At 59.2% G+C, this 56825-nt stretch carries 53 protein-coding genes (1 of these 53 only partly in view); 22 read left to right on the forward strand and 31 right to left on the reverse strand.

Annotated features, from left to right (window positions below; all coding sequences use genetic code 11):
* Window positions 1–128: 128 nt before the first annotated feature.
* The 3 genes from AC07OG_RS05730 to AC07OG_RS05740 all read left to right on the forward strand — a co-directional run bounded on the left by AC07OG_RS05730 (window position 129) and on the right by AC07OG_RS05740 (window position 3795).
* Window positions 129–671: a YaeQ family protein gene (locus tag AC07OG_RS05730; protein ID WP_007971297.1), complete on the forward strand. Its 543-nt coding sequence runs from the start codon at window positions 129–131 to the stop codon at window positions 669–671.
* Between the two features lie 66 nt (window positions 672–737).
* Window positions 738–2447 carry a single-stranded-DNA-specific exonuclease RecJ gene (gene recJ, locus AC07OG_RS05735; protein WP_495066436.1) on the forward strand — a complete coding sequence of 570 codons (1710 nt, stop codon included), beginning with the start codon at window positions 738–740 and terminating at the stop codon, window positions 2445–2447.
* A 241-nt stretch (window positions 2448–2688) separates the two neighbouring features.
* The gene (locus AC07OG_RS05740; RefSeq protein WP_495066437.1) at window positions 2689–3795 is read left to right on the forward strand and encodes an NADH:flavin oxidoreductase/NADH oxidase; all 1107 of its coding nucleotides are present in this window, start codon (window positions 2689–2691) and stop codon (window positions 3793–3795) included.
* Window positions 3796–3861: 66 nt separating this feature from the next.
* Here AC07OG_RS05740 and glpD read toward each other — a convergent pair whose 3' ends face one another.
* The 4 genes from glpD to AC07OG_RS05760 form a co-directional block, all read right to left on the reverse strand.
* Window positions 3862–5400 carry a glycerol-3-phosphate dehydrogenase gene (gene glpD / locus AC07OG_RS05745; protein WP_495066438.1) on the reverse strand — a complete coding sequence of 513 codons (1539 nt, stop codon included), beginning with the start codon at window positions 5398–5400 and terminating at the stop codon, window positions 3862–3864.
* 326 nt (window positions 5401–5726) lie between these two features.
* Window positions 5727–6482, reverse strand: coding sequence for a DeoR/GlpR family transcriptional regulator (locus AC07OG_RS05750; protein WP_060539548.1), 756 nt, complete (start codon window positions 6480–6482; stop codon window positions 5727–5729).
* 95 nt (window positions 6483–6577) lie between these two features.
* Complete coding sequence (gene glpK, locus AC07OG_RS05755; protein WP_495066439.1) at window positions 6578–8083, reverse strand: glycerol kinase GlpK; 1506 nt, start codon at window positions 8081–8083, stop codon at window positions 6578–6580.
* A gap of 74 nt (window positions 8084–8157) precedes the next feature.
* Window positions 8158–9009 carry an MIP/aquaporin family protein gene (locus AC07OG_RS05760; RefSeq protein ID WP_060539550.1) on the reverse strand — a complete coding sequence of 284 codons (852 nt, stop codon included), beginning with the start codon at window positions 9007–9009 and terminating at the stop codon, window positions 8158–8160.
* Window positions 9010–9382: 373 nt separating this feature from the next.
* On the opposite strand from AC07OG_RS05760, the gene ybaK reads away from it, so the two are divergent.
* Both ybaK and AC07OG_RS05770 read left to right on the forward strand, forming a co-directional pair.
* Window positions 9383–9853: a Cys-tRNA(Pro) deacylase gene (gene ybaK, locus AC07OG_RS05765; RefSeq protein ID WP_060539551.1), complete on the forward strand. Its 471-nt coding sequence runs from the start codon at window positions 9383–9385 to the stop codon at window positions 9851–9853.
* A 92-nt stretch (window positions 9854–9945) separates the two neighbouring features.
* The gene (locus tag AC07OG_RS05770) at window positions 9946–10728 is read left to right on the forward strand and encodes a PhzF family phenazine biosynthesis protein (RefSeq protein WP_495066440.1); all 783 of its coding nucleotides are present in this window, start codon (window positions 9946–9948) and stop codon (window positions 10726–10728) included.
* 115 nt (window positions 10729–10843) lie between these two features.
* On the opposite strand, the gene AC07OG_RS05775 is transcribed toward AC07OG_RS05770, so the two are convergent.
* Window positions 10844–11953: an ABC transporter ATP-binding protein gene (locus AC07OG_RS05775; protein ID WP_495066441.1), complete on the reverse strand. Its 1110-nt coding sequence runs from the start codon at window positions 11951–11953 to the stop codon at window positions 10844–10846.
* Entirely contained in the window at window positions 11950–12870 is a 921-nt protein-coding gene (gene argF / locus AC07OG_RS05780; RefSeq protein ID WP_060539554.1) for an ornithine carbamoyltransferase, read from the reverse strand. Before argF ends, AC07OG_RS05775 begins: the two co-directional genes overlap by 4 nt.
* 405 nt (window positions 12871–13275) lie before the next feature.
* Here argF and plzR point away from each other — a divergent pair, with 405 nt between their 5' ends.
* The 3 genes from plzR to grxD all read left to right on the forward strand — a co-directional run bounded on the left by plzR (window position 13276) and on the right by grxD (window position 16248).
* The gene (plzR, locus tag AC07OG_RS05785; protein ID WP_060539555.1) at window positions 13276–13566 is read left to right on the forward strand and encodes a PlzR type 4 pili assembly inhibitor; all 291 of its coding nucleotides are present in this window, start codon (window positions 13276–13278) and stop codon (window positions 13564–13566) included.
* Between the two features lie 134 nt (window positions 13567–13700).
* Window positions 13701–15809 carry a molybdopterin oxidoreductase family protein gene (locus AC07OG_RS05790; protein ID WP_495066442.1) on the forward strand — a complete coding sequence of 703 codons (2109 nt, stop codon included), beginning with the start codon at window positions 13701–13703 and terminating at the stop codon, window positions 15807–15809.
* 97 nt (window positions 15810–15906) lie between these two features.
* Window positions 15907–16248 (forward strand): Grx4 family monothiol glutaredoxin, encoded by a 342-nt coding sequence (gene grxD, locus AC07OG_RS05795; protein ID WP_034149018.1) that lies wholly within the window; start codon window positions 15907–15909, stop codon window positions 16246–16248.
* 179 nt (window positions 16249–16427) lie between these two features.
* On the opposite strand, the gene bfr is transcribed toward grxD, so the two are convergent.
* Both bfr and AC07OG_RS05805 read right to left on the reverse strand, forming a co-directional pair.
* Entirely contained in the window at window positions 16428–16904 is a 477-nt protein-coding gene (gene bfr / locus AC07OG_RS05800; protein ID WP_060539557.1) for a bacterioferritin, read from the reverse strand.
* Window positions 16905–17102: 198 nt separating this feature from the next.
* Window positions 17103–17321 (reverse strand): bacterioferritin-associated ferredoxin, encoded by a 219-nt coding sequence (locus tag AC07OG_RS05805; RefSeq protein ID WP_060539558.1) that lies wholly within the window; start codon window positions 17319–17321, stop codon window positions 17103–17105.
* Between the two features lie 307 nt (window positions 17322–17628).
* Here AC07OG_RS05805 and AC07OG_RS05810 point away from each other — a divergent pair, with 307 nt between their 5' ends.
* On the forward strand, window positions 17629–18231 hold the full coding sequence (locus AC07OG_RS05810; protein ID WP_008057532.1) for a peroxiredoxin: 603 nt from the start codon (window positions 17629–17631) through the stop codon (window positions 18229–18231).
* Window positions 18232–18329: 98 nt separating this feature from the next.
* On the opposite strand, the gene rnt is transcribed toward AC07OG_RS05810, so the two are convergent.
* Both rnt and pyrC read right to left on the reverse strand, forming a co-directional pair.
* Window positions 18330–19007, reverse strand: a complete 678-nt coding sequence (rnt, locus tag AC07OG_RS05815) for a ribonuclease T (RefSeq protein WP_053155142.1) — start codon at window positions 19005–19007, stop codon at window positions 18330–18332.
* On the reverse strand, window positions 19004–20050 hold the full coding sequence (gene pyrC / locus AC07OG_RS05820; RefSeq protein ID WP_020799892.1) for a dihydroorotase: 1047 nt from the start codon (window positions 20048–20050) through the stop codon (window positions 19004–19006). Before pyrC ends, rnt begins: the two co-directional genes overlap by 4 nt.
* Before the next feature lie 150 nt (window positions 20051–20200).
* Between pyrC and AC07OG_RS05825 the strand changes: the two genes are divergently transcribed.
* Window positions 20201–21109 carry a flagellar protein MotY gene (locus AC07OG_RS05825; RefSeq protein WP_495066443.1) on the forward strand — a complete coding sequence of 303 codons (909 nt, stop codon included), beginning with the start codon at window positions 20201–20203 and terminating at the stop codon, window positions 21107–21109.
* Between the two features lie 128 nt (window positions 21110–21237).
* Window positions 21238–22455 carry an argininosuccinate synthase gene (locus AC07OG_RS05830; RefSeq protein WP_007938916.1) on the forward strand — a complete coding sequence of 406 codons (1218 nt, stop codon included), beginning with the start codon at window positions 21238–21240 and terminating at the stop codon, window positions 22453–22455.
* Window positions 22456–22618: 163 nt separating this feature from the next.
* On the opposite strand, the gene AC07OG_RS05835 is transcribed toward AC07OG_RS05830, so the two are convergent.
* Window positions 22619–23299: a hypothetical protein gene (locus tag AC07OG_RS05835; protein WP_495066444.1), complete on the reverse strand. Its 681-nt coding sequence runs from the start codon at window positions 23297–23299 to the stop codon at window positions 22619–22621.
* Window positions 23300–23848: 549 nt separating this feature from the next.
* Between AC07OG_RS05835 and AC07OG_RS05840 the strand changes: the two genes are divergently transcribed.
* Entirely contained in the window at window positions 23849–24475 is a 627-nt protein-coding gene (locus AC07OG_RS05840; protein WP_060539563.1) for a response regulator transcription factor, read from the forward strand.
* A 93-nt stretch (window positions 24476–24568) separates the two neighbouring features.
* On the opposite strand, the gene AC07OG_RS05845 is transcribed toward AC07OG_RS05840, so the two are convergent.
* The 8 genes from AC07OG_RS05845 to metG all read right to left on the reverse strand — a co-directional run bounded on the left by AC07OG_RS05845 (window position 24569) and on the right by metG (window position 31448).
* On the reverse strand, window positions 24569–24748 hold the full coding sequence (locus tag AC07OG_RS05845) for a PA3496 family putative envelope integrity protein (protein ID WP_495066445.1): 180 nt from the start codon (window positions 24746–24748) through the stop codon (window positions 24569–24571).
* Window positions 24749–24853: 105 nt separating this feature from the next.
* The gene (gene nth / locus AC07OG_RS05850) at window positions 24854–25492 is read right to left on the reverse strand and encodes an endonuclease III (RefSeq protein ID WP_060539565.1); all 639 of its coding nucleotides are present in this window, start codon (window positions 25490–25492) and stop codon (window positions 24854–24856) included.
* 25 nt (window positions 25493–25517) lie between these two features.
* Window positions 25518–26099 (reverse strand): Rnf-Nqr domain containing protein, encoded by a 582-nt coding sequence (locus AC07OG_RS05855; RefSeq protein WP_495066446.1) that lies wholly within the window; start codon window positions 26097–26099, stop codon window positions 25518–25520.
* Entirely contained in the window at window positions 26092–26703 is a 612-nt protein-coding gene (locus AC07OG_RS05860) for an RnfABCDGE type electron transport complex subunit G (RefSeq protein WP_218424652.1), read from the reverse strand. Before AC07OG_RS05860 ends, AC07OG_RS05855 begins: the two co-directional genes overlap by 8 nt.
* Window positions 26700–27686 (reverse strand): RnfABCDGE type electron transport complex subunit D, encoded by a 987-nt coding sequence (locus AC07OG_RS05865; protein ID WP_495066447.1) that lies wholly within the window; start codon window positions 27684–27686, stop codon window positions 26700–26702. Before AC07OG_RS05865 ends, AC07OG_RS05860 begins: the two co-directional genes overlap by 4 nt.
* Complete coding sequence (gene rsxB / locus AC07OG_RS05870) at window positions 27673–28689, reverse strand: electron transport complex subunit RsxB (RefSeq protein ID WP_495066448.1); 1017 nt, start codon at window positions 28687–28689, stop codon at window positions 27673–27675. Before rsxB ends, AC07OG_RS05865 begins: the two co-directional genes overlap by 14 nt.
* A complete protein-coding gene (locus tag AC07OG_RS05875; protein ID WP_495066449.1) occupies window positions 28686–29255 on the reverse strand; it encodes an electron transport complex protein RnfA in 570 nt (189 codons plus the stop codon). Before AC07OG_RS05875 ends, rsxB begins: the two co-directional genes overlap by 4 nt.
* A gap of 141 nt (window positions 29256–29396) precedes the next feature.
* Entirely contained in the window at window positions 29397–31448 is a 2052-nt protein-coding gene (gene metG / locus AC07OG_RS05880) for a methionine--tRNA ligase (RefSeq protein WP_495066450.1), read from the reverse strand.
* Window positions 31449–31844: 396 nt separating this feature from the next.
* On the opposite strand from metG, the gene apbC reads away from it, so the two are divergent.
* A complete protein-coding gene (apbC, locus tag AC07OG_RS05885) occupies window positions 31845–32939 on the forward strand; it encodes an iron-sulfur cluster carrier protein ApbC (RefSeq protein WP_060539572.1) in 1095 nt (364 codons plus the stop codon).
* A gap of 134 nt (window positions 32940–33073) precedes the next feature.
* Here apbC and AC07OG_RS05890 read toward each other — a convergent pair whose 3' ends face one another.
* Complete coding sequence (locus AC07OG_RS05890; RefSeq protein WP_060539573.1) at window positions 33074–33832, reverse strand: SDR family oxidoreductase; 759 nt, start codon at window positions 33830–33832, stop codon at window positions 33074–33076.
* A gap of 152 nt (window positions 33833–33984) precedes the next feature.
* On the opposite strand from AC07OG_RS05890, the gene AC07OG_RS05895 reads away from it, so the two are divergent.
* From AC07OG_RS05895 to groL, 4 genes are all read left to right on the forward strand, one after another.
* Window positions 33985–34716, forward strand: coding sequence for a HugZ family pyridoxamine 5'-phosphate oxidase (locus tag AC07OG_RS05895; protein ID WP_218424648.1), 732 nt, complete (start codon window positions 33985–33987; stop codon window positions 34714–34716).
* A gap of 66 nt (window positions 34717–34782) precedes the next feature.
* Window positions 34783–35259: an FxsA family protein gene (locus AC07OG_RS05900; RefSeq protein WP_060539575.1), complete on the forward strand. Its 477-nt coding sequence runs from the start codon at window positions 34783–34785 to the stop codon at window positions 35257–35259.
* A gap of 248 nt (window positions 35260–35507) precedes the next feature.
* Window positions 35508–35801, forward strand: coding sequence for a co-chaperone GroES (locus tag AC07OG_RS05905; protein ID WP_034149036.1), 294 nt, complete (start codon window positions 35508–35510; stop codon window positions 35799–35801).
* 49 nt (window positions 35802–35850) lie between these two features.
* The gene (groL, locus tag AC07OG_RS05910) at window positions 35851–37497 is read left to right on the forward strand and encodes a chaperonin GroEL (RefSeq protein WP_060539576.1); all 1647 of its coding nucleotides are present in this window, start codon (window positions 35851–35853) and stop codon (window positions 37495–37497) included.
* A gap of 168 nt (window positions 37498–37665) precedes the next feature.
* Here groL and AC07OG_RS05915 read toward each other — a convergent pair whose 3' ends face one another.
* Window positions 37666–38409, reverse strand: a complete 744-nt coding sequence (locus AC07OG_RS05915; protein WP_495066451.1) for a phosphatase PAP2 family protein — start codon at window positions 38407–38409, stop codon at window positions 37666–37668.
* Window positions 38410–38640: 231 nt separating this feature from the next.
* Between AC07OG_RS05915 and colR the strand changes: the two genes are divergently transcribed.
* The 5 genes from colR (at window position 38641) to AC07OG_RS05940 (ending at window position 42352) form a co-directional block, all read left to right on the forward strand.
* A complete protein-coding gene (colR, locus tag AC07OG_RS05920; RefSeq protein ID WP_495066452.1) occupies window positions 38641–39324 on the forward strand; it encodes a two-component system response regulator ColR in 684 nt (227 codons plus the stop codon).
* Window positions 39314–40591, forward strand: coding sequence for a sensor histidine kinase (locus tag AC07OG_RS05925; RefSeq protein WP_495066453.1), 1278 nt, complete (start codon window positions 39314–39316; stop codon window positions 40589–40591). Before colR ends, AC07OG_RS05925 begins: the two co-directional genes overlap by 11 nt.
* A gap of 141 nt (window positions 40592–40732) precedes the next feature.
* The gene (locus AC07OG_RS05930; protein ID WP_060539580.1) at window positions 40733–41404 is read left to right on the forward strand and encodes a class I SAM-dependent methyltransferase; all 672 of its coding nucleotides are present in this window, start codon (window positions 40733–40735) and stop codon (window positions 41402–41404) included.
* A 4-nt stretch (window positions 41405–41408) separates the two neighbouring features.
* Entirely contained in the window at window positions 41409–42122 is a 714-nt protein-coding gene (locus AC07OG_RS05935; RefSeq protein WP_060539581.1) for a lipopolysaccharide kinase InaA family protein, read from the forward strand.
* Between the two features lie 2 nt (window positions 42123–42124).
* Window positions 42125–42352: a hypothetical protein gene (locus tag AC07OG_RS05940; protein WP_060539582.1), complete on the forward strand. Its 228-nt coding sequence runs from the start codon at window positions 42125–42127 to the stop codon at window positions 42350–42352.
* Between the two features lie 62 nt (window positions 42353–42414).
* Here AC07OG_RS05940 and AC07OG_RS05945 read toward each other — a convergent pair whose 3' ends face one another.
* The 10 genes from AC07OG_RS05945 to AC07OG_RS05990 all read right to left on the reverse strand — a co-directional run.
* Window positions 42415–45441, reverse strand: coding sequence for a multidrug efflux RND transporter permease subunit (locus AC07OG_RS05945; protein WP_218424642.1), 3027 nt, complete (start codon window positions 45439–45441; stop codon window positions 42415–42417).
* Window positions 45442–45454: 13 nt separating this feature from the next.
* Window positions 45455–46603: an efflux RND transporter periplasmic adaptor subunit gene (locus AC07OG_RS05950; RefSeq protein ID WP_218424641.1), complete on the reverse strand. Its 1149-nt coding sequence runs from the start codon at window positions 46601–46603 to the stop codon at window positions 45455–45457.
* A gap of 595 nt (window positions 46604–47198) precedes the next feature.
* Entirely contained in the window at window positions 47199–48296 is a 1098-nt protein-coding gene (locus AC07OG_RS05955) for a DUF1513 domain-containing protein (RefSeq protein ID WP_495066454.1), read from the reverse strand.
* Between the two features lie 14 nt (window positions 48297–48310).
* Window positions 48311–49375 carry an imelysin family protein gene (locus AC07OG_RS05960; RefSeq protein WP_495066455.1) on the reverse strand — a complete coding sequence of 355 codons (1065 nt, stop codon included), beginning with the start codon at window positions 49373–49375 and terminating at the stop codon, window positions 48311–48313.
* 27 nt (window positions 49376–49402) lie between these two features.
* The gene (locus AC07OG_RS05965; RefSeq protein ID WP_495066456.1) at window positions 49403–50830 is read right to left on the reverse strand and encodes a di-heme oxidoreductase family protein; all 1428 of its coding nucleotides are present in this window, start codon (window positions 50828–50830) and stop codon (window positions 49403–49405) included.
* 278 nt (window positions 50831–51108) lie between these two features.
* Window positions 51109–52464 (reverse strand): imelysin family protein, encoded by a 1356-nt coding sequence (locus AC07OG_RS05970; protein ID WP_060539588.1) that lies wholly within the window; start codon window positions 52462–52464, stop codon window positions 51109–51111.
* 166 nt (window positions 52465–52630) lie between these two features.
* A complete protein-coding gene (locus AC07OG_RS05975) occupies window positions 52631–54682 on the reverse strand; it encodes a putative bifunctional diguanylate cyclase/phosphodiesterase (protein WP_495066457.1) in 2052 nt (683 codons plus the stop codon).
* A 540-nt stretch (window positions 54683–55222) separates the two neighbouring features.
* Complete coding sequence (locus AC07OG_RS05980) at window positions 55223–55819, reverse strand: superoxide dismutase (protein ID WP_060539590.1); 597 nt, start codon at window positions 55817–55819, stop codon at window positions 55223–55225.
* 177 nt (window positions 55820–55996) lie between these two features.
* Window positions 55997–56599, reverse strand: a complete 603-nt coding sequence (locus tag AC07OG_RS05985) for a LysE/ArgO family amino acid transporter (protein ID WP_060539591.1) — start codon at window positions 56597–56599, stop codon at window positions 55997–55999.
* A gap of 5 nt (window positions 56600–56604) precedes the next feature.
* On the reverse strand, window positions 56605–56825 hold the 3' portion of the coding sequence (locus tag AC07OG_RS05990) for an ACT domain-containing protein (RefSeq protein WP_495066458.1). It continues 181 nt past the right edge of the window; only the last 221 of its 402 coding nucleotides appear in the window; the start codon falls outside the window, past its right edge; its stop codon occupies window positions 56605–56607.

The raw sequence follows: 56825 nt of genomic DNA on the forward strand, positions 1-56825 counted from the left end.
AGGCTTAGCGAATACTGCGTTTTAACATAGCCGACTGTCAGACGCTCCCGCTTGATCGCCTTCGATTCGTGGAATGCCCGTCGCATCGGTTAGACTTGCCGCCTTTCCTCGTATCAAGAAGCCCGTTCATGGCCCAGCCGTCCACGACCTACAAGTTTGAACTGAACCTCACCGACCTTGACCGCAGCGTCTATGAGAGCGTCAAACAGACCATCGCCCGCCACCCTTCGGAAACCGAAGAGCGCATGACCGTGCGCCTGCTGGCCTACGCCCTCTGGTACAACGAGCAGTTGTCGTTCGGCCGCGGTCTGTCAGAAGTGGACGAGCCGGCCCTGTGGGAAAAAAGCCTGGATGACCGCGTGCTGCACTGGATCGAAGTAGGCCAGCCTGACGCCGAGCGCCTGACCTGGTGTTCGCGTCGCACTGAACGCACCAGCCTGCTGGCCTATGGCAGCCTGCGCGTCTGGGAAGGCAAAGTAGTTCCGGCAGTAAAGAATCTGAAAAACGTCAACATTGCCGCTGTGCCTCAGGAAGTCCTGGAGACCCTGGCCAAAGACATGCCGCGCGTGATCAAGTGGGATGTGATGATCAGCGAAGGGACGATTTTCGTCACCGACGACCGTGGTCAGCACGAAGTCCAGTTGCAGTGGCTGGCCGGTGAGCGCGGCTGATTTTTCGCCGTTGCACAGCGTCATCCGGTTTTATCCTACGTATTGAAGAGAAGCACCTGTCACCCCATGCGCATTGAACCTCGCCAGCTGCCCGACACCCTGCCATTTCTCGGTGATATTCCGCCGCTGTTGACCCGCCTGTACGCAGCGCGGGGCGTGCAATCGGAGGCTGAGCTGGACAAGAGCCTGGCGCGGCTGATTCCGTTCCAGCAGCTCAAGGGCATCGATGCCGCCGTGGACTTGTTGGTGACGGCACTCGAGCAGCGCCAACGGATTCTGATTGTCGGCGACTTTGACGCCGATGGCGCAACGGCCAGTACCGTGGGTACGTTGGGCCTGCGTCTGCTGGGTGCGGCGCATGTCGATTACCTGGTGCCCAATCGCTTCGATTACGGCTATGGCCTGACCCCGGAAATCGTCGAGGTTGCGCTGACCCGCGATCCGCAATTGCTGATCACCGTGGACAACGGCATCTCCAGCGTCGAAGGCGTGGCGGCGGCGAAAAAAGCCGGGCTCAAGGTGCTCGTCACCGATCACCACTTGCCCGGTGATGAACTGCCGCTGGCCGATGCCATCGTCAACCCGAACCAGCCCGGTTGCGCTTTCCCGAGCAAGGCTCTGGCCGGCGTCGGGGTGATTTTCTATGTACTGATGGCCCTGCGTGCGCGGTTGCGCGAGTTGGGTTGGTACGTGAGCAAACCACAGCCGAATATCGGTGAACTGCTGGATCTGGTGGCGCTGGGCAGCGTCGCCGACGTGGTGCCGCTGGATGCCAACAACCGGATCCTGGTGCATCAGGGCCTGGAGCGGATTCGCGCCGGGCGCGCCCGGCCGGGTATCAAGGCGATTCTTGAAGTGGCCAAGCGTGATCACGCGCGAATCACCTCCACCGACCTGGGTTTCATTGTCGGCCCGCGCCTGAACGCGGCGGGGCGTCTGGATGACATGAGCCTAGGCATCGAGTGTCTGCTGACCGACGATGCGGCGACCGCCGGTGAAATGGCGGCACAGCTGGACGGCATGAACCAGGACCGCAAATCCATCGAGCAGGGCATGCAGCGTGAAGCGCTGGCGCAGCTCAAGGATTTGCCGGTGGAATCGATGCCGTTCGGTTTGTGCCTGTTCGATCCCGAGTGGCACCAGGGTGTCATCGGCATCCTCGCCTCGCGTATGAAAGAACGGTATTTCCGTCCGACCATCGCCTTTGCCGATGCTGGTGATGGCCTGCTCAAGGGGTCGGGGCGCTCGGTCCAGGGGTTTCATATTCGCGACGCCCTGAGCGTGGTTGCGGCACAACATCCAGATCTGATCACCAAGTACGGTGGCCATGCGATGGCCGCCGGGCTGACGCTGCGGCAAGAGAATTTTCCGTTGTTCGCCGAGGCCTTTGACGCCGAGGTGCGCCGGCAACTGCGCGAAGAAGACCTGACCGGGCGCCTGCTGTCTGACGGCACCCTGGCGGTGGAGGAGTTTCACCTGGAGCTGGCCCGCGCCCTGCGCCACGCCGGCCCGTGGGGGCAGCACTTCCCCGAGCCGCTGTTTCACGGGGTGTTTCAGTTGGTCGAGCAGCGTGTCGTCGGCGAGCGCCATCTCAAAGTCGTGCTGCGCAGCGAATGCGGTTCGGTGAAGCTCGATGGCATCGCTTTCGGTATCGACCGCGATATCTGGCCGAATCCGACGATCAAGTGGGTGGAACTGGCCTACAAGCTCGACCTGAATGAGTTTCGTGGCAATGAGACGGTGCAGTTGATGATTGCCCACATCGAACCTCGATAGGCCGCTGCACACCTTTTGTGGCGAGGGGGCTTGCCACAAGATCTGAGCTTGAAGAGTTGTTTCAATTCTTGAACCCTCCCACAACCCCGGTTGTCGACTAGGCTCTAATCACTGCTTGATTGGCCTTGTGACGTCTTGTCGAATTTTTTGCCCGCGGGGGCGGGTGTTGTACCTCTTTCCTGTCACTCGTCGACTATTCAAACAGAACCTGGAGCCTGCCCACTGATACGAGAGGTGCCCCATGAGTCTGCTGCTTGAACCCTATACCCTTCGCCAATTGACCCTGCTTAACCGCATCGCGGTATCACCGATGTGCCAGTATTCCAGTGTCGACGGCCTGGCCAATGACTGGCACCTGGTCCATCTCGGCAGCCGTGCGGTCGGCGGGGCCGGGCTGGTATTTACCGAAGCCACGGCGGTCACCGCCGACGGGCGCATTACCGCCCAGGACCTCGGCCTGTGGAATGATGAACAGATCGAACCCTTGCAGCGCATCACCCGCTTCATCGCCGCTCAGGGCGCTGTAGCCGGCATTCAACTGGCGCATGCCGGGCGCAAGGCCAGCACCTATCGGCCGTGGCTGGGCAAGCATGGCAGTGTGAAGCCGGATGAGGGCGGCTGGACTCCAGTCGGTCCGTCCCCGATAGCGTTCGACCCGCAGCACACCCAACCGCGCAAACTGGATGAAGGCGAGATCGCCGAGGTGGTTCAAGCCTTTGTCGATTCCGCCAGGCGCGCCCTGACCGCAGGTTTCAAAGTGGTCGAAGTCCACGCTGCCCATGGGTACCTGCTGCATCAGTTTCTTTCACCGTTGAGTAATCAGCGGCGTGACCAATACGGTGGCTCGTTCGAAAATCGCATTCGGCTGGTGCTGGAGGTGACCGCAGCGGTGCGTGCGGTGTGGCCTGAGGAGTTGCCGGTGTTCGTTCGTGTCTCGGCCACCGACTGGGTAGAGGATGGCTGGAACCCGGATGAAACCGTGGAACTGGCCCGTCGTCTGAAAGATCTCGGCGTGGACCTGATCGACGTCTCGTCGGGCGGGACGGCGGCAAATGCCGAAATCCCCATAGGGCCCGGTTACCAGACCCGCTTCGCCGAGCGTGTGCGCAAGGAGTCAGGCATCGCCACCGGCACGGTCGGCATGATCACCGAGCCGGCCCAGGCCGAGCATATTTTGCGCACCTGCCAGGCGGATATCATCTTCCTGGCTCGAGAGTTGTTACGCGATCCATATTGGGCATTGCACGCGGACGATGATCTGGGTGGGCGCAAGGCCGTCTGGCCGGCGCAATATCAGCGGGCGACCCATCGTGAGCAGCCTATTCACGAGTCAGACCTGCGCGACTGAAGTTGGTAAATCGAAAAAGCCCCTGAATCGTGAGGTTCAGGGGCTTTCGTTTATTCCAATGATCAATCAGGCCGCTTCGATCTTGCTGCGGTTCTGTTCGACCTTGTTCAGGTAGTCCTTGAGCTTGTCCTGCTCCGCTGCCGTGGTGAATAACCCGAGCTTGCTACGGCGCCACAGGATGTCGTGGGCGCTGCTTGCCCACTCTTCACTGCACAGGTAATCGATTTCGCGGGTGTAGAGACCGCCGCCGATGTGCTCGCCCAGGTCGCCGAGGTCTTGTACGCCTTCGAGCATGCGCCAGGTGCGGCTGCCGTAGGTGGTGGCCCAGCGGCGGGCGATTTCCGTCGGGACCCAGTCGAACCGGTCACGGATGCGCGAGCTCAAGGCCTGCGGGGTGGTCATGTCTTCACCGCCCGGCAGTGTGGCAGTAGCGGTCCAGCTAGGCTGCATGTGCTTGAAGTACGGAGCCAGTTGCGCCAGCGCCGACTCGGCCAGCTTGCGGTAGGTGGTCAGCTTGCCACCGAATACCGACAGCAACGGCGCTTCTTCGTCAGAACCCGACAGCGCCAGGGTGTAATCGCGGGTGACCGCTGACGGGTTGTCGGACTCGTCATTGCACAGCGGCCGCACGCCGGAATAGCTGTGCAGGATGTCTTCGCGACCGATCTGTTTTTTGAAGTGGGCATTGACCACATTCAACAGGTATTCGGTTTCGCCGTCCGTGATGGCCACCTTCGCCGGATCGCCGGTGTACTCGCGGTCGGTGGTACCGATCAGGGTGAAATGATTCAGGTACGGAATGGTGAACACAATGCGCTGATCTTCGTTTTGCAGGATGTGTGCGTGTTCGCCTTCATAGAGTTTCGGCACGATCAGATGGCTGCCCTGGATCAGGCGGATGCCGTATGGCGACTCCATTTTCAGGTCGTCGCGGATGAATTTTGCGACCCAGGGGCCGGCGGCGTTGACCAGCGCCTTGGCGCGGATGGAAAACAGGCTGCCGTCGGCGCGCTCCAGGTGCAGGTGCCACAGGCCCTTGGCGCGCCGAGCGCTGACGCAGCGGGTCTGGGTGTGAACGTGGGCGCCTTTTTCCCGGGCCGCCATGGCGTTCAGGACCACCAGGCGCGCGTCGTCCACCCAGCAATCGGAGTATTCGAAACCTTTGGTGATTTCGCTTTTCAACGCGCTGTCCGGGCCGAACTTCAGGCTTTTCGAGCCTTCCAGTTGTTCCCGTTTGCCCAGGTTGTCGTAAAGGAACAGGCCGGCGCGGATCATCCAGGCCGGACGCAGGTGTGGCCGGTGGGGCAGCACGAAGCGCATCTGCTTGACGATGTGCGGCGCCTTGGTCAGCAGCACTTCACGTTCGGCCAGGGCTTCGCGTACCAGGCGGAATTCGTAATGTTCCAGGTAGCGCAGGCCGCCGTGGATCAGTTTGCTGCTGGCCGACGAAGTGTGACTGGCCAGATCATCCTTTTCGCAAAGGAACACCGAAAGCCCGCGGCCCGCGGCATCCGCTGCGATGCCCACGCCATTGATCCCGCCACCGATCACGGCAATATCGTAGACCTCGGCGAGTGGGGGCGTAGGCAGGGTAGAAGTGGGCATCGGCAAGGCCTCGGGCTTTTTGATTTTCTGTATTTGAATTCGAACATGGATGTTCATATTCGAAAATATTAGCCGATAAAGACGCGCGCAACCAGTCCGTTTCGATTGAGAATACTCATCGAAGGAGGCTTAAAGGAAAATTTACGAACATTTTGATGCGCGTTAAGGTGCAAGAGTGATTCTGTATGCACGATCGCCTTCGCAAGCAAGCTCGCTCCCACAGTGTTCAATTGTGTTCACAGGTTTTGTGATCGACACAACACCTAAGGTGGGAGCGGGCTTGCCCGCGAAGGCGGCGCAACAGGCGCCGAAGATCTGGGGGGGGCTTAAACGACTTCCAGGCGAATCTTGTGTTGCGTCAACAACTGCGCCAATGCCGGCGAAGGCTGCTGATCGGTGACCAGGCAATCAACCAGGCTGATCGGGCCCAGGCGAATCATGGCGTTGCGCCCGAACTTGCTGGAATCCGCCGCCAGGATCACCTGTCGGGCGTTGGCAATGATCGCCTGGGACACCCGCACTTCCTGATAGTCGAAGTCCAGCAGGCTGCCGTCTTCGTCGATGCCGCTGATACCGACCAGGGCGAAGTCGACCTTGAACTGGTTGATGAAATCGACACTGGCCTGGCCGACCACGCCACCATCGCGGCGCACGTTGCCCCCGGTCAGCAGCACATCGAAGTCGTCCTTGGCGCTGAGCATCGAGGCCACGTGCAGGTTGTTGGTGATGATCTTCAGGTGGCTGTGGTTGAGCAGGGCCCGGGCAATCGACTCGGTCGTGGTGCCGATGTTGATGAACAGCGAGGCATGGTCGGGAATCTGCGCGGCAATGGCTTCGCCAATACGCTGCTTTTCATCGCGCATCTGATCGGCGCGCATGGCGTAGGCGGTGTTCTCGACACTGGAGTCGTAGGCGGCGCCGCCGTGGTAGCGACGCAACAAATTGGCTTCCGCGAGCTGATTGATATCGCGGCGGATGGTCTGCGGTGTAACAACGAACAGCGTGGCCATTTCCTCGATGCTGACATAGCCGCGCTCGCGGACCAGTTCGAGGATTTGCTGCTGACGGGGAGGCAGATTCATGGGGCTTCCTTTGGGCTGCCGAGCAAAATTTGCCCATGATGCCGCAGGAATCCGCTCCCTACCAGTTACAAGCCTTTACAAGTTCTCAGGCGGACTTATTCAGCACTTTCGTGGGGCTCCCAGTCGCGGGTCCGGCTGACCGCTTTTTTCCAGCCTGCGTAGAGTTTTTCCTTCGCGGCTTCCTCAAGGGTCGGCTCGAACTGGCGCTCGATGACTGCCTTGCCACGCAGTTCTTCCAGGCTGCCCCAGAAGCCACAGGCCAAGCCTGCCAGGTAGGCGGCGCCGAGTGCCGTGGTTTCACGCATTTGCGGACGCTCGACCTGGGTGCCGAGAATGTCGGCCTGGAACTGCATGAGGAAATTGTTCGCTACCGCGCCGCCGTCCACGCGCAGGGCCTTGAGGCGTTCGCCGGAGTCTTGCTGCATGGCGTCAAGCACGTCGCGGGTCTGGTAGGCAATCGACTCCAGCGCGGCACGAATGATGTGGTCCACGCGTACGCCACGGGTCAGGCCGAACAATGCGCCACGGGCATACGGATCCCAGTACGGCGCGCCCAGCCCGGTAAACGCCGGCACCAGGTACACGCCGTTGCTGTCCTTGACCTTGTTGGCAAAGTATTCGGTGTCGTGGGCGTCGTTGATGATTTTCAGTTCATCGCGCAGCCACTGCACCGTGGAGCCGCCATTGAATACGGCGCCTTCCAGGGCATAAGCCACCTCGCCACGCGGGCCGCAAGCGATGGTGGTGAGCATGCCGTGACTGGACTTCACGGCTTTGTCGCCGGTATTCATCAGCAGGAAGCAGCCGGTGCCGTAGGTGTTTTTCGCCTGGCCAGGCTCAACGCACATCTGGCCGAACAGGGCGGCTTGCTGGTCACCGGCGATACCGCCGATGGCGATGCCGCTTTTGGTGTGGCCATAGATTTGCGACGAGGGCTTCACCTGCGGCAGCATCTCCCGCGGTATATCCAGTAGCTCCAGCATCTTCGCGTCCCACTCCAGGGTGTGGATGTTGAAGAGCATGGTGCGCGAGGCGTTGGTGTAATCGGTGACATGCACCTTGCCGCCGCTGAATTTCCAGATCAGCCAGCTGTCGACGGTGCCGAACAGCAGTTCACCGTTGCGCGCGCGTTCGCGGCTGCCTTCGACATTGTCTAGGATCCACTTGAGCTTGGTGCCGGAGAAGTACGGGTCGGTGACAAGGCCCGTGGTATCGCTGATGTACTGCTCATGGCCGTCGCGCTTGAGCTGTTGGCAGATTTCCGTGCTGCGCCGGCATTGCCAGACGATCGCATTGTAGATCGGGCGACCGGTGTTCTTGTCCCAGACCACGGTGGTTTCGCGCTGGTTGGTGATGCCGATTGCAGCCACCTGGTCATGATGCAGGCCGGCTTGTGCCAGGGCTTCGACCATGACGGCACTCTGGGTGGCGAAGATTTCCATCGGGTCGTGTTCGACCCAGCCGGCTTGCGGGTAATGCTGTGCGAATTCCCGTTGGGCGGTGCTGACCACGTTCGCATCGCGGTCGAAAATGATCGCGCGGGAGCTGGTCGTACCCTGATCGAGGGCAATGATGTAGTTCTTATTCTGGGTGTCGGTCATGTCGATTGCCTTGGACGAATAAGGGAGTGAAGTCTGGCGCGTGCTCGAATGGGCAGGATCATGCGCCAACGGTATCAAGAAGTTCGTGGTTTGCCGTCAATGGCCGTAGATGCATCCTTTGTAGCAGGTATGGCGCTGGGCAGATGACGGGCAATCAGCCCGCGATAGGCGGCAGCGCCGAGGCAGGCACCGACAATCGGTGCAAAAACCGGAATCAGGAAATACGGAATGTCGCGTCCGCCAGTGAAGGAAATTTCACCCCAGCCGGCAAGGAAAGTCATCAGCTTGGGGCCGAAGTCGCGCGCGGGGTTCATCGCGAAACCGGTCAGTGGCCCCATCGAACTGCCGATCACCGCAATCAGCAGGCCGATCAACAGGGGTGCCAATGGGCCTTTGGGCAAGCCGTTGTTATCGTCGGTCAGGGACATGATCACGCCCATCAGGATGGCGGTAATGATCACCTCGACCAGGAAAGCCTGGGCGGTGGACAGCGCAGGGTTGGGAAAAGTGGAGAACACCGAGGCCAATTCGAGGCTGGCCTGCGTGCCACGAACCATATGGTGGGTTTGTTCGAAATCGAAGAATAGATTGCTGTAGAGCGTGTAAACCAACATTGCGCCGCAGAAGGCACCGGCCACTTGGGCAATGATGTAGAAAGGCAGTTTGCGCTTTTCGAAGTCAGCGAAAATGCTCAGGGCAATACTCACGGCAGGGTTCAGATGAGCCCCGGAAACTCCGGCGGTCAAGTAGATCGCCATGCTCACACCGATGCCCCAGATAATACTGATTTCCCACAAGCCGAAACTGGCACCCGCGACCTTGAGCGCGGCAACGCAGCCTGTACCGAAAAATATCAGCAGCGCAGTACCCAGGAACTCGGCCATGCATTGGCTCGAGAGTGACGGTTGTTGTAAAGCCGTTGTCATTGAAACCTCAATTCTTTTTGTTGTCTGGCGCTGCTTTCCATCATGGTCAAAGCGCGTTTTTTACCGGGGCAGGATCCCCATCCTGGTCCCGGATTGATGCTGGGTGCTGCAATGCGTAATTTGTATGGTTTTCAGAAACGAAAAAATATAGACAAGAAACACTGCTGTCAAAGGTCGAAAGTGAACTATTGGGCATGAAGAAACTATTCGTCGCATGGATGAACGAATCTCCGGGGTCCACGTTTTTCTCGAGTGTTGAGGATTGAAGCCCTTGGCAGGCTGCGGATTCAGGGGCGCTATAGAGCCTTTTACTGATCAATGTCCTAGAATCCGGCACAGGATTTTTCTTCTGCTGCCCCAGTCTGGAGCTGTCATGACCCCCGCATTGGATTTGTTGAAAAAGGTTCGGGCCGAACACCGCGTGCACAGTTACGAACATGACCCCAAGGCCGCCTCCTATGGGCTGGAGGCCGCGGAAAAACTCGGCCTCGCCCCGGCGCAGGTGTTCAAGACGCTACTGGCGGCCAGCGAGAAAGGCGAGCTGTTGGTGGCGGTCGTGCCGGTGGCTGGAACCCTGGATTTGAAAGGGCTGGCCCATGCAGCCGGGGTGAAAAAAGCCGAAATGGCCGACCCGGCCGCTGCCCAGCGGTCCACGGGTTATCTGTTGGGGGGGATCAGTCCGTTGGGCCAGAAGAAACGCCTGCGCACCTTCATCGACAATTCGGCTCAGCCTTTTGCCAGCATTTTTGTCAGTGCAGGTCGGCGCGGGCTGGAAGTTGAGTTGGCACCGGCCGTGCTGGCCGAACATACCCAGGCGAAATTTGCCGATATCGGCCGCGCTTAAGGCGTGCTGTAAGGTGAAAATCAGGCTGCTCTGTCACTGGTGCCGGTTTGCCGGGCATAGCATGCTGGGTGATCAGACAAGGGGAGAAGGTTATGCAGCTTGAATTTCATCAGGTCGATGCATTCAGTGATCGGCCGTTCAGTGGCAACCCGGCCATGGTGTATCGGCTCAATGCCTGGCTCGCCGATGAACTGATGCAGAAAATTGCCGGTGAACACAATCTCGCTGAAACCGCCTTCGTGGTACGCGAAGGGCAGGGCTGGCACATCCGCTGGTTTACCCCGACGACTGAAGTGCCGTTGTGCGGGCATGCGACGCTGGCCAGCGCGTATGTGCTGTTTGAAGTCTATAAAGAGCCGGTCGAGCGCCTGGACTTCACCAGCAAGTCCGGCCCCCTGAGCGTGACCCGCGAGGGCGGGCGGTTATGGTTGGACTTCCCGGCCATCTTGCAGACGGAATTAGCCGAGACCCTGGACGTCGAGCGTGCGCTCGGGGTGAAAGCCGTTGAAGTGCTCAATTCCAATGAGTTGTTTGTAGTGCTGGAGTCCGAGCAGGCCGTGCTCGATTGCCAGCCAGACATGGCTGCCCTGGCGAAACTGCCGTGGCTGGGCGCGATTGTCACAGCCCGGGGCAAGCAGCACGATTTCGTTTCTCGCTACTTCGCTCCGGCGATTGGTATCAATGAAGACCCCGTGACGGGGTCGACCCATTGCCTGCTGATTCCGTACTGGGCGAACCGGCTGGGCAAGTCGCAGCTGACGGCTTATCAGCGTTCTGCGCGCGGTGGCGAGCTGTTCTGCAGGCTGGAAGGGGAACGGGTGAAGATTGGCGGGAACGCGACGTTGGTGGCGCGTGGAACGCTGATGTTGGGCTGACGCAAAACGACTGTAGGAGCGAGCCTGCTCGCGATGACGGTATCAGATGCAACTGAGATGTTGGCTGATCTACGCTATCGCGAACAGGCGTACTCCTGCAGGGATTGGCATTGTTTCAGTTGGCTGCGCTGTAACGGCGTACACCTGATTCAACCGCGGGAATCTGCGCAGCGGTACTGCCGGACGCCTGGAACAGCACCAGATGTTCGGCTGCAACACGAATGCCGACATCCACCCCGACCCGATGATCGACATGGCTGGGGAAAATCGACTCTAGTTGCGCGCCGGTAGGCAGTTGCAATCGATACAGGGTCGATGCCCCCTGGAATGTCTTGCCGGCAATTCGCGCCTTCAGGCCGCTGTCCGGCGCATAGACGATGTCGTCCGGGCGCAGCAACACGTCCACGGCACCGCCCACCGGCCAGGTATAGGCACGATTGCCGCGCAACTCACCCAGTTCAGTCTGCACCGACTCCGGGCTGCTCAACTGGCCGCGAATGAAGTAGCCCTGGCCAATGAAACTGGCCACGTACGGCGTCAGCGGTTCGTGATAGAGGTTGTAGGGCGTATCCCACTGCTCCAGGCGGCCTTCCTTGAACACGCCAACGTGATCGCTGACAGCGAAGGCTTCTTCCTGGTCGTGGGTTACCAGAATGGCGCTGGTGCCACGGGCCTTGAGAATGTCGCGTACCTCATGGCTGAGCTTGCGTCGCAGTTCGCCGTCGAGGTTGGAGAAGGGCTCATCAAGCAGCAGCAATTGCGGCTCCGGTGCCAGCGCCCGAGCCAGTGCAACACGTTGCTGCTGGCCGCCCGAAAGCTCATGGGCAAAGCGTTTGCCCAAGCCTTTCAGGTTGACCAGTTCCAGTAACTCTTCGGTGATGCGCTCTTTTTGCGGGTGCTTGCGAATACCGAAGGCGATGTTCTCGGCCACGCTCAAGTGCGGAAACAGAGCGTAGTCCTGAAACACCATGCCGATGCGACGTTTTTCCGGGGCCAGGGTGAAGCCGGCGCGGGAGATGGTCTCGCCCGCCAGCTGGATTTCACCTTCGTGCACGGGCTCGAAACCGGCAATCGCCCGCAGGGTGGTGGTCTTGCCACACCCCGAGGACCCCAGCAGGCAACCGATGTCGCCTGCGTTCAAGTGCAGATTGAGGTTCTGTACGACGCGCAGGTCCTGGTAGCCGCACGCGAGATTGCGCAGGTTGAGCAGTAAAGTCTGGCTCATGCGTGGTGATACGCAGGCTCGACGAGAAATTCGAGCAGGGCCTTTTGTGCATGCAGGCGGTTTTCGGCTTGATCCCAGGCCACCGAGCGCTTGTCGTCGAGCAGGTCGACGCTGATCTCTTCGCCACGGTGCGCAGGCAGGCAATGCATGAACAGGACATCTTCTGCGGCCAGATCGAGCAGGGCTCGGTTGACCTGGTACGGTGCGAACAACTTGAGACGCTTGGCGGTTTCCTCTTCCTGGCCCATGGAGGTCCAGACGTCGGTGCTCACCAGATGGGCGCCACGTACGGCATCCTTTGGATCGCGCACGACAGTGACACGGTCGCCCGCCTTGGCCAGGAACAGCGGATTGGGTTCGTAGCCTTCCGGGCAGGCCACGCGCAACTGGAAGTCGAACTGGATCGCCGCTTCTATATAGCTGTTGCACATGTTGTTGCCGTCGCCGATCCAGGCCACGGTCTTGCCCTGGATCGAACCGCGGTGTTCGAGGAACGTCTGCATGTCTGCCAGCAACTGGCACGGGTGCAGGTCATCGGACAGGCCGTTGATCACAGGTACGCGGGAATTGGCGGCGAACTCGGTCAGGTTGCTGTGGGCAAAGGTCCGGATCATTACCGCATCGAGCATGCTCGACATGACAATCGCGCAGTCGCCGATCGGCTCGCCACGGCCCAGCTGGGTATCACGGGGCGACAGGAAGATTGCCTGGCCGCCAAGCTGGATCATGCCGGCTTCGAACGAAATGCGGGTGCGGGTCGAAGCCTTCTCGAAAATCATCCCCAGTACACGGTTCTTCAGGGGCTCGAACAGCACGCCGCGGTTGCGCAAGTCCTTGAGCTCAACGCCTCGGCGGATCACGCTGACCAGCTCTTCGGGCGTGCAATCCATCAGGGAGAGAAAGTGCCTTGCGCTCATCATTGACTACCTTTTTGCTACAAACCGCAGATGCTCAAAGCCTTGTTTAACGGAACAACGGGCGAGACCTGCGGCGTAAGCCGCACGGGGCGACGAAATAGGGGAAGGCGCGATCTTATAATTAAATGTCGCGTCTTACCAATAGGGCTACAGTTTTTAGGGAATTTCAGAGGGGCTACGGGATCACCGCGGTAGCGCTTTGAAGCCTGTTTCCTGATAGCAACCAGGCATTTGTACACTGGCTTCGCGGGGCTTGGCAATCAAGCGGCGCGGGGAAGAGCCGGTTGCGGTGGTTATTTGACCCCGGGGTTCGGCAGGCTCGACCGTCTGTCGCCGCCCTGAAATATTTGCTAATGCAAAGTGCTGGGTTATAAATAAACATCGAGCGACGCAGGAAGCCTCCTGATGGAATCCAAAGAACAGCTGTTGATGGAACTACTGGGCCTCACCGCACGCTCGTTGACCCACCTCACTGCATCGGTGACGACGATGTCGTTCGAATTGCTGCGCAGTGAAGACGAGGTAACCCGGGCTGCCGGTCGCCATATGGTGGACCGCATGGCGACCATCAGTGCCGGGCTCGACGAGCACTGGCGACTGATTGGCGAATTGACCGGGGTACATGGTCCTCACGAGCCGATCGAACCCCTCAAGGCAATCCCGTTGCACATGCCGCCCAGGTTGCCTTCGAACTGATCCCGGGTAGCCATCGGCTGGCCTGATAACCGCCGATTCACAAGACAAACGTCGCTGGCGTGGGGGCGGGTCTGGCGCCATAGTTTTGTTTCCGCGGCCGCCATTGCCCGCCCAAGACAAGACAGAGACTGGCCATGACCAAGACTCTCCATCACCGTGCATGCCATTTGTGTGAAGCCATTTGCGGCCTGACCATCGAGACCACCGAGGCCGAAGACGGCAACCGGCAGATCACCTCGATCAAGGGCGATCTGCTGGATACGTTCAGTCGTGGACACATCTGTCCCAAGGCTGTTGCCCTGCAAGACATACAGAATGATCCGGATCGCTTGCATCAGCCGATGCAGCGGGTGGGGAATGAATGGCAACCGATCGAGTGGGAGGATGCCTTCAAGCTCGTCGCCGAACGCCTGGCACAAATTCAGGAGCGTCACGGGCAAAATGCCGTGGCGGTCTATCAGGGCAACCCGAGCGTGCACAACTATGGGCTGATGACCCACAGCAATTACTTTCTCGGTCTGTTGAAAACGCGCAACCGCTTTTCCGCCACCTCGGTCGACCAGTTGCCGCATCACTTGACCAGCCATTTGATGTACGGCCATGGCTTGCTGCTGCCGATCCCGGACATTGATCACACCGACTTCATGTTAATCCTCGGCGGCAATCCGCTGGCCTCCAATGGCAGCATCATGACCGTGCCGGATGTGGAAAAACGCCTGAAGGCGATTCAGGCCCGTGGCGGCAAAGTGGTGGTGGTCGATCCGCGCCGCAGTGAAACGGCAGCGATCGCCGATCAGCATCTGTTCGTGCGCCCCGGCGGCGATGCGGCGTTGTTGTTCGGGCTGCTCAATACCTTGTTCGCCGAGGGCCTGACCCGCGAAAGTCATCTGCCGGTGGACGGCCTGGATACAGTGCGCGAGGCTGTCGCGACGTTCACCGCCGAAGCCATGAGCCCGCTGTGCGCAGTACCGGCCGAACAGATTCGGCAGTTGGCGCGAGATTTCGCCGCGGCACCGACGGCCGTGTGCTACGGCCGCATGGGCGTCTCGACCCAGGCATTTGGTACGTTGTGCCACTGGGTGGTGCAGTTGATCAATCTGGTCACCGGCAATCTCGATCGAGTGGGTGGTGCGTTGTGCACCGAGCCGGCAGTGGATCTGGTGGCATCGACTTCGGGGGGGCATTTCAATCTGTGGCAGAGCCGGGTGTCCGGGCGTCCGGAATATGCGGGCGAGTTACCGGTGTCGGCACTGGCCGAAGAGATGCTTACAGAGGGGGAAGGGCAGGTCAGGGCGCTGATTACCGTGGCGGGCAATCCGGTGCTGTCTACACCCAATGGTCGACAGTTGGAGCAAGCGCTCGATGGTCTGGAGTTCATGCTCAGCATCGACCTGTACATTAACGAAACCACGCGTTACGCGGACCTGATCCTGCCGTCCACCTCCGCTCTGGAGAACGATCATTACGACACCACGTTCAATATGTTTGCGGTGCGTAACGTCAGCCGCTTCAACCGCGCGATTCTTCCCAAGCCAGTGGGCGCGTTGCACGACTGGGAGATTTTCGTCGGCCTGGCCAAGGCGTTCGCCGCACGAACCGGCAAGGAGCTGAAACCGACCATGGCGCCGGCGCAGATGATCGATCGCGGTTTGCGCATGGGGCTTTATGGCGATGCTTCGCAGCACCGGCTTTCATTGGCAACCTTGTTCGATCACCCTCATGGCGTAGATCTTGGAGCGCTCAAGCCTAACCTCGCTCCACGCTTGAAAACTGCCAACCAGCGCGTCCAGGCTGCCCCCGCCGAGATTCTCGCCGACCTGGCCCGCTTTGCGACCTTGCAGGCGCCGGCTGCCGATGAGTTGCTGATGATCGGCCGTCGCCATGTACGCAGTAACAACTCGTGGATGCACAACTATCACCGCCTGGTGAAGGGCAAGCCGCGCCACCAGTTGCTGATGCATCCGGATGATCTGGCCAGTCGCGGGCTCAGCGACGGGCAGCGGGTGCGGGTCAGCTCGCGGGTCGGCGTGATTGAAGTTGAAGTGCTGGGCAGCCCGGATATGATGAAGGGAGTGGTCAGCCTGCCGCACGGCTGGGGCCATGCGCGTCCGGGTGTGCAAATGAGCATCGCCAGCGGACAGCCAGGCTCCAGCGCCAATGACTTGACCGACGAGTGTCAACTCGATGAGTTGTCGGGAAACGCGGCGCTCAATGGCGTGCCGGTGACCGTGGCGGCGGCCTGAATCAGTCTGACGGAGAGACCGAGCAGGGTGCTCGGCTTTCCGTTACAATGCGCCACCGTGCCGACCCGTGAGTCGGAAAGTTCAGCCGAGGTGCTCCATGGATATCATCGAAACGATTAAAGAGCAGATTGCCAACAACACCATTCTGCTTTACATGAAAGGCTCGCCGAATGCCCCGCAGTGTGGCTTTTCCGCGAAAGCCGCGCAGGCCGTGATGGCATGTGGCGAAAAGTTTGCGTACGTGGACATCCTGCAGAACCCGGAAATCCGCGCCAACCTGCCAAAATACGCCAACTGGCCAACCTTTCCACAGCTGTGGGTCGGTGGCGAGCTGGTTGGTGGTAGCGACATCATGACCGAGATGGCTGCAGACGGTTCGTTGCAGACCACCATCAAGGCTGCTGTTGAAGCTGCTGCTGCCAACAAGTCCGAAGCCTGATTCGCTTTTTGTAGGAGCGAGCAGGCTCGCGATGGACTAAAGAGCGCCGCGGGGAACCAGACTCCCCGCGTTATCGTTTACGCCCATCGCGAGCTGGCTAGCTCCTACAGAAGGCAGCAAGGCATAAAAACCCCCGCCACTCGAAAGAGGGCGGGGTTTTTTTGTTGCATCGAGAGAATTTACTCGTCGTCACCCATCTGCGATTGCAGGTAGTTCTCAAGACCGATTTTATCGATCAGGCCCAATTGGGTTTCCAGCCAGTCGATATGTTCTTCTTCGGACTCAAGGATGTCCTCGAGCAGTTCGCGGCTACCGAAGTCGCCGACGGTTTCGCAATGGGCGATGGCCACTTTGAGATCAGCGTGACCGGTGCGTTCGATACGCAGGTCGCACTCAAGCATTTCCTTGGTGTGTTCGCCGATGTGCAGCTTGCCCAGGTCCTGGACATTCGGCAGGCCTTCAAGGAACAGAATGCGCTTGATCAGCTTGTCCGCGTGCTTCATCTCGTCGATGGATTCGTGGTATTCGTGCTTGCCGAGCTTGTTCAGGCCCCAGTCTTCATACATGCGCGCATGCAGGAAGTACTGATTGATCGCGACCAGCTCATTGGCAAGGATCTTGTTGAGATGCTGGATGACTGTAACGTCGCCTTTCATGGTGGGGTCCTGTCCTTTATTAGCTGACTATAAAGTAGAGTTTGAGCCCGGTAGTTCTTAGTGTCAAACGTAACTTATTGAAACTTAAGTGAAAATTAATCGGAATAAGAATGTTTTTGTTCCGCGTCTAAAGCATAAGTAATTGATTTTCAGGCATAAAAAAACCGGACATAAGTCCGGTTCTTTGAAAGAGGTTATTTATGCAGCGGTAAATTCTACGGGAAAAGGAATCGCAGCCTGGGCCGTTTGCAGTTTGGTCAGGGTCTCGCGAACCACTTCCTTGGCCAGGCAGGCACATTTGCCGCATTGACTGGCGACGCCGGTGGCAGCCCGGACTTCCTTGTAGCTGCAGCATCCTTCATAGATCGCATCGCGGATTTGTCCGTCGGTAACGCCAGTGCAGAGGCAAACATACATAAGGGAAGACCGTCGCTGGTTTATGTCTCGATTGCGATGGATCTTAATGTTAACGAGAATGATTGTCAAAGTGCTTTGAGAAGGGTTTTTGACAGGCCTGACGAACGGTTGGCCAGTGACGCGCCGTCAACCGAAATACCCTTCGTCCTTTTTTACACCTACGGGAGAAACCGTTACGGACAGGCCAAAAACGCAGTGTATGATGACCGGTCTTTTCGAAATGGGTTCGTGTCACAGGGCTGTCGCCTGAGGGTGGCAGGCTGATATGAACCTTTTTCTTCAACGCTTTTTCACCAGGAGATATCCAATGAGCGTACTCGTAGGCAAACAAGCCCCTGACTTCACCGTACCGGCCGTACTCGGCAATGGCGAAATCGTTGACAGCTTCACCCTGTCCTCGGCTATCAAAGGCAAATACGGCCTGGTGTTCTTCTACCCGCTGGACTTCACCTTCGTTTGCCCGTCCGAGCTGATCGCTCTGGACAACCGCATGTCTGAATTCAAGGCGCGCAACGTTGAAGTGGTCGCTGTGTCGATCGACTCGCACTTCACCCACAACGCCTGGCGCAACACCCCGGTAAACGATGGTGGTATCGGCGCGGTTCGTTACACCATGGCTGCCGACATCAAGCAGGAAATCATGAAGGCTTACGACGTTCAGTCCGCTGACGGCGTAGCGTTCCGTGGCGCATTCCTGATCGACGATAAAGGCGTTGTCCGCTCGCAGATCATCAACGACCTGCCACTGGGCCGTAACATGGAAGAGCTGCTGCGTCTGGTCGACGCTCTGCAATTCCACGAAGAGCACGGCGAAGTCTGCCCTGCCAACTGGAAAAAAGGCGACAAGGGCATGAACGCTTCGCCAGAAGGCGTTGCTGCTTACCTGACCGAGCACGCTGCCGCACTGTAAGGCGCGTTGCGGGTAAAAAAAACCGGCCTTCGTGGCCGGTTTTTATGGGCGGGTTTCAGGCCCCTGTAGGAGCGAGCAGGCTCCTACAGAGAAAACCCTCAATCGTCGAAGTCTTCCCAGCCGCCCATTTGTTTCCAGCGATTGACGATGCCGCAGAACAGCTCGGCCGTCTTCTCGGTGTCGTAGCGCGCCGAGTGCGCCTCCCGACCGTCGAAGTCGATATCCGCTGCCTGGCAAGCCTTGGCCAGCACGGTTTGGCCGTACGCCAGGCCGGCGAGGGTTGCAGTATCGAAACTGGAGAACGGATGGAACGGATTGCGCTTCATGTCCAGACGCGCGACGGCGGCATTGAGGAAGCCCAGGTCGAAGCTGCTGTTGTGCCCGACCAGAATCGCCCGTTTGCAGCCATTGGCCTTGAGGGCCTTGCGCACGCCGCGGAAGATATCGTTCAGGGCCGATTCTTCACTCACCGCCATGCGCAGTGGGTGATCGAGCTTGATCCCGGTGAACTCCAGGGCTGCCGCTTCAATATTCGCGCCTTCGAACGGCTCGACCCGGAAGAAGTAGGTGTGATCAGGGTAAACAAAGCCCTTTTCGTCCATGGCGATGGTGGTCGCGGCGATTTCCAGCAGGGCGTCGGTGGCGGAGTTGAAACCACCGGTTTCTACGTCGACGACAACCGGCAGGTAGCCACGGAACCTGGCAGCCATTGGATGGCGCGAGCCACCTCCACCGCCTTGACCTTCCTGTTCGTCGTCGAAATGATCTTCACTCACGCGTGTTCCTCCAGCAGGCGCCAGCGCAGTTTTTCACCGGCGCGCAGCGGGATAACGGTCAGCTCGCCAAACGGCAGGCTGGTAGGGGCGGTCCATTCTTCACGGACCAGGGTGATGCGATCGGTGTTGGCCGGCAGGCCATAGAAGCGCGGGCCGTTGAGGCTGGCGAAGGCTTCGAGCTTGTCCAGTGCATTGCGCTGTTCAAAGGCTTCGGCATACATCTCGATCGCCGCATAGGCGGTGTAGCAGCCGGCACATCCGCAAGCGGCTTCCTTGGCATGCTGGGCGTGGGGCGCCGAGTCGGTGCCGAGGAAGAACTTCTCGCTGCCGCTGGTGGCGGCGTCGAGCAGGGCTTCCTGGTGGGTATTGCGCTTGAGGATCGGCAAGCAATAGAAGTGCGGCCGAATCCCGCCCACCAGCATGTGGTTGCGGTTGTACAGCAGGTGATGAGCGGTGATGGTCGCGCCGACGTTGGCCGAAGCCGAATTGACGAACTGCACGGCGTCAGCGGTGGTGATGTGTTCGAACACCACTTTGAGCGTCGGGAAACGCTCGACCACACGGCGCATGTGCTCATCAATGAAGATTTTTTCGCGGTCGAACACGTCGACATCGCCGCGGGTGACTTCACCGTGGATCAACAGCGGCATTCCAACTTCGGCCATGGCTTCCAGCGCAGGGAAGATCTTGTCGATGCTGGTAACGCCAGAGTCCGAGTTGGTGGTCGCGCCGGCCGGGTACAGTTTGGCGGCATGCACGAATCCGCTGGCCTTGGCCTCGCGAATTTCTTCTGGCTGGGTGCGATCGGTCAGATAAAGGACCATCAAGGGTTCGAACGGGCTGCCGGCCGGGCGGGCAGCGAGAATCCGCTGGCGATAGCCGTCGGCTTCGGCCGCATTGCGCACCGGTGGTACCAGGTTGGGCATGATGATGGCGCGACCAAAGGTGCGCGCGACATCCGCGACGGTATTGGTCAACACGGCACCATCGCGAAGATGAATATGCCAGTCGTCGGGACGCAGCAGGGTCAGGCGGTCGGACATGAGGGGATTCCAGGCGGGTCAAACTCAGGGGAATGCTACCGGAAAAGACTCTTGCAGGCACTCGCTATCAAGTTTTGTGGCAAGCGTCCGATATCCAACAGGTATGCCGTAATGTCGGTCTTTCAGTAGTTGAAGCCAGTGGAGCCTGCCGTGCGCCAGCGTTATTTTGCCTTGCTCAGTGTGTTTGCCAGCCTTCCCGCGATGGCGCTGACTTTCCAGACACCTCTGGAAAGCATTGAGTGGCGGGTCGAAGGGGACAAGTTCGAATGCCGCCTGGCTCAGCCGGTCGCCGATTTCGGGGCGGGCGAGTTCGTGCGTCGCGCCGGCGAGCAGGCGACATTTCGTCTGAAAGCCTACAACCCGATGATCGGCGGCGGTTCAGCGACTTTGCTGGCAGCAGCTGCGCCATGGCAGCCGGGGCGTGGCGATATCAATCTGGGTACGGTGAGAGTTGGCAGCGGCGATGTGCTGTTCAACAGCTCGCAGGCTCAGGCCGGGCGTCTGATCAGCGGCCTGATCGACGGCCGCAGTCCGGTGGTCCGGCACACTTCGGGTGATGGTCGGGTGTCGGAAGTCCGCTTGTTGCCGGTCAGGTTCACCAAGGCCTTTGCTGATTACCAAGGCTGTGTGGCCAAGCTGTTGCCTCAGAATTTCGAACAGGTGAAGCGATCCGCTGTGGGCTTTCCCGGTGGCGGGATTGAACTGGATGCCGCAGCGAAAGGCAGACTGCAAGTGATGGTGGAGTACATGAAGGCCGATCCGACGGTTAATCACATCGAGCTCGACGGCCATTCCGATAACGGCGGCAACCGCCTTACCAATCGTGACCTGTCACGGCGTCGGGCCCTGGCGGTCATGGACTTCTTCAAGGCCAACGGCATCCAGGAGTCGCAGATTACCTTGCGTTTTCATGGCGAGCGCTATCCATTGGCTCCGAACAACAGCAATGCCCACCGGGCGCAGAATCGCCGGGTCAATGTACACCTTGCGCGGGTAGCCCCGATTGAAAAACCGGCCCCGGAAACCACCGCCTCGGCGACCACCGCTTCAGCGTCTTGATGCTGTTTTTTCGTCGCCAGCTCGACATAATCTGTCGCTTCGTCGTCATAAGCTGTCGCGCCACTGTAAATTATTCTGCATGAGCGGTAGACTGCCCGGCTTTCCGTAGAACCCCGTGGAGTGATGGCATGGCGGACGTAAACAAGGTCGTTCTGGCGTATTCCGGCGGCCTGGACACTTCGGTGATCCTCAAGTGGCTGCAGGATACTTATAACTGTGAAGTGGTGACTTTCACCGCTGACCTGGGTCAGGGCGAAGAGGTCGAACCTGCACGCGCCAAGGCTCAGGCCATGGGCGTCAAAGAGATCTACATCGACGACTTGCGCGAAGAGTTCGTGCGCGATTTCGTTTTCCCGATGTTCCGCGCCAACACCGTTTACGAAGGCGAGTACCTGTTGGGTACTTCCATCGCTCGTCCGTTGATCGCCAAGCGCCTGATCGAAATCGCCAACGAAACCGGCGCTGACGCCATTTCCCATGGCGCCACGGGCAAAGGTAACGATCAGGTTCGCTTCGAACTTGGCGCCTATGCCCTTAAGCCTGGTGTAAAGGTGATCGCCCCTTGGCGTGAGTGGGACCTGCTGTCCCGCGAGAAGCTGATGGACTATGCCGAGAAGCACGCGATCCCGATCGAGCGTCACGGCAAGAAAAAATCCCCGTACTCGATGGATGCCAACCTGCTGCACATCTCCTATGAAGGCGGCGTGCTGGAAGACACCTGGACCGAGCACGAAGAAGACATGTGGCGCTGGACCGTTTCCCCGGAAAACGCACCAGACAAGCCGCAGTACCTGGAACTGACCTACCGTAACGGCGACATCGTTGCGCTGGACGGCGTCGAGATGACTCCGGCTACCGTGCTGGCAACGCTGAACCGTATCGGTGGCGAACATGGTATCGGCCGCCTCGACATCGTCGAGAACCGTTACGTTGGCATGAAGTCCCGGGGCTGCTACGAAACTCCAGGCGGCACTATCATGCTGCGTGCCCACCGTGCGATCGAGTCCATCACCCTGGACCGTGAAGTGGCTCACCTCAAAGATGAGCTGATGCCAAAGTACGCCAGCCTGATCTACACCGGTTACTGGTGGAGCCCTGAGCGTCTGATGTTGCAACAGATGATCGATGCCTCCCAGGCCCACGTGAATGGTGTTGTGCGCCTGAAGCTATACAAGGGCAATGTGATCGTTACAGGTCGCAAATCCGATGAGTCGTTGTTCGACGCCAACATCGCGACCTTCGAGGAAGACGGCGGTGCCTACAACCAGGCGGACGCTGCGGGCTTCATCAAGCTCAACGCCCTGCGCATGCGCATTGCTGCAAACAAAGGCCGCAAGCTGTTCTGAGACCTTTGAAGTCGTGATGGAGTGTGTGGCCTCGTTGCGAGGCCACACATCCGAAATGGGGGCTCTGTGTCTGCCATTGCGATCCTGTTCCTGCCTGCTCGCCCTTTCAGGCTTTCGCACTTTTATTGGTCTTCAACCGCCATGGTTGTCGTGTGCCTATCCTTCAGCCTGGGTCGATAACTGCCAGTCGTTGTGAGTACAAGTTGTACACGACGGGGTAGGTGGTGTTGCCTCTGGTTTTCTGTTTCAGGTGTTTAAGAACACTCGCCTTCAGTAAATTCTCCGATTCGGTACATGTGATAAACATGATCACCTGCGCCGCTTTATCCTGTGGCACCCGGATGCTCTCCAGTAATTCGCTGACCTCGGCTTTTTTGCTGGTTCCGCGAACGTCAACTATGTGCAGCTCTTTCGCTTCTTCCGGCAACTGGATGTGGTTCGGGGCGCAATGGGTTGCCTCCAGGGCGATCTCCACAGGCGGGCCTTGGGCATTGCAGGGCGATGTGACCGAAGTCGCTCCATTCATCGAGGTGCTCGAGAGCGATTCTCCAAACTGTCGCTTGGCGATGTTGTTCTCCGAGTCCTCGGCGTGGTCCGTTGCCTTGACGAAGTGTTTTTCATCGTCAAAGTCCGAGGGGGCATACAGTGAGCGGTAGTTAAAGTTTAGTGTGGCAAAGAAAAGCAAGAGCAGGTAAAACGGAAAACTGATCAGGAACCAGACATACAGATCTCTTTCGTCGTCGTCGAGAAAAGGCAGGGTAACGGCTGCTGAAGTTTCGGAAAGTGTCGCAAACATCGCAATAAGGGTCATTGGGTTGGTGATTTTTTTTTGAAATTTTTTCATGTTTGTTTGCTCTCTGAAGTTTGGGTCACCTTGAGTTTATAATAAGGCTCGGTGTGGAGGGGCGTTTGCGAAAGTAATTGCGTTAGTAATTATGTGATTTGCCAATGGGTGCCGGTATTGCGTGTGCGGTGCTTTTGTCGTCTGTTTTTTTCTGTCTGATCTGCCATTGTCGTGAGTATTGATAAGTTACTTGCTTTTAAGCGTGATCGCGCAAGTGAGAGTGAATACTCTGATGTGAGTATTGATTGTGGTAGTGTTCATTGGTTTTCAGTATTTTGGAGGAAGCTAATATCCACACAAGGTTTATGAGTCTGGCTATCGAGAATTTTGGGTGTAAATAGATACAAAAAATTTTCATGAAACGGTCGATGTTCAAGGAAATCCAGTTCTCAGCAGGGGTCGCTTGACGGTTTTTTGTAAGATAAATCCGTAATGTTTGTAGGGAACGTCTCTCGCTGCGACTGGCCGGGAGGTGCGGCATGCCATGGGTGAAACGACTAGGCTATTGTGCTGGCTCTCAAAATTCGAACAGCGAAATTGGACTTGCCCATGAATAAAGTGCTGATCGTGGATGATCACCCCGTCATTCGTCTTGCGGTGCGTATGCTGATGGAACGTCATGGCTACGAAGTCATTGGAGAAACGGATAATGGAGTGGATGCTTTACAACTGGCCCGCGAACTTTTGCCGGATATTGTGATATTAGATATTGGCATTCCCAAACTCGATGGTCTGGAAGTCATCGCGCGACTATCATCTACCGCAATGCCGATAAAAGTGTTGATATTGACTTCCCAGGCACCGGGGCATTTTTCCATGCGCTGCATGCAGTCGGGGGCTGCCGGCTATGTTTGCAAGCAACAGGATCTGACCGAGTTGCTCAGCGCCATAAAAGCAGTCCTGTCAGGCTACAGTTACTTTCCGAATCAAGCCTTGCATACCGTGCGCTGCAGTCTGGGAAACGCCAGCGAAGCGGATATGGTGGATCGTTTGTCGGGGCGGGAAATGATGGTCTTGCAGCAATTGGCCAGAGGCAAGACCAATAAAGAAATTGCCGATGGGATGTTCCTCAGCAATAAGACCGTCAGTACCTACAAAACGCGCCTGTTGTTGAAGCTGAACGCGCGTTCCCTGGTCGATCTGATTGAACTGGCACAGCGCAACGGCCTGGTGTGACGACGTCGTGGTAAGGCCGGGAAGGGGGCTGCGGTCGACTTTATGGGGTGGGCATTAAGTAAAAAGCCTCCGTTGCGGGGAGGCTTTCAAGTGTCATAAATCAAAATCGTAATCGGCCAATTGCTTTTGCAGTCGGCGCTCCTCCAGCAGATTGTCGATGGTGCGGCGTTTGTTCAGGTTCGTTTTCGCTACTTCAACCACCGGGTCGGTGTCATCGCTTTCAGCGGCGGCGAAGTCGTCCTCTACGTCCAAATGCTCTTTGCCAGTACTCATTTAGTTACTCCAGGCTAAGAAGGCCTTTGGCGCTCCTTATATCGACAATCTCCCGGCGGGTAAAAAAGTTTTTTTCAATCGGCAATCACCAATCGCAATAGAGCCTCAATCATCGGAGGTTTTGTGCTTGTATTCGCACAGGTCTTCGATCCGACAGCTGCCGCAGCGGGGCTTGCGCGCCAGACACACGTAGCGCCCATGAAGGATCAGCCAGTGATGGGAATCGAGCAGGTAATCTCTGGGTACGAATTTCATCAGTTTTTTCTCGACCTCGACCACATTTTTTCCGGGGGCGATGCCAGTGCGGTTGCTGACACGAAAGATATGGGTGTCCACAGCCATGGTCAGTTGACGGAAAGCAGTATTGAGCACCACGTTGGCGGTTTTACGCCCGACCCCGGGTAGTGCTTCGAGCTCTTCGCGGGTTTGCGGTACTTCACCGGCATGGCGCTCCACCAGCAAACGGCAGGTCTCGATCACGTTTTTCGCTTTGCTGTTGTACAGGCCGATAGTCTTAATGTACTCCGACAGGCCCTCTACCCCCAGGGCGTAAATGGCTGCCGGGGTATTGGCGACCGGGAACAGTTTTGCGGTGGCCTTGTTGACGCCGACATCAGTCGACTGAGCGGACAGGATCACGGCAATCAGCAATTCGAAGGGCGAGGAATAGGCCAGTTCGGTCTTCGGTTCCGGGTTGTCTTCATGCAGCCTGCGGAAAATTTCCAGACGTTTTGCGGCATTCATTTGCAGTGGGTTTCCTCGAAAACGGTCAGTGTGAAGGGGCGGGGCGCAAGGCTTGCCAACCGGCGATCAGCAGACCCAGCAGAATGAATCCACCGGGTGCCAGCGTGGCCAGGCGCAGGCCGCCGTCGGCTGATAGCACCCAGGCCTGCCAACCCGGCTGTGCGCCTGGCAGCCATGACAGATGGTCACCGAGTGTTGCGTTGCCGATGAGTTCGCGCAGCAGGCCAAGGCCGATCATCAACGTGCCAAACAGAATGTACAGGCGCAGACGCTCGGGCCAGGCGGTTTGAAAGTGCCCGGTGTCTTGCAGCACGACGCACTGCAAGGCGATCAATGCACCATAGAACCCCAGGTGCTGCTGCCATTGCAGTGCCCAGGCCTGCGCTGCGATCTCTACGCAGCTGCAGAGCGTGGCCGCCAACAGGATGCTGGCCGGCAGATGCGCGGTAGAGACCAGCCGGGGCCGTAAAACGCCGATTCCCAGCCCAAAGAGATTGACCACAACGATGAACATTAGCCACAGCCCAAACGCGGCTACCAACGAATCGGTGGCGCCGATCAGCGGCACCAGCATCAAGGTGTTCAGCAGGGTCTCTGGTCTATTCATGGGAAGAATCCCCGAGCAGTTGTTGCCGGTGTTCATCGAAGTAGCGCAAGGCGTCGTGAATGGCATTTATCACCGCTCTTGAGGTGATGGTCGCCCCGGCGATCTGATCAAATTGGCCCTGATCCTTTTTCAACGCCCAGCCACTGTCGCCGGGCTCAGTTCGGGACTTGCCGGAAAAAACCTTGAGCCAGTCATTTGGCCAATCCGCAATCTTTGCCCCGAGCCCGGGCGTTTCCGCCTGTTTGAGGGTTTTGACCCCAAGCAACCTGCCGTTGCTATCGATGGCGATCAGCAGTTCGATGGTATTTTCATAGCCCGGAGTCTGGCTGCGCAGCAACACTGCATGGGGTTGCTCGGCCTTGCTCGCCAGATAACCTCCCAGCAACCTGCTATTGCCCAATGCCGGGTCATCGAGCTTGAGCGGGTGTTCCAGCGGCTGATTGTCATAGCTGTCTGGCGCCAGCAGGTCCAGCAGGTTGCGGCTGTCGATCAGGCGTTGCCCGGCCGCGATCCGCGGCGCGCTGCTGAATTGCACAAACCAGGTCGCGCCAAGGCCTGCGCCAGCCAATAGCAGCACAATCGCAACACTCGATGCGCGGCTCATGGTGCAACCGATTGCTGTCTGGACAGTACCAGGCGTTCCAGCGCCGGTACACACAGGTTCATCAACAGCACCGCAAAGGCGATGCCGTCTGGATACCCGCCCCAGGTGCGAATCAGATAGGTCAGCAGGCCCACCCCTGCGCCGAACATAAGTCGTGCACCAGGGCTTCTGGCACCGGAAACCGGTTCGGTGATGATAAAGAACGCCCCCAGCATGGTCGCACCGGTGAGCAGGTGAAACAGGGGAGAGCCATGGGAGTCGGAGCCCGAGCCGTTCCAGCACACAAGGCTGATGATGAACAGGCTGGCGAGCATGCCCACTGGCGCATGCCAGCTGAACACCCGGCGTTGCAGCAGAAACAGGCCGCCTGCCAGAAAGGCCAGGTTCACCCATTCGACACCACGGCCACCAAAGTGGCCGAATGCGGGGTTGCCGGCGAACAGTTCGTCCATAGTCAGGCTTTTATTGATCCGCAGGCTGTCCAGCGCCGTGGCCTGGACCCACGCATCCGGCGCCTGGCCGTAGCCGAACACCTGCTGCATACCACCCAGCAAGTCCATGCCATGGGATGACGGCCAATGTGTCATTGATTGGGGGAACGCGAGCATGACCAATGCAAAGCCGAGCATCGCGGGGTTGAACGGATTTGAACCAACACCACCGTACAGATGCTTGCCAAAGAGCATGGCGACCACGCCAGCACTGATCGTCAGCCACCACGGGCAGTACGGTGGCAAGGCCAGGGCCAACAAGGTTGCGCTGACCAGCGCGCTGCCGTCACTCAAGGTTGGTTTGAGCGGACGCTTGCGCAGTTGCAGCACGGCCGCTTCGACCGACAGTGCGGCAACGCCTGCCAGAGTCAGGTTAATCAACACGCCCCAGCCATACATCCAGAACGCCGCGAGCACTCCCGGCAGGGTGGCCAGCAGTACCAGCTTCATGGCCTGCTGCAGGCGATCGTCAACCGCTTCAAGGGCTGGCATAGCCATCCACCTGGCGCTCGGCCTCGCTGATTGCGTGCTCCAGGGCCGCGATCTGGTGTGCCGGCGCCTCACTGCCTTGAGCTTTCTTGAGTTCGGCGCGGCGCATGGCCAACTGGATTTTGGCCCGTTTCAGTTCTGCATCCTTCGACGCCGCAGGTGCAGCGGGGGTAGGCGCCGGTACTCGCGGCAGCGTGCTTTCCAGCTGCGCCAACGTCTGCTCGGCGGCTTCGAACTGCTGTTGCAGGACGACCAGTTGAGACTGCTGCTCGAAGGTTGGCGGATGGCCGAAAGCCTTCAGGGATTTATGCAGTTGCGCCCGGCTCATCGCCAGGTCGATCCTGGCTTTTTTTAGCGCCGCGTCTGCGTTGGCGGCTTTTTGCGCACGAACACGTTCGAGGGCGGCCTGCACCGGGTCAAGCGTCTCCACGTTGGGTTGTGCGGCGCGTTGCATACGGGCTTGGCGCTCAGCGAGCTTGTGTTGCTCTTCGCGCAACAGCCGGGCGTTGCGCTGCTCGAAGCGGCGCCGGGCATGATTGCGTTTGCTGGCGCGTGCCTGCTGCTCGGCAAGGGTAAAGGCCAGGCCGCCGACCACCGGCAGCGTGGTCTGTGGCAATGGACGCATCTCGATGCAATCCACTGGGCATGGCGCCACGCACAGGTCGCAGCCGGTGCATTCATCGATGATCACGGTGTGCATCAACTTGGCTGCGCCGACGATGGCGTCGACGGGGCAGGCCTGGATGCATTTGGTGCAACCGATGCATTCGGCTTCGCGGATGTAAGCGACCTGTGCAGGCGCCGACCCGCGGCTGTGATCCAGTTCCAGTACGGGTACTTTGAGCAACTCGGCCAGGGCCGCGATGGTTTCGCTGCCGCCGGGCGGGCACTTGTTGATCGGCTCGCCGCTGGCGATTCCTTCGGCGTAGGGTTTGCATCCGGGATGCCCGCATTTGCCGCATTGGGTTTGCGGCAAGAGCGCATCGATGCGTTGAATCAGACTCATGTTTTGATCAGTCCGCTGAATCCGAGAAAGGCTACCGCGATCAGGCCGGCGCTGATCAGTTCGATCGGCAGGCCACGAAAGGGCAGGGGAACATCGTTGTCGAGTGTGCGTTGACGCAAATCGTTGAATAGTACCAGCACCAGCCAGAAACCCAGTCCAGCCCCGAGACTCAAGGCTGCTGCGTGAAAAAGACCTTTATCTTCCCCGGCGTTGAGTAATGTGAGGCCCAGCACGCCTGCATTGCCCAGCAGCAATGGCCAGAGGCCCTCGAACGACAGCGTCGAAAATACCCGTGCCAGCAGCTTCAACAACGGAGCGATCAGCAGCACGCTCAGCGGCAGGAACACGAACAGACGCAGGGAGGTTAATTCCAGTGGCACCAGTAACCAGTGGTACAGCGCATAGCCAAGTATGCCCACGACCAGCATCAGGCACGCTGTCGAGATGCCCAGCGCATGGACCTGGCGGCGTTCGCTGCCCAGCAGCGGATCTACGCCCAGCGGCCAGTGCAACACGAAGTTGTTGATCAGGGCGGTGCTGATAAGCGTAAGCAGGATTTCGGTCATGGTCGTTCCGGCAAGAACGGGGCTTTTCAACGCAGTGATCTAAAAAGCTTAGGCATTATCCGGCATGGGCGAAGGGTGGGCCAGACATGAAAATCCCACAGTCGCGCCAGGCGCGACTGTGGGATCGATTTACCACGGGTTTTACTTGATCCGCTGACCTGGCTTGGCACCGCTGTCAGGGCTGAGCAGGTAGATTTCTTCGCCGCCGGGGCCCGCCGCCATCACCATGCCTTCGGAAATGCCGAACTTCATTTTGCGCGGCTTGAGGTTGGCAATCATCATGGTCAGGCGACCATCGAGTTTGGACGGGTCCGGGTAGGCGCTCTTGATGCCGGAGAACACGTTGCGTTGCTCGTCACCGATGTCCAGGGTCAGGCGCAGCAGCTTGTCGGCACCTTCCACGTGCTCAGCCTTGACGATCAGGGCGACACGCAGGTCGACTGCGGCGAAGGCGTCGAACTCGATTTCCGGCGACAGCGGGTCCTTGGCCAGTTCGCCATTGCCGGCAGGTGCGGCGCCGCCGGTGTCGGTCTGGCTGGCGGTCAGGTCTTCCTTCGAAGCGTCGCTCATGGCTTGTACCTTGACCGGATCGATTCGGGTCATCAGCGGCTTGAACTCGTTCAATTGATGGTTGGCGAGCCAGATCGCGTGGTCGTTCCAGGTCAGCGGCGCGACATTCAGGAACGCTTCGGCGTCGGCAGCCAGCAACGGCAGTACCGGCTTGAGGAAAATCACCAACTGGCGGAAGAGGTTGACGCCCGTGGCGCAGATGGCCTGGACTTCATCCTGCTTGCCTTCCTGTTTATTCAGCGACCAGGGTGCCTTGTCGGCGATCCAGGCGTTGGCACGGTCGGCCAGGCCCATGATCTCGCGCATGGCGCGGGCGAAGTCGCGGGCTTCATAGGCGTCGGCGATGCCTGGCGCAGCGGCCAGGAAGGCTTCGGTCAGTTCCGGCGCGGCGTTGGTGTCGACCATCAGGCCGGCATTGCCCTTGTGGATGAAACCGGCACAACGGCTGGCGATGTTGACGACTTTGCCCACCAGGTCGGAGTTGACCTTCTGCACGAAGTCTTCGAGGTTCAGGTCCAGGTCATCGACACCACGGCTCAGCTTCGCCGCGTAGTAGTAGCGCAGGTATTCCGGCGACAGATGATCCAGGTAGGTCCGGGCCTTGATGAAAGTACCGCGGGACTTGGACATTTTCTGACCGTTGACAGTCAGGTAGCCGTGCACGTTGATGCCGGTCGGCTTGCGGTAGCCGGCGCCTTCAAGCATGGCTGGCCAGAACAGGGCGTGGAAGTTGACGATGTCCTTGCCGATGAAGTGGTACAGCTCGGCGGTGGAGTCCTTGCCCCAGAATGCGTCGAAGTCCAACTCCGGCGTGCGGTCGCAGAGGTTCTTGAAGCTGGCCATGTAGCCGATCGGCGCGTCCAGCCACACGTAGAAGTACTTGCCCGGTTCGTCGGGAATTTCAAAACCGAAATACGGCGCATCGCGTGAGATGTCCCACTGTTGCAGGCCGGCATCCAGCCATTCGGCGATCTTGTTCGCCACGGCGTCCTGCAGGGTGCCGCTGCGGGTCCAGGTTTGCAGCATTGCCTGGAAGTCCGGCAGCTTGAAGAAGAAGTGCTGGGAATCCTTGAGCACCGGGGTGGCGCCAGAGATCGCCGACTTCGGATCCTTCAGGTCGGTGGGTGCGTAGGTCGCGCCGCATTTTTCGCAGTTGTCGCCGTACTGGTCTTCGGTGCCGCATTTCGGGCAGGTGCCCTTGATGAAGCGGTCGGCCAGGAACATTTTCTTTTCCGGGTCGAAGTACTGCGTGATCGAACGCTGGGCAATGTGCCCGGCGTCGCGCAGCTTCAGGTAGATCTGGCTCGACAGCTCACGGTTTTCTTCGGCGTGAGTGGAGTGGAAGTTGTCGAAATCCACCAGGAACTCGGCAAAGTCGGCGCTGTGTTCAGCCTGGACGTTGGCGATCAGTTGTTCCGGGGTGATGCCTTCCTTTTCCGCGCGCAGCATGATTGCCGAACCGTGGGCGTCGTCGGCGCAGACATAAATGCATTGATTGCCGCGGTGCTTCTGGAAGCGCACCCACATATCGGTCTGGATGTATTCCAGCATGTGGCCAAGATGGATCGAACCATTGGCATAGGGCAGGGCGCTGGTGACGAGGATCTTGCGTGGCTCGGACATGGGGCTCGGCTACTTGATGAAACGGAGGTCGGCCACTATAAAGCGCCGGCGCATATTTTTCACCCCTGCGGCCCAGGGAGTTGTGTTGCAACAGGCTTTGAGTGGCGAGTGGTTTACCTGTGGCGAGGGGGCTTGCCTGTGGCGAGGGGGCTTGCCTGTGGCGAGGGGGCTTGCCTGTGGCGAGGGGGCTTGCCCCCGCTCGACTGCGCAGCAGTCGCATTTCCGCAAGCAAAGAGTTTCTGTCAAGAAAAGCCGGGGCGGCTTCGCCACCCATCGGGGGCAAGCCCCCTCGCCACAGGAATGCGTTCGCGACAATTGATCTTCGGACATGCCGACAATAGGCCAGAACGGTTAGGATACCCGTCTGATTTTCCAGTCTTGTTATCGGAGTTGCCCATGAGCGCCGTCAATCGCGCAGCGGTGGAAGCCGTCCTTCGCCAATACACCGACCCCTATCTGAACCAGGATCCGGTCAGCGCCGGTTGCGTGCGCAATATCGAGATCCAGGGCGAGCGCGTCAGCGTGCAGCTGGAACTGGGTTACGCCGCCGGTCTGTTCAAGAGCGGCTGGGCGCAGATGTTGCAAATGGCCATTGAAGGTCTGGATGGTGTCAGCGCTGCCCGCGTCGACATCACCAGTGTGATCGCCGCGCACAAGGCCCAGGCCCAGATCCCGGGCCTGGCCAACGTCAAGAACGTCGTGGCCGTGGCGTCCGGCAAGGGTGGTGTGGGCAAATCCACCACCGCCGCCAACCTGGCCCTGGCCCTGGCCCGCGAAGGCGCCAAGGTCGGGATTCTTGACGCGGACATCTACGGTCCGAGCCAGGGCATCATGTTTGGCATCGCCGAAGGCACCCGGCCGCAGATCAAGGACCAGAAATGGTTCGTTCCGATCCAGTCCCATGGTGTTGAAGTCATGTCCATGGCCTTCCTGACCGACGACAATACGCCGATGGTCTGGCGCGGACCGATGGTCTCGGGCGCCTTGTTGCAACTGGTGACGCAAACCGCCTGGGGCGATCTGGATTACCTGGTGATCGACATGCCACCAGGCACCGGCGACATTCAGCTGACCCTGGCGCAAAAAGTCCCGGTGGCCGGCGCAGTCATCGTGACCACACCGCAGGATCTGGCTCTGCTGGACGCGCGCAAGGGCGTGGAGATGTTCCGCAAGGTCAACATCCCGGTGTTGGGCGTGGTGGAAAACATGGCCGTGCACATCTGCTCGAACTGTGGACATGCCGAGCATCTGTTCGGTGAGGGCGGCGGGGTGAAACTGGCCAATCAATATGGCGTCGAGCTGCTGGCCTCGTTGCCGCTGGCGATGGCTATCCGCGAACAGGCCGATGGCGGCAAGCCGACGGTGATCGCCGAGCCGGACAGCCCGATTGCGCTGGTCTACCAGGAACTGGCCCGCCACGTCGGTGCGCGGATCGTGCTGCAGGAAGCTGCGACGCCGGCGATGCCGAACATCAGCATCAGCGACGATTGACACCTGGCAGATAGACGCTGTCTTAATGTGGGAGCGGGCTTGCTCGCGAAAGCAGTGTGTCATTCAACAGATAAGTTGACTGATCTACCGCTTTCGCGAGCAAGCCCGCTCCCACAGTTGCTTCGTGTCGGGCGTTAGATACGCAACCCGCCATCCATTTCCAGGATCCGACCGGTGTAGTAGTCGTTCTCGAAAATATACGCCGCCGAATGGGCGATCTCTTCAGGCTTGCCCATGCGCTTGAGCGGAATCCCGGCGGTCATCTTTTCCAGTGCATCGGGCTTCATGCCCAAGGTCATTTCGGTTTCAATGAAGCCCGGTGCAATGCCGGCCACGCGAATGCCGTAGCGCGCCAGCTCCTTGGCCCAGGTCACGGTCGCGGCAGCCACACCCGCCTTGGCGGCGGAGTAGTTGGTCTGACCGACGTTGCCCGCGCGGGAAATCGACGAGATATTGATGATTGCGCCGCGGTTTTCCAGCTCGATCATTTTTGCCGCCACTTCACGGGTGCACAGGAACACGCCGGTCAGGTTGACGTCGATGACCGCTTGCCACTGGGCCAGGCTCATCTTGGTCATTTCGCCATCCTTGACCTTGAGCAGCAGGCCGTCGCGCAAGATCCCGGCGTTGTTGATCAAGCCATGGATCGCACCGAAATCTTCAGCGACCTGAGCGACCATGTGGGTCACTTGCTCTTCGTTGGCGACGTTGCACAGGTAGGCGCGCGCTTCGACACCCTTGGCCTTGCAGGCTGCCACGGCGTCGTCGAGTTTTTCCTGGTTCAGGTCGACCAGCGCGAGTTTCGCCCCTTTACCCGCGAAATACTCGGCCATGGAGCGGCCTAAACCCTGGCAACCGCCAGTGATAATGATTACTTTGTCAGTGAGTTGCATTCGCAATGCCCCGGTAGGTCTGGGTGTTTTTAATAGGCATCTTCTCCATCACGCCTACCTTGGCACATGAGAACCTGCCCCCAATGGTGTGCTGGTACGTTGACCAGCTGCTGATCCGTTTTTCTGACGGATTCTTGTTAAGGAGTCATAAATTGAGCGTCGAAACGGCTAAGCATGCACGAGAATTGCTTCTCAAGGAATACCGCGGGGTGCTCTCCACGCATTCCAAGTCGATGCCCGGATTTCCATTTGGCTCGGTCGTTCCATACTGCCTGGACCCGCAGGGCCGGCCGTTGATTCTGATCAGCCGTATCGCCCAGCACACGCATAATCTGCAAAAAGATCCGAAATGCTCGCTGTTTGTCGGTGAACGTGGCGCCGAAGACGCACAGGCTGTCGGCCGCCTGACCTATCTGGCCGAGGCGAAACAAATCGAGGACGAAGCTGCGATCGAAGCCGCCGCAGAGCGCTATTACCGCTACTTCCCTGATTCACAGAACTATCATCAGGCCCATGATTTCGATTTCTGGGTGCTCGAGCCGGTGCGCCATCGTTATATCGGCGGGTTCGGGGCGATTCACTGGGTCAACGACCTGACGCTGGCCAATCCGTTTGCCGGCAAGGCCGAGGTGAGCATGGTCGAACACATGAACGCCGACCACGCCAAGGCAATCGCCCATTACGTCGATCTGGCAGGGCTGCCGAAAACCTCCCCGGCGCAGATGGTCGGTATCGATGCCGAAGGCATGCACCTGCGCATCGGTCAGGGCGTACACTGGTTGCCGTTCCAAGCCCCTTGCAACACGCCGACACAAGTCCGGGAAGCCTTGGTTTCTCTGGCTCACGCTCAACATTGGCCAAAAAATGAAGCGGCTGACGCTTGATTTCACGCAATGGCGACGTCATCTACGTTGAACTGGCAAGGCATTCTTGCGTTGAGGAACCATTTGATGCGCCCTTTTTTGTTGCTCTTTCTGCTGTTCCCGGTGTTGGAGCTGTTCGTATTCGTCAAGGTGGCAGGGGCTATCGGGTTTTTCCCGGCCTTGCTGTTGGTCATTCTCGGCTCGATGTTTGGTGTGTTCGTGCTGCGTATCGCCGGGCTGGCCACGGCGCTGCGCGCTCGGGAAAGCCTGAACCGTGGCGAGCTGCCCGCCCAGACCATGCTCGAAGGCCTGATGCTGGCGTTGGCCGGTGGCTTGTTGATCCTGCCGGGTTTCATCAGCGATGTGATCGGCCTGATCATGCTGCTGCCGTTCAGTCGCCGTCTGCTGGCCAATAAAATGCGCCAGCGCGCCGAGGAGCAGGCCATGCGTCAGCGCGCTTTCGCCGACGACCTGCAACCACGCGGTGGTCCTGCGCCCCGTGAGCCGCTGGGGCGTGAACCGGACGTGATCGAAGGCGAGTTCGAACACCGCGACCCCAAGTAAGACATCACGGCACACGGCACCTTCGGGTGCCGTGTTCATTTGCGCGGCATCGACATGAAAAATTTTCGATCCACGCCCTTGTAATAAGCTTATGCGCCCTTATGTAACGGTCACCGCAAGGTTTCTGGTGATCACGCCAGACAGACTTCCGCGGTTCGCTTGACGAACCGCACCCGGCAACGCCGGACTTTGTTAAACCCGCCGGGAATACACCGGCCGATGAAAACCACAATTAGGAGAGATCGACAATGAAGCTTCGTCCTCTGCATGACCGCGTCGTCATCCGTCGCAGCGAAGAAGAAAAGAAAACCGCTGGCGGTATCGTCCTGCCAGGTTCGGCTGCTGAAAAAGCCAACAGCGGCGAAATCCTCGCTGTAGGCACCGGCCGCGTACTGGATAACGGTGAAGTGCGTGCACTGTCCGTGAAAGTGGGCGACAAGGTTGTGTTCGGTCCTTACTCCGGCAGCAACACTGTGAAAGTCGACGGCGAAGACCTGCTGGTAATGAGCGAGAACGAAATTCTCGCCGTTGTCGAAGGCTGATTTCCCGCTCATTTTCCCGTTACTACAAAGTATTTAAGGAATATCGATCATGGCTGCTAAAGAAGTTAAATTCGGCGATTCCGCCCGCAAGAAAATGCTCACCGGTGTCAACGTCCTGGCTGACGCAGTAAAAGCGACCTTGGGCCCGAAAGGCCGTAACGTGATCATCGAGAAGAGCTTCGGCGCTCCGACCATCACCAAGGACGGCGTTTCCGTAGCCAAAGAAATCGAACTGGAAGACCGTTTCGAAAACATGGGCGCGCAGCTGGTCAAAGACGTTGCCTCCCGTGCCAACGATGACGCAGGCGACGGCACCACCACCGCTACCGTTCTGGCTCAATCGATCGTCAACGAAGGCCTCAAAGCCGTCGCTGCCGGCATGAACCCGATGGACCTGAAGCGCGGTATCGACAAAGCGACCATCGCTATCGTCAAAGAGCTGAAAGCCCTGTCCAAGCCATGTGCTGACACCAAGGCCATCGCTCAGGTAGGCACCATCTCCGCCAACTCCGACAACTCCATCGGCGACATCATTGCCGAAGCCATGGAAAAAGTCGGTAAAGAAGGCGTGATCACCGTTGAAGAAGGCTCGGGCCTGGAAAACGAACTGTCGGTTGTTGAAGGCATGCAGTTCGACCGTGGCTACCTGTCCCCGTACTTCGTCAACAAGCCAGAGACCATGGTCGCTGAGCTGGACGGCCCGCTGATCCTGCTGGTCGACAAGAAGATCTCGAACATCCGCGAAATGCTGCCAGTGCTGGAAGCCGTTGCCAAAGCCGGCCGTCCACTGCTGATCGTGGCCGAAGACGTTGAAGGCGAAGCCCTGGCGACTCTGGTTGTGAACAACATGCGTGGCATCGTTAAAGTCGCAGCCGTCAAGGCTCCAGGCTTCGGCGACCGTCGCAAGGCCATGCTGCAGGACATCGCTGTTTTGACCGGCGGTACCGTAATCTCCGAAGAGATCGGCCTGAGCCTGGAAAGCACCACCCTGGAACACCTGGGCAACGCCAAGCGCGTTACCCTGTCCAAGGAAAACACCATCATCGTTGACGGTGCTGGCGTTGAAGGCGACATCCAGGCGCGTATCGCTCAGATCCGTGCTCAGGTTGCCGAAACTTCCTCGGACTACGACCGTGAAAAACTGCAAGAGCGTCTGGCCAAGCTGTCCGGCGGCGTTGCAGTGATCAAGGTTGGCGCTGGTTCCGAAGTAGAAATGAAAGAAAAGAAAGCCCGCGTTGAAGACGCCCTGCACGCTACCCGTGCAGCCGTTGAAGAAGGCGTGGTACCTGGCGGTGGCGTTGCCCTGATCCGTGCTCTGCAAGCACTGTCCGACCTGAAAGGCGACAACGCCGATCAGGACGTGGGTATCGCTGTTCTGCGTCGCGCTATTGAAGCGCCGCTGCGCCAGATCGTTGCCAACTCCGGTGACGAGCCAAGCGTGGTTGTCGACAAGGTCAAGAACGGCGCTGGCAGCTTCGGCTACAACGCTGCTACTGGCGAATACGGCGACATGATCGAAATGGGCATCCTGGACCCAACCAAGGTAACCCGTTCGGCCCTGCAAGCTGCAGCCTCGATCGGTAGCCTGATCCTGACTACCGAAGCTGCAATTGCTGACGCACCGAAGAAAGACAGCGGTGCTGGCGGCGGTATGCCAGACATGGGCGGTATGGGCGGCATGGGCGGCATGATGTAAGCCAGCCTTACCCCTGTACTAAAAAAACCCCGCCTGCGAAAGCAGGCGGGGTTTTTTATTGGGTGTTGGTTCGGCTGCAGATCGTGTTACGTCCATCGCGGGCAAGCCCGCTCCCACAAGGCTCAGCGCTAACCCCGTGGGAGCAGGCTTGCCCGCGAATGCGTCAGGTCAGGCACCGACCGGCTCGGTCTTGCCTGCAAGTTCAACGTTCACCGCCGGGCGATACAGAATCCAGTAATACGACCCCAGACAAATCAGCCAGCAAAACACCGCCGTCCAAATGTTGTGCGAAAAGAAGTGCGCCCCCTGCATCATCCGGCCGATGGAAAATACCGAACCTAGGGCAAAGGCGAAGACAAACGCCGCGCGGGCCATGCGCGGACGGCGATCACGCAGCACAAAGAACAAGGCAAACAGCGTGAAACCGGTTGCCGCATGCCCGCCAGGCCAGCAGCGGCCCGGCTTGTCCGTTTGCGGCCGCGGGCTCAACAACTCGCTGTAGGTTTCGTGACCACCGAACTGCTCGAGACTCCACGGGCATTGCACTGCCGTCACCGCTTTCATGGGCGTGACAAAGGAGGTCGCCAAACCCAGCGACAGCACCAGGCAACCCAGTTCCCGTTTGAAGGGCTTGAGCCTGGTCAGGAACAACGAGCCGATGAAACCGATAATGGCAAACACCGAGAACGCGATGACCACCTGCTTGGCCCGGTCATGCAGGATATCTTCCAGAAAGTAACTGTGCCGACCGATGAACTCACCCGCGACCGGATCGTAGAACAGCCTGGCCAGGTCCATGTCCAGCGAAGTCAGTTCGAGCAAGACCAGAATGATCGCCGTTATGGCGGGAACCCCCAGACACACCCAGTAATTGAGCGGGCGAGAGGCAGGACGGGTAAGGGTCGAAACCATGGCAGTTCCCTGTTGGATGAAGTATTTGGTCAAGTGTTGCGATAATGCGCAGCCGCGCGGAGTGTGACTCTGGCCCTGTCGGCAACCTGTGAATCGATAGTGAAAAAGTCGTCAAGGCCGGCACTGGCTCATTGGTGGGATCAATAGCCTGACGCAGCCCTAGCCGTGAGCCACACTTGGCCTTAAGCTGCGCGAGCCATGACGGCTGTTACTGTGTACGGAGAGATGCCGATGCGAATTCTATTGGTTGAAGACAACCGCGATATCCTGGCCAATCTGGCCGATTATCTGGGGCTCAAAGGCTATACCGTAGATTGCGCGCAGGACGGCCTGTCGGGCCTGCACCTGGCGGCCACCGCGCATTACGACTTGATCGTGCTCGACATCATGCTGCCCGGTATCGACGGCTACACCTTGTGCAAGCGCCTGCGCGAAGACGCCCGCAGCGACACGCCAGTGATCATGCTCACGGCTCGCGATCAGCTGGACGACCGCCTGCAAGGCTTCAAATCCGGAGCCGACGATTACCTGATCAAACCGTTCTCCCTGTCTGAACTGGCGGCGCGTATCGAGGCGGTCATGCGCCGGACCCAGGGTGGCGGCCGCCGCACCTTGCAGGTCGCCGACCTGAGCTATGACCTCGATACCCTGGAAGTCACCCGCGAAGGTCGCTTGCTGAAACTCAACCCGGTCGGCCTCAAGTTGCTGGCCGTACTCATGCAAAAAAGCCCACATGTGCTGCGCCGCGAAATTCTCGAAGAAGCACTGTGGGGCGATGATTGTCCGGACAGCGACAGTTTGCGCAGTCACGTCCACCAATTGCGCCAGGTGATCGACAAGCCGTTCGCCAAACCGTTGCTGCAAACCGTGCATGGCGTGGGTTATCGCCTGGCCGAGGGCCGTGATGGAGTTTAAGCAGAGCCTTGCTCAACGGATCATCATCGCCTTTGCGCTGATGAGCGCACTGGTAGCGGGTGCTTTCGCCGTGGGGATTGTCTTCACCGTGCACCTGGTGGAAGAAAAACTGATTTCGGCTGGACTGGGCGGCGATCTGCAGCGCCTGTTGCTGATGGACAATGTGTCGGACTGGAGCCATCGTCCGGAGCCGGACCAAATATTTTATTTCAGTGGCGGGCCGGGTGACTTTGAGCTGCCCAAGGATCTGCGCCACCTGAATCCCGGTTTTCACGAAGTGTTTCGAGAGCATCTGTCCTATCACGCCATGGTCGAAATCGTCGACGGCCGGCATTACGTGCTGTTGCAGGATCAGAGCGATTTCGAAGAGCGTGAGCGGATTCTGTTCGCCGTAGTTCTGGTGGGTTTCGTGCTGAGCCTGGTGCTGGCGGTATTTCTTGGCTGGGTTCTGGCGCGTAAAGTCATGGCGCCGGTAGTGCGTCTGGCTCGTCAGGTACGACATCGCGATCAATTGCTGGGGCTGGCACCTCCGTTGGCACCCGATTACGCCGCCGATGAAGTGGGCGAACTGGCCGTTGCCTTCGACGCCACCCTCGGGCGCTTGCGCCAGGCATTGAACCGCGAGCGATTGTTCACCAGTGACGTCAGTCACGAATTGCGCACACCCTTGATGATATTGGCCAGTTCCTGCGAACTGCTGCTGGAAAATCCTGGCCTTGACCAGCGTGGCCGCGCTCAGGTCGAACGTATCGCCCGGGCCTGTGCAGAGATGCGTGATCTGGTACAGACCTTCCTGATGTTGGCTCGGGCCCAGCATGAAGATACCAGTATGTCGCCGCAACAGACCTTGAGCGAGGTGGCCGATGGTCTGGTCAGCCTGTGGCGCCAGCCGATCGAAACCAAGGGGCTGAAAATGATCTTTGAGCCAGGGGCACCGCAGAGTATCCGTTACAACGCAACGCTGCTGCATGCGGTAATGGGTAATTTGCTGCGCAACGCGCTGCACTACACCGAAAGCGGATTCATTCGCCTGGCCCTGACGGACACGGGCTTTGTGGTCGAAGACAGTGGTGTGGGCATTCCCGAGGAAAAACGTGAGGCAATGTTCGAACCTTTCGTGCGGGGCAATGAAAAACGCGGGGAGGGCCTGGGGCTGGGCTTGTCATTGGTGCAGCGGATCTGTGAAAACCAGGGCTGGAATGTCAGCCTGGCCAATATGGAGCCCAACGGCTGTCGGTTCCAGGTTGACCTGACTCAATCCACCTAAACTTTTCTGTGAGTAATTGAGTTTGCTATGTAAAACTCCGTAATGATTCAGGGTCTCCATCAACACTTTTTTCACAAGGGCATGACCTGAAGCTGACGCGTGGCTACTTACGGTGGCGTGATCAGATGGCAGGAGACTGTGATGACGGACGGCCCGATTAAATTAGAATTTTCCGAAAAGTACGACGATCAACATGCGCAACGTTACCTGCGCAAACATCAGGATGGGCTTGGGCGTCGATTGTCCCACTGGCGTGATGAGCAGTTGGCGCGCAAGGCCCTGTCACTGGCAGGCGAACCGGGTCTGGTCCTGGATTTGCCTTGCGGTGCAGGGCGTTTCTGGCCATTGCTGGCAGAAAAAGCCAACCGTGCAATCATCGGTGCGGACAATTCCGAATCAATGGTGAAGACTGCAACTCAGGCCCAGCCGCCGGAAGTGGTGAAGCGGGTGCAACCCTTGCACACTTGCGCATTTGACATTGCCTTGCCTGATAACGCCGTCGACAGCATTTTTTGCATGCGTTTGCTCCACCACATCGGTGAAGCGGAGCATCGAATGAAGATATTGCGCGAGTTCGAACGTGTCAGCCGCGACAGCGTGATTCTTTCGTTGTGGGTAAATGGCAATTTCAAAGCCTGGAAGCGCAAACGCGCGGAGAAAACCCGTGGACAGGAGGGTTATCAGAACCGCTTCGTGCTCCCGGTTTCTACCGTAGAGAAAGAATTTCGGCAGGCGGGTTTCCGTATTCAGGAACGACTGGACTTTTTACCGCTCTATGCCATGTGGCGAGTTTACGTATTACGCAAGAGGTAACGGGATGGCAGTGCAGTGTGCAGCAGAAAAGGAAGTCGCTCCCCAGGAACGCTTCGATTATTTTTGGAGCCAGCGCGGTGAGTGGGTAGAAGAACCCAACGTTCGCCGCGGTGGTGAAAGTGGCGTTCAGCGTGTCTTGGGCAGCGACGGTCAACTGCTTTATGTGAAGCGTCAGACGGGGCATATCTATCGCAGCTTGCTGCACCCGTTCGGTCGGCCCACTGTGTTGCGCGAGCGTGATGCACTGACTGTCATGACCGCGCTGGGTGTTCGCGTTCCGCAAATCGTGTTCAGCGGTGCACAGCGCGATCCAGTGCACCAATGGCGCGCCTTGCTGGTGACCAAGTCCCTTGACGGCTTTGAGGAAATTGAACACTGGTACGCTGGGGGAGGCCGCGAGCGTCATGGTGAGGTCGTGCATGATCGGGTGTTGAAGGATTTGGCCGAAAACCTGACGCGTATGCACAAGGCCCGCTGGCAACACAGTTGCCTTTACATCAAGCACGTGTTTGTTCGCGTCACCGGTGAAGGTGACTCGGCCAACGTCGAGGTTGCCCTGATCGATCTGGAGAAGTGCCGGCTGCGTCTGACTGCACGGCGCGCCGCTGCACATGACATGAAGCAGTTGCGTCGCCATTCGTCGTTCAACGCTGCAGACTGGAAAAAGCTCGTCTACTTTTATCAGGCGGCGTTTGGCAGCGCTATCAAGGGTTTATAACAATGAAACTCGAAATTGCACGAGGTTTGTTTTTAGTTGGAGCCTTGGCAGTTGCGTCTCTCGCGATGGCGGCCTGGGAGCAACCCCGCACCCAGGTCCTCAGCTCGATGAGCGCAGAAGAGCATTGTCCGGTACCACGGGTTGCGAAGGCATCCGTGGCCACTCAACCCGATCATGATCTGTTGCTTTTCATGTTCGGGCTTGCTCAAGGATTGAGGCCGCAAAGTTGATCCGATTGAAGCCAAAATAAAGGCCTCGCACTGCTGCGAGGCCTTTTTTTTACTCGTCTGAATCAAGGTTTATCGGGTTTTGCCAGCAGCGTATACACACACGGCAACACGAACAGCGTGAACAAGGTCCCGATGGACATGCCCGTGGCGATCACCATGCCGATGTCGAAGCGGCTGACGGCACCCGCCCCCGTGGCAATGATCAACGGAACCATGCCAAATACCATCGCCGCAGTGGTCATCAAGACCGGCCGCAGGCGAATGGCAGCGGCTTCCTCCACGGCTTCCCGCGCGGTCAGGCCCTTGTCCTTGCGCAGCTGGTTGGCGAATTCGACGATCAGGATCCCGTGTTTACTGATCAAGCCGATCAACGTCACCAGGCCAACCTGGGTATAGATGTTCATGCTCGACCAGCCCAGGAACAGCGGAATCAACGCGCCACAGATGGACAGCGGCACGGTCACCAGGATGACCAGCGGGTCGCGGAAGCTTTCAAACTGCGCGGCCAGCACCAGGAAAATGATCGCCAGTGCCAGGGCAAAGGTGACCCACAGCGCGCTGCCTTCCTGCACGTATTGTCTCGATGCGCCTGCATAATCGAAGGTAAAACCGATCGGAGCTTCTTCCTGGGCGATCTGGCGCACCAACTCGATGGCTTCACCCATGCTGACCAGCGGCACGCCGGAAAGGATGGCCGAGTTGAGTTGCTGGAACTGATTCAACTGCCGAGGGCGCGCGCGATCAGAGACGGTAATCAGGGTCGACAGGGCCAGCAGTTCACCCTTGTTGTTCTTGACGTAATAGTTGTTCAGCCAGTCCGGGTTGTCGCGGAAGGGTCGTTCGACCTGGGCGATGACTTTGTAACTGCGCCCCTCAATGGTGAACCGGTTGATCTCCGCTTCGCCCAGCAAGGTTGCCAGGGTGCCCCCCAGATCCTGCATGGAAACCCCCATCTGCGCCGCCTTGGCGCGGTCGATATCCACCACCACTTCGGGTTTGTCGAAGGCCAGGTCGACATCGGCAAAGGCGAACTTGCCGGAATCCATCACGCGTTTTTTCACCCGCTCGATCACTTGCAGCAGCAGGTCATAATCGCTGGCGGAGTTGATGACGAACTGGAACGGCAACCCCTCGCCGGTGCCCGGCAGGGAGGGCAGGTTGAAACCGAAAACCTGCAGCCCGGAAATGCTCGCAAGTTTGCCCTGGACCTCGGGCAGGATCTCCATCTGGGTCCGGCTACGGTCGTTCCACGGCTTGAGCAGGAAGCCTCCGACACCTGATTGCACACCGTTGAAACCGTTGATCTGGAACGATGAGTAATACTCGGGGAACGCCTTGAAGATCTCGATGAACTCGTCGGTGTAGGTGTTCAGATAGTCCAGGTTGGTCGGTTGCGGGGCGTTGGCCAGCATGAAGATGATGCCCTGGTCCTCGTCCGGCGCCAGCTCCGTTTTGGTGAACTTGAGAAACACCGGAATCAGGCACAACACGATCACGGCGAACACCAGTACGACAGGTCGCGTATTGAGCGTGCCGTGCAGCATGCTCTGGTAGCGGCGCTTGAGGCTTTCGAAAATCACGTCCAGGCGGTGGGCCAGGCCGCTAGGGTTTTCATCGTGGCGCAGCAGGAAGGCGCACATCATCGGCGACAGGGTCAGGGCGATGATGCCGGAAATCACCACGGCCCCGGCCAGGGTCAGGGCAAACTCCTTGAACAGCGCCCCGGTGAGCCCGGTCAGGAAGCCGATTGGCGCATACACGGCCGCCAGGGTGATAGTCATCGACACCACCGGCATGGCGATCTCCCGGGCGCCTTCGATAGCAGCGTCCAGGGGCGTCTTGCCTTCTTCGATGTGCCGGTGGATGTTTTCCACCACCACAATGGCGTCGTCCACCACCAGGCCGATGGCCAGCACCATCGCCAACAAGGTCAGCAGGTTCAAGGAGTAACCCATCATCTGCATGAAGAACATCACCCCGATCATCGACAGCGGGATGGTGACCACCGGGATCACCACCGAGCGCAGTGCCCCGAGGAACAGGAAGACGACGACTATCACGATCAGCACCGCTTCGAACAACGTCTTGACCACTTCGTCGATCGAGGCCTGGATGAACAGCGTGGCGTCGTAGGCAATTTCAGCCTTGAGGTTGGGCGGCAACTGGGCTTCCAGCTCCGGCATGATCTTGCGCACTTCGCGGATCACATCCAGCGGGTTGGCGGCCGGGGTCGCCTTGATGCCGATGTAAACCGAAGGCGTGCCGCCGAAGGAACTGATGGTGTCGTAGTTTTCCGCGCCCATCTCGACCCTGGCGACATCGCTGAGCAGCACGCGGCTGTCGCCATCGACCTTGAGGGGGATTGCCCCGAAAGCTTCGGCAGATTTGAGCTCGGTATTGGCGTTGATGCTGGTGACCACGTACTCGCCTTTCACTTCACCGGCGGCAGAGAGGAAGTTATAGCGGCGCACTGCATCGGTCACGTCGCTGGCGCTCAGGCCGAACCCGGCCAGCTTGACCGGGTCCAGCCACAGGCGCATGGCAAACACCTGGTTGCCGAGAATCTCGGCTTCGGCCATGCCCGGCAGGGTCGCCAGCTTCGGCTGGATCACCCGGGACAGGTAGTCGGTAATTTGTGGATTATTCAGTTCCTTGCTGAAGAAACTGATGTACATGAGTGCCGAGGCGTCAGCCGACTCCTTGCTCAGTACCGGGTCTTCGGCGTCCTGGGGCAGCTGGTTCTTGACCTCGTTGGCCTTGGCCAGCAGTTCGGTGAACAGACGGTCGCTGTTGGCGCCGATGCGGGCGTAGATGGAGATCACCGAAAAATTCTGGCGACTCACCGAGGTCATGTAGTCGATGCCCTCGGCGCTGGCCAGGCTCTGTTGCATCGGCTGGGTGATGTAGCCCTGGATGGTCTCGGCGTTGGCCCCGGGGTAAGCGGTGGTTACCGTGATCAGGGCGTTTTCCATTTGCGGGTACTGACGCAGTGGCAGTTTGCTCCAGGCCTGGAAACCCAGTAATACAATCAGCAGGCTGACCACGGTTGCGAGCACCGGGCGACGGATGAACGGGTCGGTAAAAGCCATGGCGGTTCCTTGATCAGTCCGCGCCTGGCGGGCCGTTCTTCTTGGCTAGGGTCTTGTCGTCGCTGATGGCAATGTGTGCGCCGTTGTCCAGTTTGATCTGGCCGGCGGTGACCACTGCTTCGCCCTTCTGCACGCCCTTGGTGATCATCACCTGCCCATCACGACGTTCGCCGGTTTCGACGTAACGCCGTTCGGCGATGAGGATCGGCTGGTCTTTGTCGTCTTTTTCCAGGCTGCCGTCTTCGGCCTTCTTCTGCACGGCGACATACACCGAGTTACCGTAGAGCGTGTAGGTGATCGCGCTTTCCGGCACAACGATGCGCGGCAGGGGATTGGGCAACAGCACCTGCAGGCTGGCGAACATTCCTGGCAGCAGCTTGCCCTCGGGATTGGCCAGGGTTGCACGGACCTGCACGTTGCGGGTGCTGTTCTCCAGTTTCGGGTTGATTGCACTGATGGTGCCGGGGAAAGTCTGCTGCGGGTAGGCTGCGACAATGACTTCTATCTTCTGGCCGATAGCGATCTTCGGTACCGCCTGCTCGGGCACGAAGAAGTCGGCGTAGAGGCTGCTGAGGTCTTGCAGGGTTGCGATCATGGTGCCGCTGGCCACGTAGTCGCCGACATCCACCTGGCGAATGCCGATGGTCCCGCTGAACGGTGCCAGGATGCTTTTCTTGCCGAGCGCCGCCTTGAGTTGATTGACGGTGGCCTTGCTCTTTTTCAGTACCGCCGAGAGACGGTCGAACTCGCCTTTGGAAATGGCCTGGCTGCCGACCAGTTGACTGCCGCGGGTGTAATCGAGCTGGGCAAGTCCGAGATCGGCCAGGGCGGTTTCCAGCAGGGCGCTCTCCACGGCGCTGTCGAGCTTGACGATCGGCTGGCCGGCCTTGACCGTCTGCCCGGACTGGAACTGCACATCGGTGACGGTGCCGTCAGTCTCCAGGCTCAGGTCTACCCCTTGCAGCGCCTTCAGCGTGCCGACGGTGGGCAGGCGAACTTGCCACGGCCGCTCGGTGGCGGTAGCCACGGCGACGCTGATCGGCGGTTTAGGCGCCGAGAAGCCTTGAATCATCGTGTAGACGGAGAAGGCCTTGTAAGCGCCCAGGATCACCACGATCAGCAAGACAACACCCAACATGATCAGCATGCGGCGACGCAGCATATTTCCAGTTCCTTGGAGAAATCAGGTGAGACAGTAGGGCACATTACCGCGAGTCGGTGGGGGAATCCAACTGGCACTTTTTACGAGTCGCCCCGCCGATGATCGCCAGCCAGGGAATAGAGCGGCTGAACACAAAAACCGGGAGGCTTGCTATGGGAGGGGGCCTGCTTGTGGCGAGGGAGCTTGCTGTGGTGAGGGGGCTTGCCTGTGGTGAGGGGGCTTGCTGTGGTGAGGGGGCTTGCCTGTGGCGAGGGGGCTTGCCTGTGGCGAGGGGGCTTGCCCCCGTTGGGCTGCGCAGCAGCCCTAAAAACGGAGAGCACGATGTAGTGGTTTATCTAAAAAACCCGCGGTGGTGGTTATGGGGGTGGCTTCGCCACCCATCGGGGGCAAGCCCCCTCGCCACAGGCAAGCCCCCCCACAGAAGGCAAGCCCTCTCACAGAAGGCAAGCCCCCCCACAGAAGGCAAGCCCTCTCACAGAAGGCAAGCCCTCTCACAGAAGGCAAGCCCCCCCACAGAAGGCAAGCCCTCTCACAGAAGGCAAGCCCCCCACAGAAGGCAAGCCCTCTCACACAAGGCAAGCCCTCCCACAGAAGCTCAGACTAGATGAAGATGGTTGTCCCAGAGCCCTGCCGGAAGCTCCAGGGGTTTTGCCAGCAGCTCGGACTGGCGACAATCGTAGTAGCGGCAACGTCCCTGGCCCGAGGTCACGACGAAGCCATCGGCCACCGCACCGACCCCGGCGCAATCGGGCAAGGGCGCGTCCAGGCGTACTTCGCCGCTGTCCAGGTCCCAGATGAAAAAGCGGTTACCCCGTGGTGCAGTCAACGCCACCAGGCGCAAGTCGCTGTGCACCGCGACACTGGCGGTGTAGTGCCCCATGGCCTGCAATTGGTGTTCCGGCACCGGGAACGCGACAAAAGGCCGGCCGGGGCGCTTGATCGCCAGCAGCTCCGACGACTCATGGGCCGCCCCCATGAATTGCTGACCGGCGACGATGGTGCCGTCGCTGGCAATCCCCAGGTGACGCACGCTGTTCATCTGCTGGGCGAGGGTTTCCTTGCTCAGCAGTGTGCCGTCACGCTGCATCAGCACCAGGCTCGGCTCCATGGCATCGAGGTTCATCTCGACCCGGCTTTCGGCCTCGGTGCGGATTCCGCCGTTGGCCACTACCAGGGTTTCGCCGTCGGGCATCCAGGACACCTGGTGCGGGCCGATACCGTGGGTGGAAATCTCACCGCTGTGCACCAGCCGTGCGCCTTCGAACCTGTACACACCAAGCAAGCCGCGACCCGGCTCGGTGGTGTCGTTTTCGGTGGCATACAGCCAGTCGCCGCTCTGGTGAACTACCGCGTGCCCGTAGAAGTGCCGGTTCGGCTTTGACGTCACGGTTTGCAGCAGCGAACCGTCGCGCAGGTCGATCAGGTAGCTCTCGGTGCCCGGGCGGCGGGCGACAAACAGCGCAATCGGCTGAGTCGGGTGGTTGATGATGTCGTGGCAACGCTGGCCGACCTGGGTGGCAAACACCCGGGTGCCATCCAGTCGATAGCCGACGGCGTAGTGCTTGCCGTCGGTATCGTCCCGCGCCGATAGCAGCAGCGGGCTTTTATCCTTTTGCTTGAACAGCGTCCAGCCGCCCAGTGTCACTGCTCCCAGCAGCAAGCTACCTAAAGTCAGAGCCTGACGTCGCAGCATGGCACTCGTCCTCATCAGTCACCATCGTTGGCGTTGAAGCCCAGTTGGATGCCCAGCGCCTTGGCCAGCTCGCCTTCGTGCAGGCGGTGGACGACGTTGAGGCTGTCGTAGAGCTCGTTGAGCTGCTGGCGACCGGCATCGTCACCGAGCATATCGGTCAGCGAGCGCTGGTTGCCGGCGAACAGTTTCAGCGAAGCGGCATAAGCGGCGTCGATCTTGTCGGCCAAGGGTTTCTGCTCGCTCGGCAACAGACCGCGCAGGCCTTTGTTGTCGACACCTTCCCATACCGTTTTGGCGGCGGCGAGGCTGGCTTCGAGACTGGCCAGGGATGATTGGCTACGCCAGGCATCGGCCTGGAACGGCTGCGGCACGCCCTTGCTCTGGCGGCCCATCGGCGTGCCGAGCTTCTTCTTCAAGGTGTCCAGGGCGGTCACTTGCACGCGCAGCAGGTCAGCAATGGCTTCGTGGGAATCGGCGTAGCGCTGATTCGGGAATTTGCTCATTTGCGCGAGCATGCCGTCGGTGTTGTTCCAGCTTTGCAGGATCTCTTCGGCCAATTGCTTCTGACGCTCGCCGATCGCGACCAGCAGGGGGCAGAACCTGGCTTTCTGTTCAGCGTTGGCAACATCGGGCTTGCTGTCGAACAGGACGTACTCATAGGCCGACAGGCCTTGCACCACAACGCTGGACTTGGCCAGGGCGGCAGCGTCGATCTGCGGTTGCGCGGTGACCAGTTGCTCGACCTGACGGCCCACCAGGTTTTTCTTGTCCGGCCAGAACTGTACTTGCCAGGCACGGTTGCCTTCGGCCAACGGCCCGATCAGCAAAGGTTGCAGTTCGGCCCAGGCTTTTTGTGCGTGAAGGAAGTCGGCGCGGGCCGTTTCCAGGGTTTGCTTGCCCTCACAGTACGCGAGAGCGCTGACGGCCAGCTGGCGGTCGGCCTCAACCCAGCGGGTGTAGGTCGGCAGGATCACCGATTTGGCGATCGCCGCCGAAGTGACCGCTTGCGGGTCCTGGGGCGAGCAGGCGCCCAGGGCGAGGGCGGCGAGGCTGGTGAACAACAACTTGGGACGGAACATGTCGGGCTCCCGCTGAAGGAATGCGTATTAAAGGGAATTCAAAAACGCCAGCAGCGCAGCACGCTGCCCGGCATTGAAAGACAAAACCTGTTGCTGCGCCGCTGTCGCTTCGCCGCCATGCCAGAGCACCGCTTCGAGCAAGTTGCGGGCACGGCCGTCATGCAGGAACTGAGTGTGGCCACTGACCGCCTGTGTCAGGCCGATGCCCCACAACGGCGGGGTGCGCCAGTCGCGGCCACTGGCCTGGAATTCGCTGCGATTGTCGGCCAGGCCTTCGCCCATGTCATGCAGTAGCAGGTCGCTGTACGGGCGAATCACTTGATTGGCCAGTTCAGGTTCGGCGGCGTTAGCGGCAGTAGTGTATTTCGGTGTGTGACATGACTGGCAGCCAGCCTGATAGAACAGATTTTTGCCGGCCAGCACTTCAGGCGCGCTGACGTCACGGCGGGCCGGTACGGCGAGATTGCGGCTGTAGAACAGCACCAGGCGCAGGATGTTATCGCTGACTTCCGGCTCGCCATTCGGGCCGTTACCACTCGGCGCCTGTTTGCAGGCGGTTTGCGCGTCGGTGCAGTCATCAAAGGGTCTCAGGCTGGTCGTGAGGCCCATATCACCGGAAAACGCGTGGACATTCTGTTGGTTGAGGTTCGGTTGGCCGGCTTTCCAGCCAAACCGCCCGAGTACGGTTTTCTGTTGGACATCATCCCAGACCCGGTTCGGGCGTCCGGCGATACCGTTTTTCTCCTTTGCCTGCGCCTCGGCGTTGGCCAGGATCGCCTCGTCGGGGATCGCTTCGAGCAGGCCCAGGCCAATCATCGGCGGCGCTACCCGTGCAGAAAAACGCGTGTCGGGATGCATCGGGCCGTAGCCCAACTGGCTGATGTTCAGGCTTGGCTTGCGCAATATGACTTCGGTGCCGTCCTTGAAGTGAATCGGCACGGGTGTGTAATCAACCCGCACTTTGCCTTCCGGTGCCACGCCGGGAATGGCCATGTCCTGGAACTGACCACCATAGACCGGTTCAGGCAGCACGCCGATCTGTTCGATTACCTTGGCGTAGGCTGGGTCATTGGGAATCGACAGGCGCACCAGCATCGACACGGCGTTCTGCGCCCCGGGCTCCGGCGGGTGACCGCGGCCGTCCTTGATGTGGCAACCCTGGCAGGCATTGGTATTGAACAGTGGGCCCAGACCATCACGCGCGGTGGTTGTCGCCGGAGCGATCACCCAGGGATTGCGGAAAAAGCTGTTGCCGACGCTAAAGTCCACGCGCCGGGACGGCGGCAGGTTGGCCGAGGGCAGGGAAAAGGCATTCTGATCGCTCTTGCGCACGGTCGCGCTGCCACCGGAGCGGGCTTCGCCGGGTTCGGCTTCGGTGAAACGCGGGGCGTCATCGCAGGCACTCAGGCCCAGGGCCAGAAACAGTGCGGACAAGCGAAGAGGCAGCGAGGGCATCAGACATCCTGCAAGACAAGCAAAACAAGGGCGCAAAGTCTAACAGGGCAGGGGAGATTGAATAAGAGGAATTATCGTTTGGTTGATGTGGGGCAGGGGATTTGCGCAACAGTGATCCCTTGTGGGAGCGGGCTTGCTCGCGAAAGCGGTGTCACATTCAACAATAGTGCTGACTGACACACCGCTTTCGCGAGCAAGCCCGCTCCCACATTGATGGTGTTGCGCCAGAATAAAAAAGGCGACCCGCAGGTCGCCTTTTTTCACTCAGCCAGCGTTGATCAGAACTCGTGATCAGCGTTGTCCGGGTTCAGGTCGCTGATGCCCAGCTTGCCAGCGGCGGCTTCGATCGAACCGGTCTGCTTGACCAGGGCGGCGATAGCGTCGCGAACGATCTGGTTGCCAGCGGTGTTGCCGGCGGCGATCAACTGGTCGTAGTGCTCACCCTTGTTGGCGTGGTCGACGATCACCTGCATCTTCGCTTCGGTGGCTGCCAGGTCGGCTTTGAGCGCGGTGTCGGCAGCCGGGTCGGCTTTGGCCACCAGGGACGACAGGCTGGCGCCGGTCATTTTGCTGCCGTCGACGCGGGTGTATTCACCCAGGTAGACGTTACGAATGCCTTTGGCATCGTAGAACTGCGAGTTGTGGGTGTTATCGCTGAAGCAGTCGTGTTCGTCTTCAGGGGAGTTGGCTTCCAGGGAAACCTTCATGCGCTCGCCCGCCAGTTCGCCCAGGGACAGGCTGCCCATGCCGAACAGCATTTTGCGCAGGCCGGATTCAACTGGTTCGGCTTCCAGGGTGGCACGGTAGTTGTCGGCCACGTTGGGCTTCCAGTTACCAACCATTTCTTCCAGGTCGCTAACCAGCAACTGGGTCACGGACTTCAGGTAAGCACGGCGACGATCATTGTGACCGCCGGTTGCGCCTTTGCCTTCCAGGTAGTCGGAGGCTGGACGGTTGCCGGCACCAGGGCCGGTGCCGTTCAGATCCTGGCCCCAGAGCAGGAATTCGATGGCGTGGTAGCCGGTGGCGACGTTGGCTTCGGAGCCGCCCAGCTCGTTCAGGCTGGCGAGCTTTTCCGGGGTGATGTCTTTGACGTCAACCTTGTCTTCGCCGACCTGGATTTCAGTGTTGGCGATGATGTTGGCGCTGGCACCCGGGTTGCCCAGGGCGTGTTCGTAGGATTTGTCGACGTAGTCGATCAGGCCTTCGTCCAGTGGCCAGGCGTTAACCTGACCTTCCCAGTCGTCGATGATGGTGTTGCCGAAGCGGAACACTTCGCTCTGTAGGTAAGGAACACGAGCGGCCACCCAGGCGGCCTTGGCGGCCTTCAAAGTGTCGGCGTTCGGCTTGGCGAGGAAGGCATCAACGGCGGTTTGCAGGGTCTTGGCAGTGGATTCGGCATCGCTGTAAACGGCAAAAACGATGTCGGCGTAATGGGCGACAACGGCTTTGGCGGCGGCTTCGTCGACCTTGCTGGCAGCGGCAGGTGCGACGGCTGGAGCAGCCGGTGCAGCAGCGGCGCTGGCAGCCGGCGCAGGCGCGGCAGCAGTTTCTTTGTCTTTACCTTCACCGCAGCCGGCGAGGGAAATAGCGATGGCCAACAGACTGGCGGTAGCCAGAGGCATACGAATCATGGCGAACATCCTGCTTCGATAGGGGGTTGAATGGCGCCTTGGGCGCGCAAAACTGCGACATAATGCAAATCTTTCGCATTATGTGTAAAGGGTTGTACCTGTAAATATTTCTTATTCACACAGGGGGGTGCTTCACCCGGCAGGAGCATGCTCGCTCCTACAGGGGTTACAGAATTACCGCGTTGCTACGCTGCGCCTGTTTCAGGTAAGCACTCAATTCCCGTGCCGACAGCGGCTTGCTGTAGTAATAGCCCTGACCTTCGTGGCAACCTTCGGAGATGATGTAGGCCTCCTGCTCGGCGGTTTCCACACCTTCGGCAATCACCTGCATGCCAAGGCTTTTACCCAACTGGATGATGGCCCGGACGATGGTCGCATCGTCGTCGTCATCGAGCAGGTCCTGAACGAAGCTCTTGTCGATCTTGATCTTGTCCAGGGGCAGGCTTTTCAGGTAGCTCAGGGACGAATAGCCGGTCCCGAAGTCGTCGATGGCAATCAGTGCCCCGGAGCGGCGCAGGCTGAGCAAGTGCTGGGCGGCAGTGCTGATGTCTTCCATCAGGCCGGTCTCGGTAACTTCCAGTTCCAGGCTGCGTGGAGGCAGGCGGTACATCTGCAACAGGTTGTTGACCACCCTTGGCAACTCGGCGTGGTGCAGTTGCACCGTCGACAGATTCACCGCCATGCGCAAATCGTTGAAGCCCTGGTCATGCCAGTCGCGCAGCTGCTTGCAGGCCTGGTCCAGTACCCATTCGCCAATGGCAATGATGGTGCCGTTCTGCTCAGCCAGCGGGATGAACAGGTCTGGCGGTACCAGCCCGTGCTCGGGGTGCTGCCAGCGAATCAACGCTTCGACACCGACTACCCGATGATCGCGGTAGCTGATCTGCGGCTGGTAGACGAGGTAGAACTGGTTGCGGGTCAGGGCATCGCGCAGGTCTTTTTCCAGTTCGCGCCGGCGGCGCATTTCGGTATCGACACTGGCGATATAGAACTGATAGCGGTTACGCGAGCGGGTCTTGGCCAGGGTCATGGTCTGCTCGGCCTTCTGCAACAACTTCTCGGTGCTGTCGCCGTCCTCGGGAAACAGAGTGATGCCGATGGTGGCACGCAGGCGGATTTCCTGATGATCGAGGGCGAACGCCGCTTCCAGATCATCAAGAATGCTTTGCGCCAGTTCGGCGGCTTCGTAGGGTTGTTCCAGATCGGCCTGCACCAGGGCGAACTGGTCGCCACCCAGGCGGGCAAGGGCACCGAGGCGACCACTATGGCCGCGCAGGCGGTCGGCCAGGGCCAGCAGTAATTGGTCGCCGGTCTGATAGCTGAACTGTTCGTTGATGCCCTTGAAGTCGTCGAGGCCTACACACAGCACAGCGACCCGGCGTTGCAACTTGCCGGCGTCGATCAGGATCTTGTCCAGCTGATACTGCAATTGCTGCCGGTTCGGTAAACCGGTGAGAAAGTCGTATTGGGCCATGCGCAGCAGGCTGTTTTCCGCTTCATGACGCAGGTGAGTATTGCGCTCGATGGATTCAAGCAGCTGATTTGCCGTGTTGATCCAGATGCCCAGCTCGTTTTTCTCGTGACCCTTGAGCAATGGGATTTTGTGCTCGCTGGGGCGATCCGGGTTGATTTCCGTGAGGTGCTTGATGATCCGCGACAACGGTTTGGTCAGCAGCCAGTGATAAACCAGGTACAGCACAAGCCCCATCGCCAGGGCGCGCAACACGCCGGAAATGAAGATGATCACCGAGCTGACGATAAAACCTTGCCCGTAGGTGGCGGTATCGAGGGTAATGCTCAGGTCGCCGTAATACTCACTGTACGGCCCGCGACCCACCAGTTGGGTGGTGAAAGTGCGTTCCTTGCCAAGAATCAGGTCGGTCAGCCAGCGACTGCTCGATTGCTGCAGCTCGCGGGTTTTTTGCGCGAGCATGGGCTCGTTGGGGTGGCCGATGGACGCCTGGCGCACGGCGTCATCCTGAAACAAGCCCTCGATGACCTGCATGCCCATTTCCCGGTCCAGGCTATAGACAGCCTGGGTCGAGGGGTCGCGAAACATATCGAGGATGCGCTCGGCATCACCGGCGACGGCCTGGCGTGTTTTATAGGCATCGAAAACAATCTGCGCGCAGCTCAAGACTACGCCGACGATCAATGCCGACAGGAGCACAACCCGGAGCAACTTCACCGACAAGCTGTTCTTGAGTTCCAGCTTCAAAGGGCTATTCCTTGTTCCGTGCGGGCAGCATCAAGTTGCATTGAGTATTGGCAATCCCGTAGGGGCAGTCAAAGGGACAATCGGCCACAGGCGGGTTTGCCTGCAGCCTGGCCGAGTTTTCGTTGCCCTGAGCCATTTGCCTATTAGTACTGTGTCGGTTGTCGAGTCCTTCAACTTGAGGGGCTGGGTGGAGAAAATTTCCATTTGGTTGATGTTAGACGTCTGTGGCTGTGCGGCAAGAGGCGCGCGGCTTGTTTCATTGTGGGAAATTGGCTTGGGTTCGATAGCGGCATGACGGTCGCGATGTGGAGCATGATTTACCTTGCATGGCGGCCTTGTAACTGATCTATCTCTTGCGGCGATCCCCAATTCTCGTGGGAGCTGGCCTGCCGGCGATGACGGTCTGCGAGTCGACCAATTCCTCCCGGATGTACCCGGACAAATGTGAGGCTTGCTCGCGAAGAGGCCCCATCAAACCGCAAAAAAACCGGGCAATAAAAAACCCGGCTGAAAAGCCGGGTTTTTTGACTGGCGTCGGACTTAAGCGGTGAAGGTCTTACCTTCGAACTGCTCAGCCACGAATTTCCAGTTGACCAGGTTCCAGAACGCTTCGACGTACTTCGGACGAACGTTGCGGTAGTCGATGTAGTAAGCGTGTTCCCAGACGTCGCAGGTCAGCAGCGGAGTGTCGCCGTTGGTCAGCGGGTTGCCGGCGCCGATGGTGCTGGCCAGGGCCAGGGAACCGTCAGCCTTTTTCACCAGCCAGCCCCAGCCGGAACCGAAGGTGCCGATGGAAGTCTTGCTGAACTCTTCCTTGAACTTGTCGAACGAACCGAAAGCAGCGTTGATCGCGTCAGCCAGTGCGCCGGTTGGTTGGCCGCCAGCATTTGGTGCCAGGCAGTTCCAGTAGAAAGTGTGGTTCCAGACCTGAGCGGCGTTGTTGAAGATACCGCCCGAGGAAGTCTTGACGATTTCTTCCAGGGTCTTGCCTTCGAACTCGGTGCCTGGCACCAGGTTGTTCAGGTTCACGACATAGGTGTTGTGGTGCTTGTCGTGGTGGTATTCCAGGGTTTCCTTGGAAATGTGCGGCTGCAGGGCGTCGTGTGCGTAAGGCAGCGGCGGCAATTCGAAAGCCATGATGATTCTCCTAATCAGGTCAGTTGCGGTGAGCGCAAGGCCGATCACGGGCGGCCAGACTAGCGCCGGGGAGTTTGTACTCTTTGCGGCGCAGGGATTCGGATCATAGCACCGGGGTGGCGGCATAACCACGCAACAACTGTGTGGAATAGAGGTTCCAGGGCTGTGCGGAACAATTTACCCGGCGGTAATTAACTGGACGGCTACGGCAAACATCATCACCGCCACCAGCAGGTCGAGAATTCGCCAGGTACTCGGTCGAGCCAGCCACGGAGCCAGCCACGCCGCGCCCAGCGCCAGGGTGAAAAACCACAGCAGCGAGGCACTGGCCGCGCCCACCACATAGGCGCCGGGTTCGGTTTGTTGGGCGCCGAGTGAGCCGATCAGCAAAACGGTGTCCAGGTAGACATGCGGGTTGAGCAGCGTTACCGCCAGGGCGCTAAGCATCACCGCCCGCAGCGAGCGCACGGTCTGGTTTTCTCCTTGTTGCAGGCTCTGGCTGGAAAAAGCCCGGCGCAGCGCCTGGCTGCCGTACCACAATAGAAACGCCGCGCCGCCCCAGCGAGCTATGGCCAACAGCGTCGGATTTTGTGCCAGCACCGTCGCCAGGCCGAATACCCCGGCGGCCACCAGCAATGCATCGCAGGCCACGCAAAGCGCGGCCACCGGCAGGTGATGTTCACGCCGCAGGCTTTGCGCTAGAACAAACGCATTCTGGGTACCGATTGCCATGATCAGTCCGAAGGCCACCAACAGGCCGTTCACGTAGCTTTGCCACATATCGTTTACTCCGCGTTGGCCGCCAGGTTCCGCAACACCTGAAGGGCACGGTCGGCGTCGGCCTGGCCGACGAACAAATGGTCGTGGTAATAGCCGGCGATCACGTTGCAGCTGATGCCGGCGTTGCCCAGTGCGCTGGCAAACGCGGCAGTCAGGCCGACGGCTCCCAGGGCCGAGTGCACGTTCAGGGTGATCCACGCAGCCACGTAGTCGAAGCTGAATCCGG

The organism is Pseudomonas sp. GW821-FHT09H03, assembly GCF_059415945.1.

Bases quoted from the DNA above. Each gene is read 5' to 3' on its own strand.
- AC07OG_RS05750 (WP_060539548.1), bottom strand. From the start codon at position 6,482: ATGAATCTGCCTCCCCGTCAGCAGCAAATCCTCGAACTGGTCCGCGAG.
- pyrC (WP_020799892.1), bottom strand. From the start codon at position 20,050: ATGTCCGACCGCCTGACCCTGCTGCGTCCCGACGACTGGCATATTCAT.
- AC07OG_RS05900 (WP_060539575.1), top strand. From the start codon at position 34,783: ATGCGCCCTTTTTTGTTGCTCTTTCTGCTGTTCCCGGTGTTGGAGCTG.
- AC07OG_RS05930 (WP_060539580.1), top strand. From the start codon at position 40,733: ATGACGGACGGCCCGATTAAATTAGAATTTTCCGAAAAGTACGACGAT.
- AC07OG_RS05875 (WP_495066449.1), bottom strand. From the start codon at position 29,255: ATGACCGAAATCCTGCTTACGCTTATCAGCACCGCCCTGATCAACAAC.
- AC07OG_RS05835 (WP_495066444.1), bottom strand. From the start codon at position 23,299: ATGAAAAAATTTCAAAAAAAAATCACCAACCCAATGACCCTTATTGCG.
- AC07OG_RS05945 (WP_218424642.1), bottom strand. From the start codon at position 45,441: ATGGCTTTTACCGACCCGTTCATCCGTCGCCCGGTGCTCGCAACCGTG.
- AC07OG_RS05770 (WP_495066440.1), top strand. From the start codon at position 9,946: ATGCAGCTTGAATTTCATCAGGTCGATGCATTCAGTGATCGGCCGTTC.
- AC07OG_RS05985 (WP_060539591.1), bottom strand. From the start codon at position 56,599: ATGTGGCAAAGCTACGTGAACGGCCTGTTGGTGGCCTTCGGACTGATC.
- AC07OG_RS05940 (WP_060539582.1), top strand. From the start codon at position 42,125: ATGAAACTCGAAATTGCACGAGGTTTGTTTTTAGTTGGAGCCTTGGCA.
- colR (WP_495066452.1), top strand. From the start codon at position 38,641: ATGCGAATTCTATTGGTTGAAGACAACCGCGATATCCTGGCCAATCTG.
- AC07OG_RS05970 (WP_060539588.1), bottom strand. From the start codon at position 52,464: ATGATTCGTATGCCTCTGGCTACCGCCAGTCTGTTGGCCATCGCTATT.
- AC07OG_RS05805 (WP_060539558.1), bottom strand. From the start codon at position 17,321: ATGTATGTTTGCCTCTGCACTGGCGTTACCGACGGACAAATCCGCGAT.
- AC07OG_RS05955 (WP_495066454.1), bottom strand. From the start codon at position 48,296: ATGCTGCGACGTCAGGCTCTGACTTTAGGTAGCTTGCTGCTGGGAGCA.
- AC07OG_RS05935 (WP_060539581.1), top strand. From the start codon at position 41,409: ATGGCAGTGCAGTGTGCAGCAGAAAAGGAAGTCGCTCCCCAGGAACGC.
- AC07OG_RS05965 (WP_495066456.1), bottom strand. From the start codon at position 50,830: ATGCCCTCGCTGCCTCTTCGCTTGTCCGCACTGTTTCTGGCCCTGGGC.
- rsxB (WP_495066448.1), bottom strand. From the start codon at position 28,689: ATGAGTCTGATTCAACGCATCGATGCGCTCTTGCCGCAAACCCAATGC.
- AC07OG_RS05960 (WP_495066455.1), bottom strand. From the start codon at position 49,375: ATGTTCCGTCCCAAGTTGTTGTTCACCAGCCTCGCCGCCCTCGCCCTG.
- apbC (WP_060539572.1), top strand. From the start codon at position 31,845: ATGAGCGCCGTCAATCGCGCAGCGGTGGAAGCCGTCCTTCGCCAATAC.
- plzR (WP_060539555.1), top strand. From the start codon at position 13,276: ATGGAATCCAAAGAACAGCTGTTGATGGAACTACTGGGCCTCACCGCA.
- AC07OG_RS05845 (WP_495066445.1), bottom strand. From the start codon at position 24,748: ATGAGTACTGGCAAAGAGCATTTGGACGTAGAGGACGACTTCGCCGCC.
- AC07OG_RS05925 (WP_495066453.1), top strand. From the start codon at position 39,314: ATGGAGTTTAAGCAGAGCCTTGCTCAACGGATCATCATCGCCTTTGCG.
- AC07OG_RS05860 (WP_218424652.1), bottom strand. From the start codon at position 26,703: ATGAGCCGCGCATCGAGTGTTGCGATTGTGCTGCTATTGGCTGGCGCA.
- recJ (WP_495066436.1), top strand. From the start codon at position 738: ATGCGCATTGAACCTCGCCAGCTGCCCGACACCCTGCCATTTCTCGGT.
- AC07OG_RS05840 (WP_060539563.1), top strand. From the start codon at position 23,849: ATGAATAAAGTGCTGATCGTGGATGATCACCCCGTCATTCGTCTTGCG.
- glpD (WP_495066438.1), bottom strand. From the start codon at position 5,400: ATGCCCACTTCTACCCTGCCTACGCCCCCACTCGCCGAGGTCTACGAT.
- AC07OG_RS05790 (WP_495066442.1), top strand. From the start codon at position 13,701: ATGACCAAGACTCTCCATCACCGTGCATGCCATTTGTGTGAAGCCATT.
- ybaK (WP_060539551.1), top strand. From the start codon at position 9,383: ATGACCCCCGCATTGGATTTGTTGAAAAAGGTTCGGGCCGAACACCGC.
- AC07OG_RS05865 (WP_495066447.1), bottom strand. From the start codon at position 27,686: ATGCCAGCCCTTGAAGCGGTTGACGATCGCCTGCAGCAGGCCATGAAG.
- AC07OG_RS05980 (WP_060539590.1), bottom strand. From the start codon at position 55,819: ATGGCTTTCGAATTGCCGCCGCTGCCTTACGCACACGACGCCCTGCAG.
- AC07OG_RS05830 (WP_007938916.1), top strand. From the start codon at position 21,238: ATGGCGGACGTAAACAAGGTCGTTCTGGCGTATTCCGGCGGCCTGGAC.
- AC07OG_RS05775 (WP_495066441.1), bottom strand. From the start codon at position 11,953: ATGAGCCAGACTTTACTGCTCAACCTGCGCAATCTCGCGTGCGGCTAC.
- AC07OG_RS05855 (WP_495066446.1), bottom strand. From the start codon at position 26,099: ATGAATAGACCAGAGACCCTGCTGAACACCTTGATGCTGGTGCCGCTG.
- AC07OG_RS05740 (WP_495066437.1), top strand. From the start codon at position 2,689: ATGAGTCTGCTGCTTGAACCCTATACCCTTCGCCAATTGACCCTGCTT.
- AC07OG_RS05915 (WP_495066451.1), bottom strand. From the start codon at position 38,409: ATGGTTTCGACCCTTACCCGTCCTGCCTCTCGCCCGCTCAATTACTGG.
- AC07OG_RS05950 (WP_218424641.1), bottom strand. From the start codon at position 46,603: ATGCTGCGTCGCCGCATGCTGATCATGTTGGGTGTTGTCTTGCTGATC.
- AC07OG_RS05730 (WP_007971297.1), top strand. From the start codon at position 129: ATGGCCCAGCCGTCCACGACCTACAAGTTTGAACTGAACCTCACCGAC.
- nth (WP_060539565.1), bottom strand. From the start codon at position 25,492: ATGAATGCCGCAAAACGTCTGGAAATTTTCCGCAGGCTGCATGAAGAC.
- AC07OG_RS05890 (WP_060539573.1), bottom strand. From the start codon at position 33,832: ATGCAACTCACTGACAAAGTAATCATTATCACTGGCGGTTGCCAGGGT.
- groL (WP_060539576.1), top strand. From the start codon at position 35,851: ATGGCTGCTAAAGAAGTTAAATTCGGCGATTCCGCCCGCAAGAAAATG.
- glpK (WP_495066439.1), bottom strand. From the start codon at position 8,083: ATGACCGACACCCAGAATAAGAACTACATCATTGCCCTCGATCAGGGT.
- bfr (WP_060539557.1), bottom strand. From the start codon at position 16,904: ATGAAAGGCGACGTTACAGTCATCCAGCATCTCAACAAGATCCTTGCC.
- AC07OG_RS05905 (WP_034149036.1), top strand. From the start codon at position 35,508: ATGAAGCTTCGTCCTCTGCATGACCGCGTCGTCATCCGTCGCAGCGAA.
- AC07OG_RS05760 (WP_060539550.1), bottom strand. From the start codon at position 9,009: ATGACAACGGCTTTACAACAACCGTCACTCTCGAGCCAATGCATGGCC.
- metG (WP_495066450.1), bottom strand. From the start codon at position 31,448: ATGTCCGAGCCACGCAAGATCCTCGTCACCAGCGCCCTGCCCTATGCC.
- AC07OG_RS05810 (WP_008057532.1), top strand. From the start codon at position 17,629: ATGAGCGTACTCGTAGGCAAACAAGCCCCTGACTTCACCGTACCGGCC.
- grxD (WP_034149018.1), top strand. From the start codon at position 15,907: ATGGATATCATCGAAACGATTAAAGAGCAGATTGCCAACAACACCATT.
- argF (WP_060539554.1), bottom strand. From the start codon at position 12,870: ATGAGCGCAAGGCACTTTCTCTCCCTGATGGATTGCACGCCCGAAGAG.